The organism is Eubacterium sp. 1001713B170207_170306_E7 (genome assembly GCF_015547515.1).
Taxonomy (GTDB): Bacteria; Bacillota; Clostridia; order Eubacteriales; family Eubacteriaceae; genus Eubacterium.
This window is the reverse complement of record NZ_JADMVE010000001.1, coordinates 1-57,052: the sequence shown is the minus strand read 5'-3', so window position 1 is coordinate 57,052 and position 57,052 is coordinate 1. Positions and strand designations below refer to the sequence as shown.

At 48.1% G+C, this 57,052-nt stretch carries 55 protein-coding genes, 2 tRNA genes and 4 riboswitches; of the genes, 26 read left to right on the top strand and 31 right to left on the bottom strand.

What is annotated here, in order from left to right:
• Positions 1 to 75 precede the first annotated feature (75 nt).
• Positions 76 to 152, bottom strand: a tRNA-Pro gene (locus I2B62_RS00285).
• Between the two features lie 203 nt (positions 153 to 355).
• Between I2B62_RS00285 and gadC the strand changes: the two genes are divergently transcribed.
• From gadC to I2B62_RS00270, 3 genes are all read left to right on the top strand, one after another.
• Positions 356 to 1,783 carry a glutamate:gamma-aminobutyrate antiporter gene (gadC, locus tag I2B62_RS00280; RefSeq protein ID WP_195266990.1) on the top strand — a complete coding sequence of 476 codons (1,428 nt, stop codon included), beginning with the start codon at positions 356 to 358 and terminating at the stop codon, positions 1,781 to 1,783.
• 17 nt (positions 1,784 to 1,800) lie between these two features.
• Positions 1,801 to 2,838: a 2-hydroxyacid dehydrogenase gene (locus I2B62_RS00275; protein WP_195266989.1), complete on the top strand. Its 1,038-nt coding sequence runs from the start codon at positions 1,801 to 1,803 to the stop codon at positions 2,836 to 2,838.
• Positions 2,839 to 2,950: 112 nt separating this feature from the next.
• Positions 2,951 to 4,669: a SpoIIE family protein phosphatase gene (locus tag I2B62_RS00270; protein WP_195266988.1), complete on the top strand. Its 1,719-nt coding sequence runs from the start codon at positions 2,951 to 2,953 to the stop codon at positions 4,667 to 4,669.
• 41 nt (positions 4,670 to 4,710) lie between these two features.
• On the opposite strand, the gene I2B62_RS00265 is transcribed toward I2B62_RS00270, so the two are convergent.
• From I2B62_RS00265 to I2B62_RS00225, 9 genes are all read right to left on the bottom strand, one after another.
• Positions 4,711 to 6,672, bottom strand: coding sequence for an FUSC family protein (locus I2B62_RS00265; RefSeq protein WP_195266987.1), 1,962 nt, complete (start codon positions 6,670 to 6,672; stop codon positions 4,711 to 4,713).
• A 149-nt stretch (positions 6,673 to 6,821) separates the two neighbouring features.
• Positions 6,822 to 7,109 (bottom strand): metal-sensing transcriptional repressor, encoded by a 288-nt coding sequence (locus I2B62_RS00260; RefSeq protein WP_195266986.1) that lies wholly within the window; start codon positions 7,107 to 7,109, stop codon positions 6,822 to 6,824.
• Between the two features lie 36 nt (positions 7,110 to 7,145).
• The gene (locus I2B62_RS00255) at positions 7,146 to 8,474 is read right to left on the bottom strand and encodes an MATE family efflux transporter (RefSeq protein ID WP_195266985.1); all 1,329 of its coding nucleotides are present in this window, start codon (positions 8,472 to 8,474) and stop codon (positions 7,146 to 7,148) included.
• A gap of 102 nt (positions 8,475 to 8,576) precedes the next feature.
• A complete protein-coding gene (gene thiD / locus I2B62_RS00250) occupies positions 8,577 to 9,362 on the bottom strand; it encodes a bifunctional hydroxymethylpyrimidine kinase/phosphomethylpyrimidine kinase (protein WP_195266984.1) in 786 nt (261 codons plus the stop codon).
• Positions 9,355 to 10,008, bottom strand: coding sequence for a thiamine phosphate synthase (gene thiE / locus I2B62_RS00245; RefSeq protein WP_195266983.1), 654 nt, complete (start codon positions 10,006 to 10,008; stop codon positions 9,355 to 9,357). The genes thiD and thiE overlap by 8 nt, the downstream gene beginning before the upstream one ends.
• Before the next feature lie 98 nt (positions 10,009 to 10,106).
• Positions 10,107 to 10,952 (bottom strand): hydroxyethylthiazole kinase, encoded by an 846-nt coding sequence (gene thiM / locus I2B62_RS00240; protein ID WP_195266982.1) that lies wholly within the window; start codon positions 10,950 to 10,952, stop codon positions 10,107 to 10,109.
• A gap of 73 nt (positions 10,953 to 11,025) precedes the next feature.
• Positions 11,026 to 12,360 carry a phosphomethylpyrimidine synthase ThiC gene (gene thiC, locus I2B62_RS00235; protein WP_195266981.1) on the bottom strand — a complete coding sequence of 445 codons (1,335 nt, stop codon included), beginning with the start codon at positions 12,358 to 12,360 and terminating at the stop codon, positions 11,026 to 11,028.
• Between the two features lie 58 nt (positions 12,361 to 12,418).
• Positions 12,419 to 12,519, bottom strand: a riboswitch (TPP riboswitch).
• 58 nt (positions 12,520 to 12,577) lie between these two features.
• The gene (locus tag I2B62_RS00230; protein ID WP_195266980.1) at positions 12,578 to 13,192 is read right to left on the bottom strand and encodes a manganese efflux pump; all 615 of its coding nucleotides are present in this window, start codon (positions 13,190 to 13,192) and stop codon (positions 12,578 to 12,580) included.
• 370 nt (positions 13,193 to 13,562) lie between these two features.
• On the bottom strand, positions 13,563 to 14,417 hold the full coding sequence (locus I2B62_RS00225) for a hypothetical protein (protein ID WP_195266979.1): 855 nt from the start codon (positions 14,415 to 14,417) through the stop codon (positions 13,563 to 13,565).
• Between the two features lie 132 nt (positions 14,418 to 14,549).
• On the opposite strand from I2B62_RS00225, the gene I2B62_RS00220 reads away from it, so the two are divergent.
• A complete protein-coding gene (locus tag I2B62_RS00220) occupies positions 14,550 to 15,119 on the top strand; it encodes an Ig-like domain-containing protein (protein ID WP_195266978.1) in 570 nt (189 codons plus the stop codon).
• Between the two features lie 39 nt (positions 15,120 to 15,158).
• On the opposite strand, the gene I2B62_RS00215 is transcribed toward I2B62_RS00220, so the two are convergent.
• The 4 genes from I2B62_RS00215 to I2B62_RS00200 all read right to left on the bottom strand — a co-directional run bounded on the left by I2B62_RS00215 (position 15,159) and on the right by I2B62_RS00200 (position 17,316).
• The gene (locus I2B62_RS00215; RefSeq protein WP_195266977.1) at positions 15,159 to 15,893 is read right to left on the bottom strand and encodes a gamma-glutamyl-gamma-aminobutyrate hydrolase family protein; all 735 of its coding nucleotides are present in this window, start codon (positions 15,891 to 15,893) and stop codon (positions 15,159 to 15,161) included.
• A 126-nt stretch (positions 15,894 to 16,019) separates the two neighbouring features.
• Positions 16,020 to 16,427: a DUF6483 family protein gene (locus I2B62_RS00210; protein ID WP_195266976.1), complete on the bottom strand. Its 408-nt coding sequence runs from the start codon at positions 16,425 to 16,427 to the stop codon at positions 16,020 to 16,022.
• 54 nt (positions 16,428 to 16,481) lie between these two features.
• Positions 16,482 to 16,748 (bottom strand): hypothetical protein, encoded by a 267-nt coding sequence (locus tag I2B62_RS00205; RefSeq protein WP_195266975.1) that lies wholly within the window; start codon positions 16,746 to 16,748, stop codon positions 16,482 to 16,484.
• 316 nt (positions 16,749 to 17,064) lie between these two features.
• Entirely contained in the window at positions 17,065 to 17,316 is a 252-nt protein-coding gene (locus I2B62_RS00200; protein ID WP_195266974.1) for a hypothetical protein, read from the bottom strand.
• Positions 17,317 to 17,475: 159 nt separating this feature from the next.
• Here I2B62_RS00200 and I2B62_RS00195 point away from each other — a divergent pair.
• The 14 genes from I2B62_RS00195 to hydF all read left to right on the top strand — a co-directional run bounded on the left by I2B62_RS00195 (position 17,476) and on the right by hydF (position 29,325).
• Positions 17,476 to 17,551: transfer RNA gene (locus I2B62_RS00195), tRNA-Thr, on the top strand.
• A gap of 209 nt (positions 17,552 to 17,760) precedes the next feature.
• Positions 17,761 to 17,852: riboswitch (THF riboswitch) on the top strand.
• A 126-nt stretch (positions 17,853 to 17,978) separates the two neighbouring features.
• Positions 17,979 to 18,734 carry a folate family ECF transporter S component gene (locus tag I2B62_RS00190; RefSeq protein WP_195266973.1) on the top strand — a complete coding sequence of 252 codons (756 nt, stop codon included), beginning with the start codon at positions 17,979 to 17,981 and terminating at the stop codon, positions 18,732 to 18,734.
• 97 nt (positions 18,735 to 18,831) lie between these two features.
• A riboswitch (THF riboswitch) is annotated at positions 18,832 to 18,924 on the top strand.
• A gap of 109 nt (positions 18,925 to 19,033) precedes the next feature.
• Positions 19,034 to 19,594, top strand: coding sequence for a GTP cyclohydrolase I FolE (folE, locus tag I2B62_RS00185; RefSeq protein ID WP_195266972.1), 561 nt, complete (start codon positions 19,034 to 19,036; stop codon positions 19,592 to 19,594).
• Positions 19,591 to 20,076, top strand: a complete 486-nt coding sequence (locus I2B62_RS00180; protein ID WP_195266971.1) for an HD domain-containing protein — start codon at positions 19,591 to 19,593, stop codon at positions 20,074 to 20,076. The genes folE and I2B62_RS00180 overlap by 4 nt, the downstream gene beginning before the upstream one ends.
• 15 nt (positions 20,077 to 20,091) lie before the next feature.
• Positions 20,092 to 20,898, top strand: a complete 807-nt coding sequence (gene folP, locus I2B62_RS00175; protein ID WP_195266970.1) for a dihydropteroate synthase — start codon at positions 20,092 to 20,094, stop codon at positions 20,896 to 20,898.
• 2 nt (positions 20,899 to 20,900) lie between these two features.
• On the top strand, positions 20,901 to 21,725 hold the full coding sequence (gene folK, locus I2B62_RS00170; RefSeq protein ID WP_195266969.1) for a 2-amino-4-hydroxy-6-hydroxymethyldihydropteridine diphosphokinase: 825 nt from the start codon (positions 20,901 to 20,903) through the stop codon (positions 21,723 to 21,725).
• Between the two features lie 202 nt (positions 21,726 to 21,927).
• Positions 21,928 to 22,857: a class II fructose-1,6-bisphosphate aldolase gene (gene fba, locus I2B62_RS00165; RefSeq protein ID WP_195266968.1), complete on the top strand. Its 930-nt coding sequence runs from the start codon at positions 21,928 to 21,930 to the stop codon at positions 22,855 to 22,857.
• A 91-nt stretch (positions 22,858 to 22,948) separates the two neighbouring features.
• Positions 22,949 to 23,917: an RluA family pseudouridine synthase gene (locus I2B62_RS00160; RefSeq protein ID WP_195266967.1), complete on the top strand. Its 969-nt coding sequence runs from the start codon at positions 22,949 to 22,951 to the stop codon at positions 23,915 to 23,917.
• Position 23,918: 1 nt separating this feature from the next.
• Positions 23,919 to 24,461, top strand: a complete 543-nt coding sequence (locus tag I2B62_RS00155) for a Holliday junction resolvase RecU (RefSeq protein WP_195266966.1) — start codon at positions 23,919 to 23,921, stop codon at positions 24,459 to 24,461.
• Positions 24,458 to 24,937: an S-ribosylhomocysteine lyase gene (locus tag I2B62_RS00150; protein ID WP_195266965.1), complete on the top strand. Its 480-nt coding sequence runs from the start codon at positions 24,458 to 24,460 to the stop codon at positions 24,935 to 24,937. Before I2B62_RS00155 ends, I2B62_RS00150 begins: the two co-directional genes overlap by 4 nt.
• 415 nt (positions 24,938 to 25,352) lie before the next feature.
• Positions 25,353 to 25,607 (top strand): TM1266 family iron-only hydrogenase system putative regulator, encoded by a 255-nt coding sequence (locus tag I2B62_RS00145; protein WP_195266964.1) that lies wholly within the window; start codon positions 25,353 to 25,355, stop codon positions 25,605 to 25,607.
• 10 nt (positions 25,608 to 25,617) lie between these two features.
• Positions 25,618 to 26,658: a [FeFe] hydrogenase H-cluster radical SAM maturase HydE gene (gene hydE, locus I2B62_RS00140; protein WP_195266963.1), complete on the top strand. Its 1,041-nt coding sequence runs from the start codon at positions 25,618 to 25,620 to the stop codon at positions 26,656 to 26,658.
• 22 nt (positions 26,659 to 26,680) lie between these two features.
• Positions 26,681 to 28,099, top strand: a complete 1,419-nt coding sequence (gene hydG, locus I2B62_RS00135; protein WP_195266962.1) for a [FeFe] hydrogenase H-cluster radical SAM maturase HydG — start codon at positions 26,681 to 26,683, stop codon at positions 28,097 to 28,099.
• Between the two features lie 32 nt (positions 28,100 to 28,131).
• Positions 28,132 to 29,325: a [FeFe] hydrogenase H-cluster maturation GTPase HydF gene (hydF, locus tag I2B62_RS00130; protein WP_195266961.1), complete on the top strand. Its 1,194-nt coding sequence runs from the start codon at positions 28,132 to 28,134 to the stop codon at positions 29,323 to 29,325.
• 74 nt (positions 29,326 to 29,399) lie between these two features.
• On the opposite strand, the gene I2B62_RS00125 is transcribed toward hydF, so the two are convergent.
• The 4 genes from I2B62_RS00125 to thyX form a co-directional block, all read right to left on the bottom strand.
• Positions 29,400 to 29,795: a VOC family protein gene (locus I2B62_RS00125; RefSeq protein WP_243259380.1), complete on the bottom strand. Its 396-nt coding sequence runs from the start codon at positions 29,793 to 29,795 to the stop codon at positions 29,400 to 29,402.
• Positions 29,796 to 30,170: 375 nt separating this feature from the next.
• Positions 30,171 to 32,540, bottom strand: a complete 2,370-nt coding sequence (locus I2B62_RS00120) for an EAL domain-containing protein (protein ID WP_195266960.1) — start codon at positions 32,538 to 32,540, stop codon at positions 30,171 to 30,173.
• A gap of 174 nt (positions 32,541 to 32,714) precedes the next feature.
• Positions 32,715 to 33,563 (bottom strand): hypothetical protein, encoded by an 849-nt coding sequence (locus I2B62_RS00115; protein ID WP_195266959.1) that lies wholly within the window; start codon positions 33,561 to 33,563, stop codon positions 32,715 to 32,717.
• A gap of 41 nt (positions 33,564 to 33,604) precedes the next feature.
• Positions 33,605 to 34,375, bottom strand: coding sequence for an FAD-dependent thymidylate synthase (gene thyX / locus I2B62_RS00110; RefSeq protein WP_058693900.1), 771 nt, complete (start codon positions 34,373 to 34,375; stop codon positions 33,605 to 33,607).
• Positions 34,376 to 34,596: 221 nt separating this feature from the next.
• On the opposite strand from thyX, the gene I2B62_RS00105 reads away from it, so the two are divergent.
• On the top strand, positions 34,597 to 35,130 hold the full coding sequence (locus I2B62_RS00105; RefSeq protein WP_195266958.1) for a YgjP-like metallopeptidase domain-containing protein: 534 nt from the start codon (positions 34,597 to 34,599) through the stop codon (positions 35,128 to 35,130).
• A gap of 60 nt (positions 35,131 to 35,190) precedes the next feature.
• Here the strand turns inward: I2B62_RS00105 and I2B62_RS00100 are convergent, their stop codons facing one another.
• Positions 35,191 to 36,312: a zinc-binding dehydrogenase gene (locus I2B62_RS00100; RefSeq protein ID WP_243259379.1), complete on the bottom strand. Its 1,122-nt coding sequence runs from the start codon at positions 36,310 to 36,312 to the stop codon at positions 35,191 to 35,193.
• A gap of 173 nt (positions 36,313 to 36,485) precedes the next feature.
• On the bottom strand, positions 36,486 to 37,037 hold the full coding sequence (locus I2B62_RS00095) for a TetR family transcriptional regulator (RefSeq protein WP_195266957.1): 552 nt from the start codon (positions 37,035 to 37,037) through the stop codon (positions 36,486 to 36,488).
• Positions 37,038 to 37,427: 390 nt separating this feature from the next.
• On the opposite strand from I2B62_RS00095, the gene I2B62_RS00090 reads away from it, so the two are divergent.
• From I2B62_RS00090 to I2B62_RS00070, 5 genes are all read left to right on the top strand, one after another.
• Complete coding sequence (locus I2B62_RS00090; protein WP_195266956.1) at positions 37,428 to 38,072, top strand: methyltransferase domain-containing protein; 645 nt, start codon at positions 37,428 to 37,430, stop codon at positions 38,070 to 38,072.
• 234 nt (positions 38,073 to 38,306) lie between these two features.
• Positions 38,307 to 39,701, top strand: coding sequence for a sodium-dependent transporter (locus tag I2B62_RS00085; protein ID WP_195266955.1), 1,395 nt, complete (start codon positions 38,307 to 38,309; stop codon positions 39,699 to 39,701).
• A gap of 61 nt (positions 39,702 to 39,762) precedes the next feature.
• Positions 39,763 to 39,941: riboswitch (cobalamin riboswitch) on the top strand.
• A gap of 114 nt (positions 39,942 to 40,055) precedes the next feature.
• A complete protein-coding gene (locus I2B62_RS00080) occupies positions 40,056 to 41,036 on the top strand; it encodes an ABC transporter substrate-binding protein (RefSeq protein WP_195266954.1) in 981 nt (326 codons plus the stop codon).
• Positions 41,026 to 42,057 (top strand): iron ABC transporter permease, encoded by a 1,032-nt coding sequence (locus tag I2B62_RS00075; protein ID WP_195266953.1) that lies wholly within the window; start codon positions 41,026 to 41,028, stop codon positions 42,055 to 42,057. Before I2B62_RS00080 ends, I2B62_RS00075 begins: the two co-directional genes overlap by 11 nt.
• Positions 42,054 to 42,833, top strand: coding sequence for an ABC transporter ATP-binding protein (locus I2B62_RS00070; RefSeq protein WP_195266952.1), 780 nt, complete (start codon positions 42,054 to 42,056; stop codon positions 42,831 to 42,833). Before I2B62_RS00075 ends, I2B62_RS00070 begins: the two co-directional genes overlap by 4 nt.
• 121 nt (positions 42,834 to 42,954) lie before the next feature.
• On the opposite strand, the gene I2B62_RS00065 is transcribed toward I2B62_RS00070, so the two are convergent.
• From I2B62_RS00065 to I2B62_RS00045, 5 genes are all read right to left on the bottom strand, one after another.
• Positions 42,955 to 43,572, bottom strand: a complete 618-nt coding sequence (locus I2B62_RS00065) for a flavodoxin family protein (RefSeq protein WP_195266951.1) — start codon at positions 43,570 to 43,572, stop codon at positions 42,955 to 42,957.
• Between the two features lie 98 nt (positions 43,573 to 43,670).
• Positions 43,671 to 46,232, bottom strand: a complete 2,562-nt coding sequence (locus tag I2B62_RS00060; RefSeq protein WP_195266950.1) for an ABC transporter permease — start codon at positions 46,230 to 46,232, stop codon at positions 43,671 to 43,673.
• Positions 46,229 to 46,912: an ABC transporter ATP-binding protein gene (locus I2B62_RS00055; RefSeq protein ID WP_195266949.1), complete on the bottom strand. Its 684-nt coding sequence runs from the start codon at positions 46,910 to 46,912 to the stop codon at positions 46,229 to 46,231. The genes I2B62_RS00060 and I2B62_RS00055 overlap by 4 nt, the downstream gene beginning before the upstream one ends.
• An 82-nt stretch (positions 46,913 to 46,994) precedes the next feature.
• Positions 46,995 to 47,984: a HAMP domain-containing sensor histidine kinase gene (locus I2B62_RS00050; RefSeq protein WP_195266948.1), complete on the bottom strand. Its 990-nt coding sequence runs from the start codon at positions 47,982 to 47,984 to the stop codon at positions 46,995 to 46,997.
• Positions 47,971 to 48,657, bottom strand: a complete 687-nt coding sequence (locus tag I2B62_RS00045; protein ID WP_195266947.1) for a response regulator transcription factor — start codon at positions 48,655 to 48,657, stop codon at positions 47,971 to 47,973. The genes I2B62_RS00050 and I2B62_RS00045 overlap by 14 nt, the downstream gene beginning before the upstream one ends.
• 349 nt (positions 48,658 to 49,006) lie before the next feature.
• Between I2B62_RS00045 and I2B62_RS00040 the strand changes: the two genes are divergently transcribed.
• A complete protein-coding gene (locus I2B62_RS00040) occupies positions 49,007 to 50,503 on the top strand; it encodes a DNA methylase (RefSeq protein WP_195266946.1) in 1,497 nt (498 codons plus the stop codon).
• 35 nt (positions 50,504 to 50,538) lie between these two features.
• Positions 50,539 to 51,009: a hypothetical protein gene (locus I2B62_RS00035; RefSeq protein WP_195266945.1), complete on the top strand. Its 471-nt coding sequence runs from the start codon at positions 50,539 to 50,541 to the stop codon at positions 51,007 to 51,009.
• Here the strand turns inward: I2B62_RS00035 and I2B62_RS00030 are convergent.
• The 6 genes from I2B62_RS00030 to I2B62_RS00005 form a co-directional block, all read right to left on the bottom strand.
• Positions 51,006 to 51,359 carry a helix-turn-helix transcriptional regulator gene (locus I2B62_RS00030; RefSeq protein ID WP_195266944.1) on the bottom strand — a complete coding sequence of 118 codons (354 nt, stop codon included), beginning with the start codon at positions 51,357 to 51,359 and terminating at the stop codon, positions 51,006 to 51,008. The genes I2B62_RS00035 and I2B62_RS00030 overlap by 4 nt on opposite strands.
• Positions 51,360 to 51,770: 411 nt before the next feature.
• Positions 51,771 to 52,508, bottom strand: a complete 738-nt coding sequence (locus I2B62_RS00025) for a GntR family transcriptional regulator (protein WP_243259378.1) — start codon at positions 52,506 to 52,508, stop codon at positions 51,771 to 51,773.
• A 199-nt stretch (positions 52,509 to 52,707) separates the two neighbouring features.
• A complete protein-coding gene (gene deoC, locus I2B62_RS00020; protein ID WP_195266942.1) occupies positions 52,708 to 53,400 on the bottom strand; it encodes a deoxyribose-phosphate aldolase in 693 nt (230 codons plus the stop codon).
• A gap of 24 nt (positions 53,401 to 53,424) precedes the next feature.
• Positions 53,425 to 54,576: an iron-containing alcohol dehydrogenase gene (locus I2B62_RS00015; RefSeq protein WP_195266941.1), complete on the bottom strand. Its 1,152-nt coding sequence runs from the start codon at positions 54,574 to 54,576 to the stop codon at positions 53,425 to 53,427.
• Positions 54,577 to 54,596: 20 nt separating this feature from the next.
• Positions 54,597 to 56,174 carry an FGGY family carbohydrate kinase gene (locus I2B62_RS00010; RefSeq protein WP_195266940.1) on the bottom strand — a complete coding sequence of 526 codons (1,578 nt, stop codon included), beginning with the start codon at positions 56,172 to 56,174 and terminating at the stop codon, positions 54,597 to 54,599.
• A gap of 108 nt (positions 56,175 to 56,282) precedes the next feature.
• Entirely contained in the window at positions 56,283 to 56,939 is a 657-nt protein-coding gene (locus tag I2B62_RS00005) for an HAD family hydrolase (protein ID WP_195266939.1), read from the bottom strand.
• Positions 56,940 to 57,052: the final 113 nt, after the last annotated feature.

The window sequence follows — 57,052 nt, the reverse complement described above, 5'->3', positions numbered from 1 at the left end:
CGTGTAGCTTGACTCATCTTATTCACCTGTTAGTTTACTGATTTTGTTATAATTACTGATTTTGAATAAAAAAAATGGTCTGAGTGAGAGGATTCGAACCTCCGGCCTCGTGAACCCCATTCACGCGCGCTACCAAACTGTGCTACACCCAGACATCGAAGATTATTATAGCGGTTTTTATGAAAAATTTCAAGTGGAAATCTCAATATTTAATGAAAAAATAAGAAAAATATTGAGAAGGGTCGAAAATTTATTACCTCAAACGGTTTCTGTGCCTTTATTTCACGTTAAGACCCCGGTCATCTGGGTATTTATCTATTAGCACTCCAAAGATAAGGAATGGTACCCGTATAAAATGAAAAACCAATTACTCAACGATACAACAAAAACGTCAAAGCTGACACTTTTCAGCTTTTTCGCTATGACAGCCTCAATGGTTATGACCGCGGATAAATACGCGACCTTTGCCTCCTCAGGCTTCTCACTGGCCTTTTTCCTGGTTGCAGGCGGCTTCCTGTGGTTTATCCCCGTCTCGCTCTGCGCCGCAGAAATGGCCACCGTTGAAGGCTGGGAGGAAGGCGGCGTGTTTACCTGGGTCGGTAAGACCATTGGTGAACGCTTTGGCTTTGCAGCCATATTTTTTCAGTGGTTCCAGATTACCATCGGTTTTATATCAATGATTTACTTTATCCTTGGCTCCTTCTCCTATGTCTTTAACATACCTGCTTTGGAACAAAATCCTTTCATTAAATTCATTGGTGTTCTGGTGGTTTTCTGGGCCCTGAGCCTGTCACAGCTTGGCGGCACAAAATACACCGCCATGATTTCAAAGATCGGCTTTATCGCCGGCATTCTGTTCCCGGTACTGCTGCTTTTTGGGCTGACCGGCGCCTATGTTTCCTCCGGCGGACCGATTCATCTGGAAATGAACCTGCATACCCTGATCCCTGATTTTAAGGATGTGGACGACCTGGTAATCTTTGCCTCCTTTATCCTGTCCTTTATGGGAATTGAGGTTTCTGCCACTCACGTCAATCAGCTGAAAAACCCCAGCCGAAACTACCCCCTGACCATGATCATCTTAGTCGTGCTGGCAATTATTTTAAATACCGTGGGCGGTATTTCTGTCGCGATGGTCGTTCCCGCCCAGGATCTGAGCTACAGCTCCGGAGTGGTACAGACCTTTGAAAATCTGTTCCGCTATTTTAATCCAAACCTGCTCTGGATGGTACGTATACTCGGGGCCATGATTGCCGTCGGCGTTATGGCAGAGGTCAGCTCATGGGTTGTCGGCCCGTCACGGGGACTTTACGTGGCGGCTAAGGATAACCTGCTGCCAAAAGTTTTTAAAAAGACCAACAGGCGCGGCATTCCCACAAATCTGATATTGGGCCAAGGCGTCATTGTCACCATCTGGGCGGCAGTCCTGACCTTTGGCGGCGGCGGAAACAACCTTTCGTTTTTAACCGCCATATCTCTGTCCGTTGTGATTTATCTGATCACTTACTTTTTATTCTTCGGCGCTTACTTTATTCTGCTGTATAAGCATCCCGAGTATAAAAGAGCTTACCAGATCCCTGGCGGACGGCTCGTTAAAACCATTGTTGCTGGCATCGGGCTTCTGATGTCGATCTTCACCTTTGTGGTGACCTTTTTCCCGCCCGATCAGCTGGCCCCTGGCAATGATATGCGCTACGATATGATCCTGGTGATCAGCTTCTTAATCGTACTGACACTCCCCTTCCTGCTCTATCATATTGAGCGGAAAAAACATAAAAACTAAAGAAAGAAGGCACTTAAATGAAAATTGCTTTTTACGATACAAGACCCTACGATAAACTCTGGTTCGATCCCCTTTTGAGAGAGGCGGGCCACGAACCCCGTTATATTGAAAACCGCCTGGATATCCATACACTGGAATATGCCCAGGGGGCTGACGCGATCTGTGTCTTTGTCAATGACAAGGTCACAAAGGAAATCATAGACCGGCTGTCGGAGATGAAAACACACCTTATTCTTCTGCGCAGCGCAGGCTACAACAATGTCGATATGAAAGAAGCCTATGAAAAACACATCCGCATTCTGAGGGTTCCGGCCTACTCCCCGGCTGCCGTGGCAGAGTACGCCGCCTCACTGCTTTTAGCCGTCAACCGCAAAACACACAAAGCCTATGCCCGGACACGCGACTTTAATTTTAATATTGACGGCCTGACCGGCATGGACCTTTATGGGAAAACCGCCGGCGTTATCGGAACCGGCCGCATTGGGCAGATGATGATCGACATTCTGAAGGGCTTTCATATGAACGTGATCGCCTATGATGTTTTTCCAAACGCCAAGCTGGATATCCAGTATGTGCCGCTCGAAGAGCTGATGGAAAAATCCGATATCATCTCGCTTCACTGTCCTCTAACCGAAGAAACCCGTCATATCATCAATGATCAGACCATTGGCATGATGAAGGAAGGCGTTATTTTAATCAATACCTCCCGCGGAGCACTGATCGACACCCAGGCTCTGATTAACGGTATCAACGCCCATAAAATCGGCGGCGTTGGCCTGGATGTCTACGAAGAAGAGGACAGCTACTTTTTTGAAGACTGGTCCAATAAAATCATGGATGACCGTGACCTTGCAAGGATCATTACCTTCCCCAACGTTTTGCTGACCAGCCATCAGGCTTTTTTAACCACAGAGGCGCTGCACCAGATTGCCGCAACGACCCTCGAAAACATAAAAGCCTATGAAGCACACGAATTTACCCCCAATGAAATCTGTTACCAGTGCGAGGAAAAAGGGGACTGCCGCCGCCGGGAAAACCATCAGACCTGTTTCTGAGCCGACAGATGACACAAACTCCGGAGGACAGCTGATATGATTGTCCTTCGGCTTATTGTGTTTTAAATAATCTGTGTTATAATGGGTGGAACTTTCACCAAGGAGATTATCTATGGACAACACAAGCCGGGAGCTATCCATCCCTTTCAAATTAATGATTGCCCTGATCATGGCCTTTGTTTACGCGGCCCTGAATATTCTTCTGGCTGACTTCAGTCTGGTCGAGGTGCCTTATGTGTCCATCCGGCCCCAGCTTATCCTTCCCCTGCTTTCAGGATATCTACTGGGGCCTTTTTATGGTTTTACCGTCGGCTTTCTCGGCAACGCCATGAGCGACATCGTAACCGGCTACGGTATTGAATTTTTGCTGAACTGGAGCATCGCCAATGGACTCTACGGTCTGATCATGGGGTTTTTCCCTAAAACGGAAGATAAAATCCGTACGAACCGGTCCTTTACGATCTTTTTTTTATATATCCTGTTGGTTAATATCGTCCCCGCCGCCTATGCACTGCTAACGCGGGTGGTGGAGCCAGGGGTTGACGCTCTGCAAAAATTTGTCGGTCTGGGACTGCCCATTGTTGTCTCAAACACCCTTGTCTGTACCCTGCTTTTTCCAATCGTTCTGATGTTTCTGAAAAAAATTGAACTGAATTTTGAAATTAAAATCACACTGCTGGTCTATTATTTCTCTCTGATTTCTGTGATGGCGGTTTTTGTGGCGACCATTGCGATCCTGTACAGCATGAATCTGCTCAATACCGACAGCCACACCTTTGCCCTGATTATTTATGATCTGTCCATCATTCCCCTGGTGGCCATTAACCTGATTGGCTTTGGCATCTCCAACGCCATCAGCCAGAAGCTCTTAAACCCGCTGCTTTTAATGACAGAGGACATAAAGCAGATGGATGGGGAAAACTGGAACAAAAAGCTGGATGTCCACACCGGAGACGAACTGGAGGTTCTTGCCACGGCCTTTAATGAGATGATCGACAAAATCAACGATACCATGCGCAAGCTCTGGGCCAACGTTGCAGAAAAAGAACGTCTGGCTGCTGAAAAGGAAAGAAGCTCCACCGAGCTGAGCATTGCCCAGCAGATTCAGACAGCGATGTTACCCGACCCCTTTCCAACCTTTCCTGACCGGTCTGAGTTCAGCATCAGCGGCCGCATGACTCCGGCCAAGGAGATCGGCGGGGATTTCTACGATTTCTTTTTAATGGATGATGACAAGCTTGTTTTTATCATCGCGGATGTATCCGGCAAGGGTGTTCCAGCCGCTCTTTTTATGATGAGCTCTAAGGAACACATCATTGACCAGGTGCTGACAGGTCTGGATGTTGACGAAATCTTTACGCGTGCCAATCACCATTTATACAAAAACACAGCCGAAGGTGTTTTTCTTACCACCTTCCTCGGGATCTTAAACCTGAAAACCGGGATTCTGTCCTTTGTCAACGCCGGGCACAACCCACCGCTTTTAAGACGCCGGAACGAAAGGTTCGAGCCTCTTGACATGAAGCCAGGCTTTGTCATGGCGATTCTGCCCGATGTGCGTTACAAACGCCAGACCCTTAAGCTTAATCCGGGGGACGCGCTCTTTTTATATACCGACGGCGTCACCGAAGCGGTCGATAAAAACGGCGCCTTTTTCCAGGAATACCGCCTGAAAAAAGCACTGAACGACCTGCCTCACTACGATGATCACTCTTCTGAATATATTCTTCACCAGATCCGCGGCTGCCTGTCCGAGTTTACACAGGACGCCGAGCAGCATGATGATATCACCATGCTCTGCCTTAAATTCCGCCGTCCCATGGTCTCTTAAACCAAAACAGACAGGACATTTCTGCCATGTCCTGTCTCAACTTAAAAATCTTGAATATTTTTTTCAATAAAATTAAAAAGCGCCTGGGCCTGTGCTCTTCCGCTGTTTAACAAACGGAGGATATAGCTCCCGTCATCGGTTTGCTTTACATTTTCCGGAACCGGATTTTTTCTTTTCTCTTTTTTAAGACACAGCTGTATTTCCTCAAACCAGATTCCCAGCTGCTGCACTGCTTCTTCTGTCTCACCTTTTTTCTCCGGCTCAATTCCCTGCAGACCGATCAGGTAATACACATCCGCCAGGGCCGTCATCAGCTGACGGTTTTCCGGCAGGAAGCCCTCTACCAGCTGATTGCACGAACCCGAAACCGACGCCTGGTAATCGGCCTCTATCTGGTCGCTGACCAGATAGGATTTCAGGATAATCTCACGAACAACATCCCGGTGCTGTTCTCCCTTCAGCAGTTGTTTTATACGCATAACCATTGCCCGGTCCAATACCACCAAACGGTCCATCTCGATTTTAAACTGATCATAATACCGCATAGGCAGTATGAATTTACTGGCCAGTACAGACACCAGCACCGCCCCCAGTGTAAAGAGCAGCCGCAGCGCCAGAGCGTCGTTAGAGGGCATTGTCAGTGTTGTCTGCGAAAGGGCAAAGCAGGTGGCAAAAACCACAAGGGTAGCGTAATCATCAGCCGCATAAATACAGAAGGCAGCCATGACGGTCAAGACCATATGCTCCGGGTAAGTCGTGAAAACTGAAAAAAGAAAAAAGGCCGCAGCCAGCCCAATGACCGTTCCCTTTATACGGTCAAGGCTTTTACTCACACTCTCGTCATAAAAAGGACGTGTGAGTATATAGGCCGCCAGCGGCAGCCAATAGCCATGTGTCACTGGCAGCAGACCGGATACCAAAAATGTAAAAGTCAAAACCAGTGACAGCCTGACACCGAATCGAAATTTAAAGGACTCAATCGAAAGATGCGCGTAAATACGCCCCAGCATCCTTGATTTCCGCGGGATAACCCACTCCCTGTAAACACCGCTTCCAGCCGCTTCAGAAATCCCCTCCAACGCATTGATCAAAAGGTTTATATCGAGCAGCATGCTGTCATTGATATCTGTTTTATCCATACGACAGTTGTCCGAAAAGGCGATCAGTTCTCCGACAACCTCACGATACTCACGACTGTCAAAGTCTCTGATCAGGTGCTCCAGAACCCTGATCAGCCCTTTAAGATAAGCCCTGTTGGCATCGGTCAGAAGCTCCGGCTTCCTGAAAAAGGTCAGAATCAGGTTTTCCATACGCTGAAAAATCATGACCAGCCTAAAATAGCAGGCCCCTTCGATGGTGGTAAAATAACGAAAGCGTCTTGTTTTATAAATCCGGCCGCATAAATTTTGATTGATTTTTAAAAGCTCCCGCTGCGCTTCCTGCGCCGCTTCACGGTTGTCCAGAACCAAAGCCGAAAAGGACTCTGTAATTTTAATAAAAGCACTTTTTGAAATATCGTGAATCGCTGGTACCGGTTTAAAATGCTTCCAGATCCTTAAGCCGATATAAACCAGAAGAAAAGAATAGACCAGCGCCAGAAGGCGCATGGGAATGTCTGTGAGCTGAATGGGGATAAGCTGCATGAAAACAAAGCTCATACCAAATGGAAAATAACTGCCCGGCGTATACTCGTCAGTCATGAAATAGACAAGCAAAAAAGGAACGGTTAAATTGATCAGGACGGTCATCGCGAGACCCAGGCCCGCGGCAAAGGCACAGAAAGCCAGAAACATGTTAATGCCCAAAGCTTTGAGTATAAGCCACTCCACCCCATCCTCATTTCGTGTTCTGAGAAAAAGAACGGTGACCGGTGACGCAAGCATCGCGTTGGCCGCGCCAAAAAGCAGCTGATTCGAAAAGAAAATGGCTAAAAGAATCAATGCCGGCGGAAACGCTTTGATAAAGTGCTCTTTGATTTTCAGGGCTTTTATGGATTCCCGCATACTGCCTGCCCCCTCTTTGTCCCTGTTTTTAAAATTTCTGCATGAAAAATGAAGACCCGCTTCCCGGCAAAACGCCTATGTCCGTAAACCAAAAGAACATATCCGAAGGTCTTCATTTTTCAGAATAACACAAAATCCTTTAAATATTATTATTTTATGAATTTGTCGATGGCGTCGTTCAATTCCGCCAGAACCTCCAAATCATTTTCCTCCACCGCATCGACCACACAGTGGCTGATATGATCTTTTAAAATCAGCTTTCCGATATTATTGACAGCGGATTTAACGGCGGATATCTGGATCAGAATTTCGCTGCAATCCCTGCCTTCCTCTACCATTCTCTTTACCGATTCCATGTGGCCGATGGCCCTGGACATCCGGTTGAGCACAGCCTTCCGGTTTTCATGCTCATGCTCGTGTTCATGCTTGGCTGCCATTTTATTTCTCCTGTTCACCTTGTTCTTTTACTTGTATTATATAGCAACCATCTGCCATTTACCACCATTAAAACGCCGCAGCAGTAAAAAACCTCGCACTGTAATATCGAGAATATAGGCGGTCCACACCCCCACCAGTCCAAAGCCGCACACAACACCAAGAAAATAACCGACACAGACCCGAATGCCCCAGATCCCAAACAGTGTCAGAAGCATGGGATAGCGCGTGTCGCCAGCCCCCTGTAAAGCGCTTTCAATCACCTGGGTTAAGGCGCTGCAGGGCTGAAAAAGCGCAATCATCCGCAAAACCGTTACCGCAAGCGTCTGCACCTCCGGCGTTTGTGTGAAGGCCGCCGCAAAAAACGGCGCAAAGATGAAGATCACCACGCCCATCAGCACCATGAAAATGGTGGAAAGCGTGTTTGAGGCCAGCGCCATACGGCGGGCCTTCTCCGGGTTGTTTTCTCCAAGTCCAATGCCGACCAGCGTTGCCGCCGCCACCCCAAATCCCATGGAAGGAATATAGGTGTAGTTTTCAATGGTGCCTGCGATATTATGCGCCACATAGGCGTCTGCGCCGATGGACAGGATCATGGCGCCGTATACCAGCTGACCGGCGCGCATGATCAGCTTTTCACCGCCGGCTGGGATACCAATGCGTAAAATTGACCGGAGCATTTCTGCGTCAAGAACCCAGCCCTTAAGCGGCAGCCTTAAAAAACCATTCCCCTTTACCAGGCGCGCTGCCAGCAAAGCCACGCCAAAGACCCGTGACAGCGTAGTCGCCAGCGCCAGCCCCGCAATGCCGAAACCAAGCCTGATGAAAAAAACATTCAAAAAAATATTCAGGACATTGGCGATTCCTGTTGCCACCATAGGGGTAACATTATCCTTTGTGGCCCTCAGGCAGCTGGATAAAACCAGTGACAGGCATAAAAACACAATGGGCACCACCACCACCATATAATATGGTACCGCATAATCCAAAATGCCCTCGCCGGCGCCCGAAACTTTGAGAATAGGCCTGTAAAAGACCAGGTTCATCAAACCGACACTGACGCCAATAAACAGGCTGAGCAAAACCGACTGCTGAAGCGCCCGGTTGCCGCTTTCCATATCGCCGCGCCCCACATATCTGCCGATAACCGCCAGCGTGCCCACACTGACCGCTGTAAAAAGCGCAATAAAGATATTAACAATCAGGTTGGTTACACCGACTGCCGCGATGGCATCGTCTGAAATTTGTCCTGCAAAAAAGGTGTCGACCGTTCCCAGCAGTGTTTGCAGAATGGTCTCCACCACCACGGGCAGCGCCAATACACCAATGACCTTCAGGTCGTTTTTGTTCATTTTCAAATGAAACATGCTGCACCTCCATAACCCCCTATGGGGGTTATTTTCAGTATAGCACCCTTCCACCGATTTTACAAGCAAATTAAGAAAACCCCCTAAGGGGGTTAAATGAAATTAATTTTTCTGCTGATACAAATGGTTCAGTGGTCCGTTTCCTTTTCCAAGGTCAAGGCCATCCAGGATTGCGCCATGCACATAAGCCTTTGCGTTTTTAACCGCGTCCATCATGGTATCGCCCTTTGCCAGATTCGCGGCGATGGCAGAGGACAGCGTGCAGCCTGTACCGTGGGTATTGGGGTTATCCACCTTTTCTTCGGGCAGCCAATAGCCAAAGCCTTCATAATAAAACAAATCATCCGCACGGTCTTCCAAATGCCCGCCCTTTACCAATATTGCGCCTTTATAGTAGCCGGCGATATCGCGGGCGGCACGGATCATGTCATTTTTAGATTTAATGGGAATACCCGATAAAATCTCGGCTTCTGAAATATTCGGGGTGATCAGATCTGCCAGCGGCATCAGGTCGTTAATCAAAACCGACTGGGCTTCTCTGTCAAAAAGGACGTCACCGCTGGTGGCGACCATCACCGGGTCCAGCACAATATTTTCAGGGGTATATTCTCTCAGCTTTTTAGAAATGGCATGAATAATGGCTTCTGAAGAAACCATACCGATCTTTACCGCATCCGGCACAATGTCTGTAAAGACTGCATCCATCTGAGCTTCCACCATTTTTTCAGAAATATCCTCTACTCTGAATACTCCAGTGGTATTCTGCGCCGTTATGGCAGTGATCACACTCATGCCGTAAACACCATAAGCCGCAAAGGTTTTGAGATCTGCCTGTATCCCCGCGCCTCCGCTGCAATCGGAGCCTGCAATTGTCAATGCCTTAATCATTTGATTTCACCATCTTTTCAGATAATTTTCGAATTCTTTGTGCCGCAGCCCGCGTATCCGGCTGGGCAAACACAGCCGAAATCACCGCGACGCCGTCGACATTTGAGCCGGAAAGCGCCAACAGGTTTTCCTCGCTGATACCACCGATGGCCACCACTGGAATTTCCACACGGTCACAAATGCTTTTGAGCGTCTCAAAAGAAACCGCCTTCGCGTCAGTCTTTGTAGACGTTGAAAAAACCGCACCCACACCAAGGTAATCCGCGCCGTCTTTTTCTGCCGCCAAAGCCTGCTCCAGCGTCTGGGCGGACACGCCTAAAATCTTATCTGGGCCGATTTTCTTCCGGGTCTCGGCCACAGCACCATCGCTCTGACCAATGTGGACGCCATCTGCGTCCACCTCCAAAGCGATCTCCACATCATCATTGATCACATAGGGAATGCCCGCTGCCTCTGCCAACGCCTTCAGGCTCCGGGCTTCACTGACAAAATCCTGGCGCGCCATATCCTTTTCCCTGATCTGAAGAAAGGTCGCGCCGCCCTCTATCGCGGCCTGAACCTCTTCCTTAAGGGTACTTTCACCAAGCCACGAACGGTCCGTGACGATATAGAGCAGCATATCTTCTTTTTTTACATTGTTTTTCATAATTCTCCTAATTTGACAATCAAATCTTAGCTTTCACTTTTCCTGTTTGTTTTATACCCGATTGAGATATTTTATAACATTATTTTAGCTTTTTCACCTTACGGAATCAAGGTAATTTTTGCATAGGTTTCGATGGTATTGCCTGTCATGGTGCTCACATTATCCATGATAAAAGTTCTCAGGCTTCCTGTCCCCAGCTGATTATTCGTAACCTGACGTGAAGCCAGCTCGCCCGCAATCCCCATACTGGCCACAGCGCATACCACCGCTTCCAAAACACTGTCTGGGTTGGCTGCCGCATAGGCTGCGGTCATGGCGCTGAGCATACAGCCCGTACCGGTGATCCTGGACATATCCCGGTGTCCGTTTTTTACCACATAAGCTTTTTCCGAATCCGTGATAAGATCCATAGCGCCGGTAATGGCAATGACCGCGCCGGTTCTTTCCGACAGCTCTTTGGCCAGAGCAACGGTCGCGTCCAGGGTTTCATCGGTCACTGTGTCTTTCACATCCGCATCCACGCCCCTTGTTGTGCCGGCTCCGGCATAGACCGTTTTAATTTCCGAGATATTGCCACGGATAACGGAAAAATTCACTTCCTTGAGTAGGCGGTGTGTGGTTTCAGTTCTCAGCTTGGACGCGCCGGCCCCCACGGGGTCCAGTACCACAGGATGTCCCAGCGCATTGGCCTTTTTCCCCGCCGCAATCATGGATTCAACTGTCCGGCTGTTCAGCGTGCCAATATTGATCACTAAAGCGCTGCAAATTGTGGTGATTTCCTCCACCTCTTCTATGTCATCTGCCATGATCGGGGACGAACCCATGGCCAAAAGAATATTCGCACAGTCGTTGACCGTGACATAATTGGTAATATTGTGGACCAGCTGAGGGTTTTTTCGGGTGTTTTCAAAAATATCAACAAAATTTTCGTTTAATCGGATCATCTTTTCTCCTTTAAAATTAAAACGCAGATGCCGGCTGGCCTTTCAAGCCGCGCCAGTCACCTGCGTACGCTGTTTATTTACCGGAAGGGCACTCCTGCGCATCTTCCATAATATCCACATGCTCACCGTTTAAGACCTTGTTCATATTTCTCACTGAGCACATTTTGCCGCACATGGTACAGGTATCCTGATTTTCGGGTGTCGACTCTGCGCGGTAACGCCTTGCCTTTTCGGGGTCAATGGCCAAGTCAAACATCTTATCCCAGTTAAGCTCACGTCTGGCAACTCCCATCTGGTAATCCCAATCCGCGGCTCCCGGCAGTCCTTTGGCGATATCGGCCGCATGGGCCGCAATTTTTGAAGCGATGATGCCTTCCTTAACGTCATCGACATCCGGCAGTCTTAAATGCTCGGCAGGCGTAACATAGCACAGGAAAGAAGCTCCATAGGTTGCTGCAATGGCCCCGCCAATGGCTGAGGTAATGTGGTCGTAACCCGGCGCGATGTCTGTCACCAGAGGTCCCAGCACATAGAAGGGCGCGCCCTTGCAGATGGTCTGCTGGATTTCCATATTGGCCTGAATCTGGTTGAGGGGCATATGGCCTGGTCCCTCAACAATGATCTGGACATTTTTATCCCAGGCGCGCTGTGTCAGTTCTCCAAGGGTTACCAGCTCCGAAATCTGTGAAATATCTCCGGCGTCCGCAATACAGCCCGGACGGCAGGCATCGCCAAGACTGATGGTGACATCGTGTTCCTGGCAGATTTCCAGGATTTCATCATAAAACTCAAAGAATGGGTTTTCATTGCCGGTCATTTCCATCCAGGCAAAAATTAACGATCCCCCGCGGGATACAATGTTCATCAGACGGCCGTTGTTCTTAAAGCGGTCGGCTGTCGAACGGTTGATTCCACAATGCAGCGTCAGAAAATCAACGCCATCCTCTGCGTGCATGCGCACAATGTCAATCCATTCCTGGGACGTAATTTCCTGAAGTGGCTTATTGTAATAAACCACGGCGTCGTAGATCGGCACGGTACCAAGCATGGCCGGACAGCTTTCGGTCAGCCTGCGTCTGAACTTACGCGTATCGCCGAAGGAGCTCAGGTCCATGATGGCCTCTGCGCCCATGTCAACCGCGCTTTTTACCTTTTCCATTTCCACATCCAGATTCAGGCAGTCTCTGGAGGTTCCAAGATTGACATTGATCTTTGTTTTCAACGCGCTGCCGACCCCATAGGGGGTTAAGCAGCGGTGATTTTTATTGGCAGGTATGGCGACCTGTCCCTTTGCCACCAGGCCCATTAAAGTATCTAAGGGCATGTTTTCATATTCCGCGACACGCTTCATCGCTTCGGTTTCAATGCCTCGGCGCGCGGCATCCATTTGAGTTGTGTACAGCTCCATATTTTCTCCTTAACTTTTTCAGTTTTTCAACAAAAAAAGCGCACCCACGGGTACGCTGCTTAGCTCAACTTGTCCTCCCTACGGCGGCGTTACACCGCATCAGGTAAAACGGGTTTAGGATTTAATCCAATCTCAGCAAAAGCTCCCCGGGCATCAACTCATTTGTCTTTCTTATTCTATCCTATGTGCTGAGAAATAACAAGGGGTTTCTTCATATTTACCAAAACATTTCAACGAGGCCTAAGACCACCAGCAAAACACCGGAAACAACGGGCGCGTAATCCCCCAAAAGCGGTCCTACCACACGCCCTCCAAGGCGGGCGCCCGACCATAAGGCGGCAAGACTGATCACAAAGGTACACACTGCCGTTAAGCGGATGCTGACACCGGTAATGCTGGCCGCTATTCCTGTGCCCAGATTGTTAAAAGTCAGCCCAAGTGCAACCACTACAATTTCGCGGTACTGGATATGGGCTTTATCGTGAACCGACGCATCCATTTTTTCTGCCATCTCATTGGTGCTTTTCATGGCATAGGTGCCTGATTTTTTCTCTTTTAAGAGCTTGACACACCCCTGTATGACAAAATAAAAGCCCAGCAGCATAATAATCCCGGCGCCCAGATAATTGCCCATCCGTTCTGGGATATAGCCCGACAGCCACCGGCCAAACAGCATGGCGATGACAGTCCCTGTCGTGGTGATCACCGCCACGATCAGGTTGGAGAGGGCGTCGAGATGAATTTTTTTTATGCCAAAAGCCAGGCCCACAACAATATTGTCAAGGTTGGAGGAAAGGCTGAATAATAAAGCGGATACCATTAAAACAAGCATTTTATCATGCTCCCTGTTTAGTTTTATACGTTCTTTTTATATTATACCTTTTCAGCCCTGTGAATTATCGTTGTCCTCTGGTAAATTTTATCAAAAAACAAAGATACCTGGTACCCCCTTGTACCAGGTATCTAACTCCCCTTCATTTTCCCCATTAAGAAAACGTTCATTCAGATATCATTTCCGAAGATGGTATCCCCCTTGATCCCACCTTATATCCTGCGTTTCAAAAACGTTTTCATTAACTGTCAATAATGATAACATTTCCCTCCATAATTGTCAAGTTATTTTATTAACAAGTTGGCTGTAAAAGCCCCAGAGTCCCACAGAATACAAAAGGAGACGCCGCTTTTCACGACGTCTCTTCTGCTTACTCCTTGGGGCCAGACCCCGAAATATTCAAACTTTCGGAATCCTCCGCTTCCATATTCTCTCTCGACTGTTTCTTCTTGAGCTTTGGCATAAAGCGTTTGACAAAGGTCCCTTTTCCACGGCCTTTGATATAAAACAGGCCAAAAATTGAAAAGACCACCGCGCCGATAAAATTAACAAACAGGTCGGACATGGTATCGATGAGCCCAATGTCAATATAGCCGCCGTAATTCCAGGTCTGTCCGTTAACAACGATGCTCTCAATGGGAATGGTGACCGCGACATTTTTCCCCTCTGGATTAAAGATCACCGAGCTGATGCTCTGGATAATGGTGTCCTTCTGCATATCCGTTTGGAAAAACCAATCGGCGGCAAACTCAAAAAATTCCCAGAGCACGCCGATCGTCATTGAAAAACAAAACGCAAAGACCGCCACAAAAACCGGTGACAGGCTCATACTGAAATTTTCATTTTGATTTAAAATATCAATCAGCGAAAACCCAATCGCTGCCATTAGAAAACCGTTTATGGTGTGCAGCATGGCGTCCCAATGGTCAAAAATCAAATAATATTCCTGAATCTCACCTAAAATTTCTGCTGAAAAGATAAATAATATGATGATAATTTCAAGGGTTGTCGGCATTTCGATGTGGAGCTGCTTGTCCACAAAGCTGGGAATCATAAACAAAATCAATGTCAGAACACACAGAAAAACATTGTTCCAGTTTTGATTCCAGATCTGGGCAATCATCACCGCAACGACTAAAACACGCAGCAATATGTATAAAAAAACCTTACCGCGGCTCTTCTTTGCCGGTTCGCCTTTATTTTTTTTCTTCTTTTCCTTTTTCAAAAACTGGCTCCTTTCTAAAAATTTTCATCGCTTTTCTGAACCATTATAACACAGACACGGGAAAATCGTTTTTTATTTAAGAAATTTGGGTAACTGTAATAATAGCTTATGTAAAATTAAGGAGTCGCTACAATGAAAAATAACTTTTTTAAAACAAATCTCACTCTGATTCTCTCCCTCCTGCTGTTGTCTGGTTTCAGCCCAATTCTGGCCGAAACGCCAGCCGGCGATCCCGCGCTCAATGAAGGGGCTGTGGGCAGTCCCCTGACCCTGACCTCCAGCGTCCCGCAGGACGGCGCCACCGATGTACAGCCCTTTACAGAAATTTCTGTATCCTTTAACCAGAATGTGGTCAACACTGCGGTAAAAGCCGCCAATGAAAAGGCCGTGACCCTCTGGAGTGAGGGCAGGCAGATTGACGCGGACATTGTTCTGTCCGATGATCTCATCGACCCTGAGGACTGGGGAACAATCCGTATTAACCCGAAGGATACCCTGAAGAGCAATCAGGAATACATTATAAAGGTGGATACCCATTTAACCTCCACCACCGGACAGCACCTCCAGGATCCTGTCGAGGTCCATTTTACCACCGTAAAATCAGCGGCCTCCATCACCGGAACTTCCATTGCTGCCGTTGCCGCGATTGTCATTATCGCCGCGGTTATTATCGGCATTCTTTACAAAAGACATAACCGCTAATTCAAAAGGACGCACCCATTGCCGGATGCGTCCTTTTCTTTATGCCTGCTTTTTTGCCGCCTCCACAAAGGCTTTAAACAAATCCCGTTCATAGGCGCGCTTTGGCCACAGAAACTCAGGATGCCACTGAATTGCCAGACCATAGGTCATGTCTGGTATCTCGACAGCCTCTACCAGGCCGTCCTTGGCGCGCGCGGTTGCCTCCAGCTGTGGGGAAAGCTCCGCAATCCCCTGATGATGCATGCTGTTGACACGAATTGTCCGCTCTCCGATAATTTCAAACAGCTTGCTGCCTTCCTGAATTTCGATATCGTGTACCGGGAAGATAAACTCTGTTTTCTGAGAATGCTGTACAGGGCTGGTTTCTTTTCTCTGCGCGATCAGATCCTGATAAAGGGTGCCGCCCAAAGCCACATTAAAAAACTGAAGCCCTCTGCAAACACCGAAAAGGGCTTTGTCCTGTTTCCGGACTTCATCTAGCAGGATCGCTTCCATATAGTCCCGTTCCGGTGAAACCTCATTGCAGTACTCTGTCATTTCCTGGTTGTAAAGAGCCGGATCCACATCCTGACCGCCGGTAAATAAAAATCCGTCAAACCCATCCACAAGCGCGCGGATGTCCGCTTCGTCCTTTAAAAGCGGCAGGACAAAGGGCATGCCTCCCACCTCCAGAATACCGTCCAAGTATCCCGGAAAAATCCAGATGCTGTTCCATTTGCTTGCCTGTTTTGTATCATAAAGGGGCAATACCCCTATTTTAGGTTTTTTTTCCATTCTGTTTTCCTCCAACAAAATATAAAAAAAGTATTTCCTCAAGCTTTCGCCATTGAAATACTTTAAAATAATATTACCCCAAAATCTTTAAAATAACAAGCACTTTCTTTACTGGAGCTGCTCTTGTCAGTCAATTCCAAATGCGGCCATGCGCTTGTCCAGCTCAGCAAGGGCGTCTTCATCCAAATCGTAACGGTCTAACAGATTCAAGAGGTCTTCGCATTTTTCACGGATGGCATCTGCGGTGGCTTCATCGCCTTCCTCCTTAAAAACCTCACCGTCCTCTTTTAAAAGATCGACAAGCGTCAATACCTTTTTAGGCTCGATCTCTCCAAAATTTCCCAACAGATCAAAGACGGTTTCCGACGGCAGGCTGAGAATCATATCAAGCGACATGCCCAGAAGGCTTTGATACTGGTCATTGGCCAGGGTATGACATTCCGCATATTCTTTTTTTGACCGTTTAAAAATTATCTCACTGACCGCCCGGCACATCGCCCCGATCATCTCCATTAAATAGTCATTTTTCAGCATCGCTTTCTCCTGTCTGTTCTCACCTAAAAAAAGCCCGGCGAACCGGGGCTTTCTTTATTCGGCTGTTGTATCCTCTACTACCTGAACTTCACCGCTTTCCATGTCCACGGTTATACTGACAAACTGCGTTTCATTCTTTTCGTCACCCGCTGTCAGAATCTCATCGGCATTCACATCGTCCATTGTCCAGGTAATTTTAAAAGTATTTCCTATCGTCTCAGAACTGGAGGTCATATTCTTCGTGTTCTGACGAAGGAAGTCCTGACCTATATGCTCTATAAACTTTCTTGTCGCAATTTTCTCTGCTGCGTAAACATCCATCCTTTATCCACCTCATTCTATATCATTCTATACATTTATAGATTTATTTTACCACTTTAGTCACTCTTTATCAATAAAAAGACCGGAATCTCTCTGAAAATATTTATCCAAAACCACCCCGGATAAAACATCAGGAAATAAAATCATTGACTCCAAACCTTTTATGCCTTTTCAGATTTTATATGAAAAATTTTTTGGAACAATCCCTTGACTTGCCCCACTCATTTCGCTATACTATGTTTCGATTCTAGTTCAATGGAACGCTCTGTTCAAAGCCGGAGCCTTCTGACCGACCTTCACTTGATCTAGCTTTTGTTCAAGGCATAAAACTACATTCAAGTGAAGCGCCGTTTTCTTTCAGCCATTTTCTGGATTTTTCTCTCTGTTCCATGCTGGCATCCCTTACCTGCAAAATCGCCTTATGGACATTTTCTAAAAAAACACGGTCGTTTTCCGGAATTAAAAGACCAAATTTTATACAATAAACCTTAATACGGTTCAAATCCAAGGACAGCAGTGCCTCGTTTCTTTCCTTTTCTGAACGTTCAAGTAACTGTAAGTAATTCATTTTTTAAACTCCTTTTCCATTTTTTCACTTTATATCATAAGCATATACCCAAGCGCTGCCAGCGGATTCACATTTTTTAAAAAAGGCAGTGCAAAGATTGAAAATAAAGGATTGCCAAAACAGCGCTGTTGTGTTATTATATGAGAGCTGAAATCTTAAGCTGAAGTGGCACAGATGGTAGCGCAATTGATTCGTAATCAATAGGTCAGGGGTTCGATTCCCCTCTTCAGCTCCACAAAAAAACAGAGCGGATTTACCAGATTGGTAAATCCGTTTTTTATTTAATTATTTCTGCTGCCAGTTTTCCGGCGTCCAAACCATATTTTCTCTATCTGCTCAAAACCGCCTGAATGCCTGTTTTCTGCCTGTCGTAAATGTTTAAATAATACCCTTAAAAAGCATTGCAGAATATATAAACCTATGCTATGATGAGGCTAACCAATACAAAGAGTAGACAAGGTGCGTAAAGTGTTAAAGGATGGGAAGTTGCCTTTAAACGAAAATAGGTCATTGCGGTACCTTGTCGCTTCCGCTTGTACAAATCAACAACCCTGTCCGCAGGGAGCCTGGCTGTCCAACAGATGCAGGCAAGTCTTATCCTTCGGGATACAATAGTTGTAGGCGTGCGGAAGCATTACTTTCTGAAATTGAAGGAGGTTCTCATGAAAAGTAATGCTTTATCCCGTAGCACCACCCGTACGAAACTGGTCGTCAACTGTGGTTTGCTCATTGCCATCAGCATTGTGCTGAAAATTTTATTCGAGATGTATATTCCTCTGGGCGGTTTTCCGTCTCTCAGAATCAATCTGACATCTCTCCCGATTATGCTTTCCGGCATCTTATTGGGACCACTCGCCGGTTTTATCGTCGGCTTTATTTCCGATCTGCTGTGCTTCTTCATTAAGCCCGGCGGTCCATTCTTTCTTGGTTTCACGGTTGCCAGCGGCCTCACAGGCCTGATTCCCGGCTTGCTGTGGATGCTGCTGAGAAAAAAGGAAATCAAGCATCTGGAATGGTTTAACCTTGGTTTTATCGTGTTGTCTGTTGGTGTTTTAGTATTAACCGGATTGTTCAGCTTTGAAAATGGCACAATCTACTATGCCGGTGAACCGCTGAATCCATTTGTTTTAGTGTTATTTATTGCCCTGATGGTCGGCTTTGTGATCTTCCCTATCATTACGGTCAGGCGTTCCGAGGTGTTAGGCGAATACCGAAGCGACTATATTCTGTTCATCGTCAGTGTGACCCAACTGATAACTTCCATTATTTTAAACACCTGGTTCTTAACCATTTTGTACGGCCAGGCCGTGACCGTGCTTTTACCCGCGCGGGTCATCACCAATATCTTCCTAATACCACTTTACACAATCGCCCTGGTGGGTTTACTGAAGGTATTGCCAAAATTTGTAAAAAAATAGGTTTCAGGAGCTGTGTAAAAACAGCTCTTTTTGTATTTCCAAATCTTATCATTGAAAACTCCGTACAATAGTGATAAGATAGACACAATTAATGATAAACAGAGTAGATAAGACGCGTGAAGTGTTAAAGGATGGGAAGTTGCCTTTAAACGAAAATAGGTCATTGCGGTGTCTTATCGCTTCCACTGTGCCCTACGATGGGGATTGTAGGTTGCGGAAGCACTGCTCTTTTTACCGGGCAGTGCTTTTTGTGTTTATTTTTAATAATCTTACAAGCGTTCAATATTGGAGGAACACAAATGAACAAAGAAAAAATTATGGAAGCTGTTACCATGCTGATCGAAGCTATCGGCGAAGATCCCCAGCGTGAGGGCCTTGCGGAAACACCGGACCGCATTGCAAGAATGTATGAAGAAATCTTTGCGGGTATTGGACAAACCGCCGAAGAACACCTGTCAAAATCTTTTACCATCGAGTCCAATGATCTTGTCATTGAACGGGACATCCCTTTTTATTCCATGTGCGAACATCATTTCCTGCCTTTTTATGGCAAGGCCCACATCGCTTACGTGCCAAACGGTAAGGTTGCCGGTCTCTCAAAGCTGGTACGGACTGTAGATGTTTACGCTAAAAAGCCCCAGCTCCAGGAAAAACTGACCTCGGAAATCGGCAATGCCATCATGGAATACCTGGATGCCCAGGGCGTAATGGTCATCATCGAGGCTGAGCACCTGTGCATGAACATGCGCGGGGTTAAGCGCCCCGGCACTAAAACCGTAACCGCCATGAGTGACGGTATCTTAAAAACAGACGCCAGCCTGAAAAATGATGTCTATAATCTTTTGGGCATACGGGCATGAGCTCTGAACTTACCCAGACCAACCGTCTGCTGAATCTTCCGCAATACCAGGATTATCTGCGCCGTATTGAAGCCCATGAAAAGAACCGCCGGCTCTGCCGCCACAACCTGGCCCATTTTCTGGACGTTGCCAGAATTGCCGCCATCATTGCCCATGATGAGGGGCTTAAGCTGGACCGGGATCTTATTTACACCACCGCCCTGCTGCACGACATTGGACGTTTTGTCCAGTACGAGGACGGAACGCCCCATGAGAGGGCTTCCCACGATCTGGCCGCCGGTTTTCTCAGGCAGCTGGATTTTTCACCGGAAGATCAGTCGGTTATCCTGGACGCGATCCTGTCTCACCGCACTTCTGGCACCCAGGGCTTTAACGCTGTTTTTTACCGTGCCGATAAAAAATCCCGGGCCTGCTACGGCTGCGGCGCCCGGGATGAATGCAACTGGAGCGATGAAAAGAAAAATTTAGAAATCACCTATTAACCCCAAGGAGACAAAATGAAAATTGGCAATAAAGATTTTGATTTAAAAAACCAGGTCTATATGATGGGGATTTTGAATGTCACGCCGGATTCTTTTTCGGACGGCGGACGTTTTGATTCCCGGGACCAGGCCCTGCGCCACACCGAGGAAATGCTGAAAGCCGGCGCTGACATCATCGACATCGGCGGAGAGTCCACAAGACCATCCCACACACCTCTCGGCGAAGAAGATGAGCTGAAACGCGTTATTCCCATGATCGAAGCCATCCGAAAACGCTTTGACGTCCCCATTTCCATCGACACCTACAAGGCAAACGTTGGTGAAGCCGCCATCGAAGCCGGGGCCAGCCTCATCAATGATGTGTGGGGCTTTAAACGGGAGCCGCGCCTGGCCGAGGTTACGGCAAAACACCAGGTTCCCTGCTGTCTTATGCACAACCGCACCAATATGGACTATACTGATCTGATGGCCGATATGCTCACCGATCTTCAGGCGTCCATCGACATCGCTCTGGCGGCTGGCGTTTCAAAGGATGCCATTATCCTGGACCCTGGTATTGGCTTTGCCAAAACAGGGGCGAACAACCTGACCGTCATGCACCATCTGGAGGAACTTCAAAAACTCGGCTGCCCGGTACTGCTTGGCACCTCCCGGAAAAGCTTTATCGGCAATACACTGGACCTGCCGGTAGATGAACGCCTGGAGGGAACCATGGCCACCACTGTCGTCGGGGTGATGAAGGGCTGTTCCATCATCCGGGTGCACGATGTCCTCGAAAACAAACGCGCCGCGCTGATGACCGCCGCCATCATGAGAGGCTGACCATGGATAAACTTTACATTAAAGACCTCGAGGTCTTTGCCAACCACGGCGTATTTGAAGAAGAAAAAAGGCTGGGACAGAAGTTTGTCATCTCTGCAACCCTTGAGCTGGATATGCACGCCGCCGCAGTTACCGGCGATCTGACCAAATCTGTGAATTATGGTGAGCTCTGTGCTGAAATCGAAGCAGAGTTTCAACGGGAAAACCATGACCTGATCGAAACCGCCGGAGAAAAGCTGGCGGACTATATTTTGAGCCATTATGACCAGGTAAAGGGCGTGACCGTTTTAGTAAAAAAACCCTGGGCGCCGATCCACAAATCCCTCGATTATGCCGCCATCGAAATCAACCGAAGCTGGCACCGCGCTTTCGTGGCCTTTGGGTCAAATCTCGGTGACCGTGAAAAAAACATCCAAACCGCCATCAACCTGTTAACAGACCGGAAGGATATCCGCCTCATTCAGAAATCCAGCATTATCGAAACCGAGCCCTGGGGTTATGCCGATCAGGACGCCTTTTTAAACGGCGCGATGGAGATAGAAACCACACTGTCCCCCGCGGATCTGATGACCCTGCTGCTGGAAACCGAAAAGCAGCTGAAGCGTGAACGCATCATTCACTGGGGGCCGCGTACCCTTGATCTGGATCTTCTGTTTTATGACAGGCTGGTATACGACCACCCGCACGTCACACTTCCCCATCCCAGAATACAGGACCGGCTTTTTGTACTGGAGCCCATGGCGGAAATCGCCCCCTGGTACATCCACCCTGTGCTGGGCAAAAGCATGACCGAGCTTATGGAGCAATTAAAAAAGACTGAGTCATAAGAATCTTATGCGCTTTTTCAATCCCACCACGGACAAAAACGTTCCCGGTAAAATCAGGTCTTTTTCCCTGATTTTACCGGGATTTTTATTAAAATTTCATTAATTTAAAAGTTTGGTATTGTTAAAATGACCCAATAAGAGTATACTAGTAAGTGAAATAAATCAAACAAATTTAAACGAGCTACGACTCAGGAGGTTTGAAATGGGATTAGTAACATCTACTGAAATGTTTAAGAAAGCATATGAAGGCAGGTACGCTGTCGGCGCTTTTAATGTAAACGATATGGAGATTATCCAGGGCATCGTTGAAGCCGCACAGGAAGAACAGGCGCCCCTGATTTTACAGGTGTCCGCCGGCGCCAGAAAATATGCCAATCCGGTTTATCTTAAAAAGCTGGTTGAAGCAGCGGTTGAGACCACGGACCTTGATATCTGTCTGCATCTGGACCATGGCGCGGATTTTGAAATCTGTAAATCCTGCGTTGACGGCGGCTTTACCTCGGTTATGATTGACGGCTCAAAATACCCCTTTGAAGAAAATATCGCGCTGACAAAAAAGGTTGCCGATTACGCCCACGACCACGGTGTCGTGGTGGAAGCCGAACTCGGAAAGCTGGCGGGGATTGAAGACGCTGTGAACGTAGGTGACCATGAAGCCTCCTTCACCGATCCGGACGAAGCCGTCGAGTTTGTCGAAAGAACCGGCTGCGACTCTTTAGCCATCACCATTGGTACCAGCCACGGCGCTTTTAAATTTAAAGGCACTCCGAAACTGGATTTCCCAAGACTGGAAAAAATATCCGGACTTCTGCCCGGCTACCCGCTGGTGCTCCATGGCTCTTCCAGTGTTCCCAAAGAATTTGTCGACCTGTGCAACCAGTATGGCGGCGCCATTCCCGGCGCACAGGGCGTGCCGGAGGATATGCTGCGTGAAGCCGCCAAATGGGGCGTGTGCAAGATCAATATTGACACCGATTTAAGACTGGCCATGACCGCCTCTATCCGTAAGGTTTTTGTGGAACAGCCGCAGGTCTTTGACCCGAGAGAGTACCTTGGACCAGGCCGTACCGCCATTAAAGCCATGGTTGCCCACAAGCTCAAGGACGTTTTGGGCTGCGCAGGCAAGCTTTAAACAAAAATAAATATCCAATCCGGAATGCCCGGCATTCCGGATTTTTTTATGGTATAATCATTCTACAATCCATAAAAAGCAAGGAAGTTTTATGAAACAATATACCATTGATGAAAACTCAGGAAACCAGCGTCTTGACCGGTACCTGTCCAAGCTGATGCCCCAGGCGGACAGAAACTTTCTGCAAAAGATGCTGCGCAAAAAAAGAATCAAGCTCAACGGCGGCCGAGCCGAGCCTAAGGATACAGTCCACAGCGGCGATACGGTTCAGGTTTATTTTTCCGACGAAACCATTGAAGGCTTTCAGGAAAAAAAATCCCAGCGTCATTTTGATCTGACACCGGAAATCAAAAAAATATTTGAGCCGCCAGTCTATGAAGACGACCATCTGTTAGTCATCAACAAGCCCGCGGGCCTTTTAAGCCAGGCCGATGCCTCCGGCGATATTTCACTGATCGACGCGGCCCGGACCTACCAGAAAAAAAACGCAGCTGACAACACAGAAGCTTTTGAAGTCGTCATTTCCAACCGGCTTGACCGCAATACCAGCGGCATTATCCTTATGCCAAAGGATTACCCGACCCTGCAGGCTGTTAACGCCGCCATCCGGGAGCGCCAGGCCTTAAAGGAATACCATACCATTGTATCCGGCGTGCTGGACACTCCCGGCACCCTTACCGGCTTTTTGGCAAAGGATACCGGTGAAAACAAATCCACCATTGTCAACCAGGCGGAAAAGGGCGCCAAAGAGGTCCGGATGGACTACCGTCCCCTCGCGGACAACGGTAAATTCACGCTTCTGGAGGTCACCCTGCACACCGGCCGCTCTCATCAGATCCGTTCTCAGCTCGCCAACTTCGGCTTTCCAGTCATTGGCGACCACAAGTATGGCGACGCCGCTGTGAACCGTCAGTTCATTCAAAAATACAAGCTGAAACACCATCTGCTCCACAGCCGCCACTATGCCATAAAAACCCTTGATTATGACTTCACAGCACCTTATCCGGCGTTGTTTAAGCAGCTTTTAAGGGATCTCAAACTGGACAGGGAGGCACTGTAGCATGGGGTACTGGCACAGCCGCGGCCTGCGCGGCAGTTATCTTGAAGAATGTATTAACCAGACCAACAAAATCTACCTTGAGCAGGGGCTGGCCGTTGTCCAGAAGCTTCCAACCGCCATCAAGCCCATCGAGCTGGACCCGGGCAAGGGCACCATCAAGCTGGCTTATTTTGAGGAAAAAAGCACGGTCGACTACATGGGCAATGTCCAGGGTATTCCCATCTGCTTTGACGCCAAGGAAACCAACCAGAAGCGGCTGCCCATCGCCAATATTCACGAGCACCAGATCGAGTTCATGGACGCTTTTAACCGGCAGGAGGGCTTGTCTTTTCTCATCGTTTGGTTTAAACTATTTGATGAACACTACTTATTGCCCTACGAGACCCTAAAGGCCTACTGGGACGCGGCCAAAAAAGACGGGCGCAAGTCCATTCCCTACGCCGCCTTTGATAAAAAATATCAGATTCATCCCTGCGGCAATATTTTGGTACACTACCTTGAGACGCTTAACGTCTACTTAAATAATAAAGGAGAAACATTATGAAAAAAATCGCAAGCTTTACCGTTAACCATATTGATTTATTGCGCGGGATTTACGTTTCCCGAAAAGACTACTGCGGCGACGACTGTATCACCACCTTTGATATCCGCATGAAGGAGCCCAACCGCGAACCGGTCATCAATACCGCTGAGCTTCACACCATTGAACACCTTGGCGCCACCTATCTGCGCAATGACCCTGAGCTCAGCGAAAAGATTGTCTATTTTGGACCCATGGGCTGCCGCACCGGCTATTACCTGCTGATGAAGGGCGATCTTAGCTCAAAGGACGTCGCACCGCTGGTAACAGACCTGTTTAAGTTTATGGCTGATTTTGAGGGCGATGTGCCCGGCGCTGCACCGAGAGACTGCGGCAATTACCTGGACATGAACCTGGGAATGGCAAAATACGAGTCCAGAAAGTTTCTGGATGAGGTCTTAATGAACCTGACCGACGCCAATCTTATTTACCCCGAATAAACTTTACAAGATGCTTTCTGCGGGCCGCTGATGTAAACCAGCCGCCCGTTTTTTAATGAACGCCTGGTAAAAGAACCCTGAAACGCTTTGACAACAGTAAAATTTTGCGCTTAAATTAAAAAATATTGCAACCGGTTAAAAACTGTGCTATAGTAAATTCATACCAGCGGTCAGGCTGTCCGAGAGGCTTCGCGCCAATCCTAAGCAATGCCGCCGGTTTTACAAAAGTATCGTGCTGAAGGTAAGGGATTTCCCAAACCGCGAAGGCGGGCAGATAACCACGGGTTGCCAATGTGATCATTTTTATTGAAACCAGGCAGGCCTTATTTTGTTATGGTCGCTCCCTGAGCCTTTTTTCGGCACAGGGAGCTTTTTGCATTTTGATACTTTTACATCACCAGGAAAGGAAGATGCTATGGAAACACGAATCGCATTAATCGGAATCATTGTTGAAAACCCCGAATCGGTAGAAAGCCTTAACGCCATTTTACATGATTACTCGGAGTTCATTATCGGCAGAATGGGCATTCCCTATAAGCAGCGCGGCGTATCCGTTATCAGCGTGATTGTCGACGCGCCCACGGATGTAATCAGTGCATTATCCGGCAAGCTGGGCATGCTGCCCAATGTCAACGCCAAGACGGTTTATTCTAAATTGCCATCGCAGTAAATCGTAAAGGATGAAAAATTTAATCTGCAAGCTGGAAAAAAACGCGTCGCTTGAAAAAACAGAATGGATTGATCTGATTGCCGGACAGACGCCGGAGCTTTCCGCCTTTCTCTTTGAGAAAGCCCGCCGCCAGGCCCAAAAGTATTACGGCAACCGGATTTATACCCGCGGGCTCATTGAATTCACAAATTACTGTAAAAACGATTGCTATTACTGCGGGATCCGCAGAAGCAACGCCTGTGCGAAACGCTACCGGCTTTCCGGAGCCGACATCATGGACTGCTGTGCCGCAGGCTACAAGCTGGGCTTCAGGACCTTTGTCCTCCAGGGCGGCGAGGACCCCTGGTTTAACGATGACCGGATGACCCGCATTGTCGCGCGTATCCGCCAGGCTTATCCCGACTGCGCCATTACCCTGTCCTTGGGCGAACGCAGCCCGGAATCCTATCGCCAGCTCTACGACGCCGGCGCGAACCGTTACCTCTTACGACATGAAACCGCCGACTTTTCCCATTACCGCACGCTGCACCCAGAGGCACTTTCTCCCGAAACGCGCCAGAGCTGCCTGCGCAGCCTTAAGGCGATCGGGTATCAGGTCGGCACGGGCATGATGGTCGGCTCACCCGGACAGACCGCCGGACATCTGGCCGAGGATCTTTTATTCATAAAGTCACTGGAGCCGGCCATGGTGGGGATCGGGCCCTTTATTCCCCAAAAGGATACCCCTTTTGGTACAGAAAAGCCGGGCACGCTTGAGCAGACCCTGTTTTTAATCGGGCTGATCCGGCTCATGCTGCCCAATGCCCTGATACCGGCGACCACAGCCCTTGGCACCATTGATCCAAACGGCCGTGAAAAGGGTGTGCTGGCAGGCGCCAACGTGGTAATGCCCAACCTTTCACCCCTTTCGGTAAGAAAAAAATATGCCCTGTATGACCATAAAATCTGTACCGGAGACGAGGCCGCCGAGTGCCGCTCCTGTCTTGAGCGGCGTATGCGGCGGATCGGCTTTGAGTTAGCCACAGACCGCGGCGACGCGGTAAAAAAATAACTTTAGTTAAGGAAGTATCAAAATGTATAATAAGGAATCATTAACCGCAACCGAATTCATTAACCATGAAGAAATTTTAGAAACCCTTGCCTATGCAAAAGCCAACAAAAATAACCGGGAGCTCATCGACAGCCTCATCGAACGCGCAAGGGACTGTAAGGGGCTGACCCACCGTGAAGCCGCTGTCTTACTGGAATGTGACCTCGCGGACGAAAATGAGAAAATGTATTCCCTCGCCAAGGAAATCAAGCAGCAATTCTACGGCAACCGCATCGTCATGTTCGCCCCCCTTTACCTTTCAAACTACTGCGTGAACGGCTGTGTCTACTGCCCTTATCACCGTCAGAACAAGCATATCCGCCGAAAAAAGCTGACCCAGGAAGAAATACGCAATGAAGTCATTGCCCTTCAGGACATGGGCCACAAACGTTTGGCGCTGGAAACCGGCGAAGACCCGGCTAACAATCCCATCGAATATGTGCTGGAAAGCATCGAGACCATTTACGGTATCAAGCATAAAAACGGCGCGATCCGCCGTGTGAATGTCAATATTGCCGCGACCACCGTGGAAAACTATAAAAAGCTCAAGGACGCCGGCATCGGAACTTATATTTTATTCCAGGAAACCTACCATAAGGAAAACTACGAAAAGCTTCATCCCACGGGGCCAAAGCATGACTACGCCTACCACACCGAAGCCATGGACCGTGCCATGGACGGCGGCATTGACGATGTGGGGATCGGCGTTTTATTTGGGCTCAATATGTACCGGTATGACTTTGTAGGCCTCTTAATGCACGCCGAGCATCTGGAAGCCGCAAAGGGCGTTGGGCCGCACACGATCTCTGTGCCACGTATCCGTTCGGCAGACGATATTGATCCGGATTCCTTCTCCGACGCCATTTCTGACGAAATCTTCCAGAAAATCGTCGCGGTGCTGCGCATTGCCATGCCCTACACCGGCATGATTATTTCGACCCGCGAATCCCAGAAAACCCGTGAAAAGGTTCTGGATCTGGGCATCTCCCAGATCAGCGGCGGCTCCAGCACTTCAGTCGGCGGCTATGTCGAGCCTGAAAAGGAAGAGGACAATTCCGCCCAGTTTGACGTCAGCGATACCCGTACCCTTGATGAAGTGGTAAACTGGCTGCTGCGGCTAGGCTATATTCCAAGCTTCTGCACAGCCTGCTACCGTGAAGGGCGCACCGGAGACCGGTTTATGAGCCTGGTGAAATCCGGCCAGATTGCCAACTGCTGCCAGCCCAACGCGTTGATGACCCTGAAGGAATACCTTGAGGATTACGCCAGCCCAGATACGCGGGCCAAGGGCGAATTTGTCATTAATGAGGAATTAAGGGAGATTCCAAAGGAAAAGGTACGGACCATCGCTCTGGAAAATCTCAAAGCCATTTCTGAGGGCAAACGGGACTTCCGTTTCTGAGCCTTTTGCCAGACACTGAAAAAGGAGTACTTATGAGTTTAACATCCACCCCCCGCGCCAACCGGCTGCATATCGGTATCTACGGGAAACGCAACAGCGGTAAATCTTCATTAATCAACGCCCTGACCGGTCAAAAAATCGCACTGGTATCGGATGTGGCCGGCACCACCGCTGATCCTGTTTACAAATATATGGAAATCCACGGCATCGGGCCCTGTATGTTTATCGACACTGCCGGGTTCGACGACGTCGGTGAGCTTGGTGAAATGCGCGTTGGACAGACCCGCAAGGCCATGGACAAAACGGATATTGCCCTTGTGGTCTGGGGCGATACCCGTAGCGAGGAAGAATATGACTGGATCGAAGCCTTTAAAAAGCGCAGCACGCCGGTTATTCCCGTTATCAACAAATCGGATATCCTAACAGACATTGAGCCGCTGGCCCAGGAAATCGAGAGCCGGCTGGGCGTACCGCCTCTGGTTGTCAGCGCGAAAACAAGTGACGGTATGGACCGTATACGGGAAGCCCTGATCCGTTCCCTGCCCAGGGACTATGAGGCTGAGAGCATTACCGGCCGCCTGTGCGCAGACGGCGATCTGGTCATGCTGGTCATGCCGCAGGACACCCAGGCCCCCAAGGGACGGCTCATTCTGCCGCAGGTACAGACGATCCGTGAGCTTTTGGATAAAAAGTGTATTGTCCACTGCGTTACCGCTGACCGGCTCAATGAAGCCATGGCCTGTCTGGCAGACCCGCCCAGGCTCATTATCACAGATTCTCAGGTTTTTAAAGCCGTTTATGACAAAAAGCCCCCTGAAAGCAAGCTCACGTCCTTTTCTGTGCTGTTTGCGGCTTATAAGGGGGATCTGGATTATTTTGTTGCCGGGGCCAGGGCCCTTGACCGCCTGACGGAAAACTCCCGGATTCTCATTGCGGAGGCCTGTACCCACGCGCCCCTGGAAGAGGATATCGGCCGTGAAAAAATCCCGAATATGCTCAGAAAGCGTGTCGGCAAGGGACTGAGTGTGGACGTCGCAGCCGGAAATGATTTTCCGGCAGACCTGACCCCCTATGACCTGGTCATTCACTGCGGCGGCTGTATGTTTAACCGCAAGCATGTGCTTTCCCGGGTCGAGAGCGCCCGCAGCCAGGGCGTACCCATGTGTAACTACGGCGTGGCCATCGCCCATTTGTCCGGTATTTTAGATAAAATTGACCTGAAATAAAATAAAGGAGGGACTGCCGGCATTCCGCGGACAGTCCCTCCTTTGCGTTGATCCGTGATAGCCGAAACCCTCTGTCACACAAACTCAGCAATCACGATCTCATTTCCCTCAATATCGCTTAAGCGAACTTCGTAAGTTCCCCAATCATACCGAATGGCTTCTGACAACGGAACGCCTTTTTCCTTTAAGCATTCCATTGTTAAATCAAGGGCGTTAGTTCGGAATACAAAGGACTGGTGTCCGGTCGGCTGTACGCCGCATTTTTGGCAGTCCCATATACAAAGCGTGGGCGCGTTTTCCATAAAGCCAAAATAAACCCCGTTTGAGTGGTCATCATCGGTTTTAATAACGGGGATTTCCAGCATTTTTTCGTAGAACGCAATCATTTCTTCCGCCTGTTCAGAAAAAATATTTGTGCAGTAGTATCCTGTGATCATCTTCTCACCATCCAATAAGTATTTTTCATCCAAACCTAAAATCTTAATAATCTTCTTTTGTTCCCTTTAGCCGACCAAGACAGCTTTTACCAATACAGCGTAGCGCTCACCATAGGCCTGCACCTCACTCCGGGCCATTGTGGTGCGAAGCCGGCAACTGTGTTGCTCCTATTCTACCATAAAGTGACTATTCTGTCGATTCTGTTGTTTCCTCTCTCCCCGCATGACGCTGATAGAAAAACCATTTTCCACACCCCGGCAAAATTGCCTGAAAGTCTTTTCACCGGCTGAAAATCCAACATAACGGAATCGGGATTGAATGGCCGGACACCAACGAAACAAACGACAAAACGGCATAGTCCTAATGGACTATGCCGCGTGCGGTGACAAGCGTTCTTTTTTACCGGTTTAATCCTTCTTTTTAAGCAGCTCCCAGAATTCCTCTTCTTCAAGAGGCTTGGAGTAGTAATAGCCCTGGACATAATCTGCGCCGCAGCGAATCATCCAATTCAGGTCTTTTTCGGTTTCGACCCTTTCGGCAACAACCCTGACCTCTCTGATCTTGATCATTTCAATCATTTTCCTGACAAACTCAAACTGCTCCTGATTCTGCTGCACCTGCTGCACCAAACGGTGGTCCAGCTTAACAAAGGCAAAGGGGACCTGCGAAAAATAGGAAATGCTGCCCTCACCCGAGCCAAAATTGTCCATGATAATACAAATGCCGGCCGCGTGCATCTGGTTTAGCACATCGATGGCCGCCGGGAAGGACTGCAGCAGCAGGGCTTCGGTAATCTCAACACAAATCTGGTCCGGTGTAATACCGGATTCTCGAATAATGTTTAACGTCTTTTTCCCATAATTCTGATCTACCAGCTGCTGAACCGACAGGTTCACTGTAATGCTCTCAATGCTTGTTCCCTGGTCAGACAGAAACTTCATGGTCTGGCAGGCCTTTGACAGCACCAGCTCGCCGACTTCTGTGACCAGATTGTGCTTTTCAGCAATCCGGATCGCCTCATAGGGCGGGATGTACTGCCCGTTTTCATCCTGAAGCCGCATCAGGGCTTCGGCCATTGTGTAGCACTGTTTCCGGTAATTATAAACCGGCTGGTACCAAACGTCGAAATCCTGAAGTTCAATCTGCCTGTTCAGCAGCTCAAGAATTTTCTTCTCACGCTCCATGTCGTTAAACACAGCCTGATTATAAACGACAGCGCTTTCCTCACTGTATTTTTTGGAAAAGCTGAGCGCATGCCAGAGGTTGATCACCAGGTCCTTGGCATTGCCGCCATGCTCGGGGTAACGGCAGATGCCGATCTTATATTTAAGCTGAAAGCTTGCCGCTCCAACGGTTATCTCCGAATCCATTAGCTTTTGAAGCTCAAGCTGTATTCCGTCGTCACCATCCTGCATGGCGTTAATGCCCATAAAGCGGTCGCCGTAAACGTGATAACTCCGGTCGCCAAAAATCTTTTCAAGCCCCTGGCTGATGCTTAAAAGAATCGCATTGCCCGTCTCAACTGAAAAAATACGATTATATTTTCCAAAATCTGCCACATCGAGCATATAAATGGTAAAGGGTTCCTTTTTACGGATCAGCCGCTGAATATCCTGATAGCCTTTTGAAAAATTGGCCACACTCAGATGAAAATCCTCAAAGGCGGCCTTTTCAAGCTTTTTACAATAGCTTGACAGGCTGTCGGAAAGGGCGTTCAGGTCATGATCATTGTACTGTCCAAAGTCGAGTTCCTCCTCGCCGTCAGACATCCGCTGGCACCGTTCCCGCATTTCCCGCAGCGGACGTTTCATCCGGCTGTAAAAGAGATAAAGCGCGAACCCAAAAACAAGCAGCAGGATGATGGTCAAAACAATCTGATAAGCCGAGTATTCCAGTACTGTCCGGAAGATTGTGCTGCTGTTCACCGAGGTCATAAGAGCCATGGGGTATCGCGTATCTCTGACCACGAAGCCCAGCATTCTTTGCCCGTCAGGGTTAAAATAGGTAAAAGATTCCTGCTTGTTCTCCGTTTCAATCATTCCCTCCAGCAGGCCGGAGCAGCTATTGATTTTTTCATTGGCTTTGCTGAGACTGAGGTCCCCTTTCGTGGCGACCGGCATCCAGCTGTCGCTGTCAAACAGAACAGCGCCCCACTCATTTTCATCGTCAGGCAGGTTGATAAAATCGTTGTCGTAATACAGGCTGACACAGCCAAGATAGGTGCCGCCCTCCGACCAGACCGGTGCGCATACTTCCACCACCGCTTCATTTTTGTAAGTGGTGAAGCACACCCGGTAGGGTTCATTCTGAAAAGAATCGGGGTTATTTTCTGTCGTGCCCATATCCAGCTCATCCACAAACTGCAGCTCAGTATTTTTAAGATAAGCCTGGTTGTCCTTTCCTAAAACACGTATGCCGACATAGTTTGGCATAAGCTTAACCGCCTCTTCGACCACATGGATGGCTTCTTTTTCCTGAGCTTCGCTGGCAGCGATACCGGTTCCGCTCTCCAATAATGTAGCAATGCTTTTGCTATTACTGAGATAAAGGGTTTCATCACCCAGGTGGTCAATGGTATCCGCGAGCATCGCTTCCGACGTTTCTGTCTGGCGTCTGAGGTTATCTTGATAAGTATCCAAGTTAAAAAAGTACGTTAAAACCACGGATCCAATCAACATCGCCACAAATACCAAAATCAGGATGCGCAGAAGTGTGAAATAAAAGCGGTTGCTGTTCTGCTCTTTTGGAGAATGCTTCTGTAAGATTTGACGCTTCATAGTATATCCTTAAACCTTCTACTTTGGGGGTATGGTTTATTATACCATACGGATATACTTATGTCTACCACAGAAAACGGTATGAAATATTTTTGTTCAACAAAAGCTGCACAAGCTAAGCTTTACGGGCATAAAAAAACATTCCGGCATGTGACCGGAATGTTTTATGTTTTCTCAGGACTCTTTCTTCCTGCCCTTTTTATCATCCTTGGTGTCATCTGACCGGCCAAGCATTTTATCAAAAAGACGTTCTAAAAGATCTTTCTTTTTACCCTTGTCTTCAAAGTCCTTGGTACGGCGGTTAATTTTATTGGCCATTCCCTTGGCAATCTGAATGGTTTCAGAGCTTTCGTTTGGCAACAGCGCATTCCACTCTCTGAAAAGCTTGCCGTTTACCGTCATGGCCTCATAGTTGATGGCCAGCACCCGGTACACGTGGTGTCCGTTGTCATGCTCTTTCACCTTGACTCTGGCACGGTTCCAGGAATGGTAACGGCCCATCATATAAGCCTGATCCACACCGATAACAGAGCAATACGGCTTGTTATTGGCTCTCAGACGGAAAGAATTCGGCGCAATCAGCACAAAGATGACCGCAGTGACTGTAAAGAACAGGCCGAAAGCAACCGCCAGCATCTTGCTCTCTGGGCTCAGCAAAAAGAACAGGATGACGGATAAAACAATCACAATTGCCAGTAAAATAAAAAATTTCTTTTTGCTGGCCTTTTTCTGGATTTCGTTGAGCTCGCCAATAAAGCTTTCATACAGAGCATCATCGTAATCCCAACGGATTTTTTCTTCGTCGCTCTTCATGAAATTCTCAAATGCTTTATAGCGTTTGAAATAATACAGGGCATAGAGGATGCCGCCGGCGATCAGGATAATTCCAAAATAATTGCAATAGAACTGGTATGGGCCGATATCCGCCACCATACCAGGTACAAAGACCACCAGGACGCCCAAAACCGACGCGACCAGCGATAAAATAATGTTCAGCTTTAATGGATTTTGAATGTCATTCATACTTACTCCAACCTTTTTTAATTTTTATGCACACCTGTCCTTTATAAAGCTTTAAAGGTTTCCCGAACTTCATTGATCTTGCCGCAGCTCATTGCGCCTTCAGGGCAAGGGCCTTCCACGCAGCGCGGTCCGGCATTTTTAAATAAGATCGGTGCAACCTTGCGGCATTCCACCAGCATGGCGATGGCACAGGCGCGGATTTCCCACTGGGCACGCATGCAGCAGCGCTGGTTAAAGAAATGCAGCAGCTCACGGACATTCATAGTGACCACAATCTTTGTTTCACAGGCGTTTGGCAGCACAAAGCGGGCATCCTCGATCCCTTGCTTTTCAGCCATATTTGCCGCCTGCTTTTCGGATTTTCCTTCAGCCATCAGCTCCTGCTTATGTTTTTCGATGAGCTTTTCAGCGATTACATCATAAGAATGCTGGGCATTTTCCATGGCGCGGATATACTCTTCCTTCGCCTCCGGAATATTCGCAATCTCGTAGGGTACAATATAATTAAACTGTCCCTCGGTGACGTAGCGCTGGGATTTCTGGCTAAAGCTTGCCATCCGGTGGCGGACCAGCTGGTGAGTCAGGGCACGGCTCACCCCTTCGATGGCAAAGGTAAAACTGGCATGTTCGATGGGAGAGGCATGCCCCATATCCATCAGACGGTTTAAAAATTTATCTACATTTTCCGGTGTCAGATCCTCCATTATTTCCGCAGCACCAGCGTGGGAATAACAGAGTTTAGCAGCAGCAGCCACAAGCTTTTCCGGTTCGGGGGTATGCTCGATTAACGTAACACTGAGTTTGGTTTCCATTGTTTTCTCTCCTTTGTTATGAGCGTAGTGATTTTGTCCTGAACAGACAATGCTATTATTATACCATTTATGTGCGCTCCCGCAAAATGAAATATGAAGATAAATTTCATCAGTTAAGATAAATTTTCAGTTCCACAAATTATTCCCTTTTCCCGCCAACTATTTATTAACCCCATTGGTGTGAAAACGTGTATAATAAAAAAAGATTTGGAGGTAGCACCATGTTTAAAGGACAAAAAATCACGCCGGAGCACGATAAAGTATACCGCTATGAAACCGGCGAACGACATAAATACTTAGGGCATTTCTACACCCTTTCGGTTATGCAGACAAACGCATCGCCCAGTGTACGTATCCAGGGCGAAAATATGATCATGGAAGTCAATGATCCGGGCAACCGCAAGCAGAAGGAGCTGGCGCTGGATATGTGGTACCGCGAGCAGGCCCGGGAGGTGTTTGTTCCGATTCTGGCCGAAGCCATCGTAAAGGCCGCAAAATACTGTCTTCAGATGCCGCAGCTCAGAATTTACCGCATGCTGGACCGCTGGGGCTCCTGTTCACCCAAAAGCAAGATCCTGATCCTGAACCTTGAGCTCATTAAGGTTCCTATCCCCTGCATTGAGTACATTGCCCTGCATGAGATGATTCATTTTAAATATCCCAGCCACGATTTTGGCTTTAACTCAGCCCTCGGCAATCTGATGCCGGACTGGAAGCAGCGTGAGGATTTTTTAAACACCTATTATCCGATTTAAGAAAAAAGGGAGGCGCCGTTCAGATGAACGGCCGCCTCCCTTTCTGATTGCTGCCAAAGCTTATTTAAAATCGACCCCCTGGGGCATAATGGCGATCTTGACGCCGGTCATGGCAATGTTGGTTTCCATTGCCTCGGTGGCATGATCCAGATCAAATTTATCGGTTACCAGCAGCTCGACTGGGATATTCATTTCGGCGGCTTTCTTGAAAAAGCCCAGAGTCGTGATGTATTCGTTGGCGCCGTAAACCCAGGACCCAACAAGGTTAATTTCCTTATTGCACAGGTCGAAATGCGGGTTGATGGTACAGTCGCCGTTATCGACAAAGAAGCCCATTTCACAGAATCCGCCGCCGCGGCGCACATATTTAAAGGCGTCGGCCGCCGCTGCCGGGGAGCCGGTGCACTGGAATACAAAATCCGCGCCAAAGCCGCCCGTAAGCGCCTCTACCTTTTTAACACGTTCTTCGATGGTGGTCAGCTCCTTAAAGTTAATGACCTCGGTCGCGCCCATTTTCTTTGCCAGCTCCAACCGTTTGTCAACGCCGTCAACCGCAATGATGTTAACCGTGCCCGCTGCGTTTAACACGGCGGTCATCATCAGCCCAATGGGGCCGCAGCCCTGAACCAAAACCGTTGACGCCATATCAATCAGGTTGAGCTTTTTCGCCCGCTGCAACGCGTGAACAGCCACAGCTGCCGGTTCAATCAGCATTCTCTGATCAACGTTAAATTCATTGACGACAAAAATCGAGGAATCCTTGCGCACCAGAATATGCTCTGCAAACCATCCGTCTAAATGCACATCATCATCGGGGATCAGCCCGTATACGCCCAGGTTTTCACAAAGGTTGGGCACTTCGGGAAAACGTCGGCAGTAGCCGCAGTCGCCGCACAATAGCACCGAGGTAACCACCTTATCCCCCACCTTGATCGGGTCGCCCTTTGTATCAATCTTGACATTTTTCCCAAGCATGACGACTTCGCCGGTGCCTTCATGGCCGAGGGTAACCGGCGCAATGCCAAAGGGGTCCCCCTTGTATTCATGCACGTCCGTTCCGCAGATACCACAGCCTTCAACTTTAACCAGAATTTCATCATCGCCTATGCTGTCCGGCAGAGTAAATTCCTTAATCTCCACCTTTTTAGGTCCCATTAACATTGCGTTTCTTGTCGTTGCCATAATTCTTCCCTCCTTGATTTGAATAATGATGACGTTTAACATCGTCCTTAAATTCATTATATATCCTTTTAAAGCGAAGGCAAGTGACACTTTTACCGGAATGTCACATATGTGACATTCCGGTAAAAGTGTCAAAGTCCGGACCCCGGCCTTGTATCTGGAAAATCTCTGGCTTAATTCAATTCTGAAAGCAGGCCTTTCAGACGTTCGGGCATGGCCTCTGCCAAAAGGCGCGCCATGCCTGCCGGATCGGTCTCAAGCTTGCCGCAGACAAATTCTACTGTCATTTCCATTGATCCCCGGCAGTACATTTCCAACAAAAAACGGACATCCGGGTCCAGAGGCTTGCCTGTTTTTCGGATAATGACAGCCTCATACATTTTGTAGATCAGGTCCATATCGTATTCAAAAAGGGAATTACAGCTGCTGGATTGAAAGGCGGCTCTGAAAAAGATGATATCCTTTAAAATCAAAGTGTACTTTTGGGTTAATCCGTCGATAAGCGTCAAGCTGACGCCCATCTGGCGGATGGTGTTTTTGGCCAGCTTTTCAAAATACCAGTTCACAAGATCATATTTATCAATAAAATGGCGGTAAAAGGTCTGGCGTGTCAGGCCGCAGTGGTCCGTTATCTCCCGTACCGTTATTTTATCCAGGGGCTTTACCGCCGCCAACGCCTTGATGGATTCGGCAAAACGCAGACAGGTTTTTTCATTCGCATTCATTCCCAGCACCTCGCAGCTTTATTTATTTCATTATACATCATGTTTCTAATTTTATACATATAATATTCTTTTGAGAACTAACAAATTTTTACGAATTGCCCTGTCGGCCGCGGCGGGCCGTCGCGTCGCGCTTCTTTACACTATTGTGCTGACACGAAAAATTTAACAAAATGCAATTTTTCATAATTTTCAGCCGAAAATATACCGTTGCAAAAATTCCATTTCAAGGGCAAAAAACATCGATAAAAACGCCGTTTTTGCAAGTTTCATCGTTTTAATTTCATTCAAACAATGTATACAGTATTTTTGATTTAAAGTGAATTTTAAGGTTTATTTTTGATTTGAAAAGTGCTACACTGTAGGCACAGGAAGCCGAAAGGAAGTGTTATTATGAGTACCAAAGAAAAATCAGAAAAAAAATCTGTAATCAGCAGAGATGTTCTGGCAGCAATGTTTAACACCAGTGAATTTAAACAGTATTCCCACGACTGCCGACAGGAAGTTGTGGAATCCCTCGAGGGGCATGATTTCAAAACCCTGCTCGACCTTGACTGCGGCGGCGGTAAGATGCTTGAGCAGCTTTTTGAAACCTTTCCGGACATGGAGGCCTGCGGGTTCGACTATTCCCTGGACCGCCTGAACGGTGCAAAGGAACGTCTGGAGGGCAAAAATGTCTCTTTTAAATTTGGGAACGCCCAGTGCCTGCCTTATGAAGATAACCAGTTTGACGTTGTGGTCAGTACCTCAACCTTCCACCATTATCCCTATCCGGACAATGTCTTAAAGGAAGTACACCGGGTGCTGAAGCCAAAGGGCATCCTGGTCATCTGCGACACCTACCTCGGCGCCACACTGCGCTACCTCAATAACTTCTGTAAACCCATTAACGAGGTTACGGAAATCCGTATGTACTCTGAAAAAGAAATCTGGCAAATGCTTGGCGGAGCTGGCTTTAACGGCATCACCTGGCGCCGTCTCAATAAACACGCTTACCTGGCTAAAGCTGTTGCTTCCGGAATTCCACTCATTGCCTGAGCAGATTTTAATGAATACTGAGTTAATATATTTCCCCTTCGGTCTGTCCGAAGGGGTTTTTTTATTCATCGCCTTCATGGACACCGCGTGAAGCACACCGCGTAAAATGATCTGGCTGATGTTCAGGGCTGCCGCTCGTGCTGCTGTGCAATACGTTGACCCTCCTGCCGTTTTCTGATATAATCTGCAGGTTGGTCTTATTTAAAAGAAATTTTTGCAAAGGAGGACTGTATTGTGCAAAAAAGAGAAACCTTCTCATCCCGTTTGGGATTTCTGCTGATTTCAGCAGGCTGTGCCATCGGTTTGGGAAATGTCTGGCGTTTTCCATATATTGTGGGAAAATACGGCGGCGCTGCTTTTGTTTTACTGTATTTATTGTTTTTATTCATCATGGGCCTGCCGATTATGGTCATGGAATTTTCCGTTGGCCGTGCAAGCCAGAAAAGTATTGCCCGTTCCTTTGATGAGTTAGAGCCTAAGGGGACTAAATGGCATCTTTACAGCTTTTTCGGCATCGCGGGGAACTATCTGCTGATGATGTTTTACACCACCATTGCCGGCTGGCTGCTGCTTTACTTCTTCAAAATGGCTAAGGGGGATTTTGTCGGATTAAATGCCGAAGGGGTTTCCGCCGAGTTTGGAAACCTGATGGGACAGCCTGTCCTGATGACGGTTTTTATGGTAATCGTGGTGCTGATCTGTATGGGGGTGTGCTCCCGCGGACTGCAAAACGGGGTTGAAAAAATCACAAAGGTGATGATGATCTGCCTGTTGGCGGTCATGGTCATTCTGGTCGGACGCGCGGTGACGCTGGACGGTGCGGCCGAGGGCCTGAAATTCTATCTGATGCCGGATTTTAACAACCTGATGTATGACGCCCAGGGCAATATGATTTTGGGTGAAGCCATCTTTGCCGCCATGGGACAGGCGTTCTTTACCCTGTCGCTGGGAATCGGCGCGCTGGCAATATTTGGGAGTTATATCGGAAAGGACCATACGCTGGGCGGCGAAGCCCTTCGTGTGACACTTCTTGATACCGCGGTAGCCATTATGTCTGGGCTGATTATTTTCCCGGCCTGTTTTGCTTTTAATGTGGCGCCCAATGAAGGCCCTGCCCTTATTTTTGTGACACTTCCCAACATTTTTAATGAAATGCCCATGGGTCAGGTCTGGGGGGCGCTGTTCTTTGTCTTTATGAGTTTTGCCGCGCTGTCAACGGTCATCGCTGTGTTTGAAAACATTATTTCTTTCGCCATTGACCGCTGGGGCTTCAGCCGCAAAAAATCCGTTTTGGTCAATCTGGCGGCCATTATCCTGTTATCCATGCCCTGTATCCTGGGCTTTAACGTGCTTTCAGGTTTCGAGCCGCTGGGTCCGGGCACTGGCATTTTAGACCTTGAGGACTTTATCGTCAGCAATAATCTGCTGCCGCTCGGGTCTCTGATTTACCTGCTGTTCTGTGTATCCAAAAAAGGCTGGGGCTGGGACGCCTTTATCACTGAAGCCAATACCGGCAACGGCCTGAAATTTCCAAAGAGTATCCGTTTTTACGTCACATGGATACTTCCCTTTGTAATCCTGTTTATTTTTATTATGGGTTACTTAAATAAATTTGGCATCGGGCTGTAGAGACAAGAAGGCTTACTGCGTTGACACACCTGTTAAAACGTGCTAAAATCAAAATAATTAATTAAATATTCAATTTCAAGGTGCTTATGCACATAAGAGAATAGGGAAACCGGTGAAATTCCGGTACGAACCCATCACTGTAATCAGAGACAACGCCCATCAGGCCACTGAAAATATTCGGGAAGGCGGGCCGCGGAGGATCTGTAAGTCAGGAGACCTGCCTTGAAAACTGTTTTGCCTGGGGTATCGCGTAAAAACAGTACCGTTGATCACTGGTTAAATGGGAACCGGTCAGCAAATGCTGACCGGTTCTTTTTTAATACTATTCCATCATTTTATAAAGGAGAAAGAAAGATGAAAAAAACACTAAAAAACAGCATTCTTGGCGTAGCGCTTTCCCTGGTCGTAACAGCCTCCCTGCTTGGCGGCTGTGCCCAGAACAACACGGACAGCGCCACAGGGACAGACATCGGCAGCAGTGCCGGTTTCCCGGTAACCGTAACAAATTATGACGGCACTGAGCTGACAGTCAGCCAAAAGCCTGAGCGCATCGCTTCCCTGACTCTGGGCATGGACGAAATGCTCCTGGAAATGGCCGATGAAAACCGGGTTGTCGGACTTTCCGGCAAGAACGCGGACAATGAAGCCGTCTCCAACGTTGCTGATAAGGCCTCTAAATTCCCAAAGATCGAAAACAATATCGAAACGCTCTTGGCCGCAAAGCCCGATTTGGTCATCGGCTCAAGCTGGATTAAGGATGAATTTTTACAGCAGCTCACCGATAATAACATTCCTTATTATGGCTACAAAACACCTGTTACTGTCGAAGAACAGGAACAGATCATCCTGGATCTCTCCAAGGTTCTTGGCGAAAGCGATAAGGGACAGGCCATTGTGGATGACATGAACAAACGCATGGAAGCCGTTATCCGCAAGACTGAGACCTCAAAGGATAAGGATGTAAAGGTCATGGCCTACAATATGCACGGCAGCACCAACGCCAACAACACCATTTTCAATGACATTGTCCAGAAAATCGGTGCTGTCAATGTCTCGGCTGAGGCTGGACTGGACGGCGTCGCCAAGATTTCAAAGGAAAAAATCATTGAAATGAACCCGCAGGTGCTGATCCTTATGGCCTGGGAACAGGATGACCTTCAGGAGTTCCAGGCCTTTGCCGATTCCCTGAAAACCGATGAAAGCCTGAAAAATGTGGATGCCATTAAGAACGACCGGGTGTACACGGCTTCCAACCGCTATATGACCTCTGTCTCACACCATATCATCGAGGGTATTGAGTTCATGGGAGCCTCTGTATATCCTGATGTTTTCTAAAAACAAAAAGGCCCTTTACGCACTTCTCACCCTCGCCCTTGCCGCTGCTTTTATCCTCTCTGTCGCCCTGGGCGCTGTCCGGGTTCCCATCGGAGAATCCGTCCGAATCCTGATCAACGGCATTACGCATCATACCTTTTTTGAAGTGGATAAAAGCTACGAAAGCATTATTTTCAGCGTCCGCCTGCCCCGGGTTATCACCGCAATCCTTGTGGGGGCGGCGCTGGCCATCTCTGGAACCGCCATTCAGAGCCTGTTTCGCAATCCCATGGCCGATCCCGGCGTTATCGGAATCTCCAGCGGCGCGAGCTTTGGAGCCATTGTTGTCATCGCTTTGGGACTCAGCTCTGTCAGCCTTTACTTTACACCCGTTTTCGCATCCATCGGGGCCCTTTTAATCGCTTATGTAATCTATCGGCTCTCCTGCCGGGAGCGCAGCGTGTCCATGCTGACCATGATTTTATCGGGGATGGCGGTCAGCACCTTTATCCGTGGAATGATCGCCTTTATTCTGACAGGGCTGAACGATGATCAGATGAAGGATTATATGTTCTGGTCGGTGGGCAGCCTGGCGGACAGGCGCTGGGAGCATGTCTTTTTAATTGTTGTTCCCATTCTTCTCGGCATGCTTCTTTTATGCCTGAGGGCTTCGGATCTGAACATCCTGCTGCTCGGCGATGAAGAAGCCCATTCTGTGGGGCTGAACCCGGGAAAAAGCCGGAAGGTTATCCTGTTTTTATCCGCTCTCACCACCGCCATGGCTGTTTCTGTCAGCGGAAGCATCAGCTTTGTGGGGCTTATTGTTCCCCACATGATGCGTCTGCTGGTGGGGGCGGACAACCGGCTGCTGCTGCCGGTCAGCGCCTTTGCCGGCGCCATCTTCCTGTTGCTCAGTGATTTGGTGGCCCGGCTCATCTTCGCGCCCTCTGAGATCAGCGTCGGCGTTGTTACGTCCATACTGGGCGCTCCGTATTTTCTGTATTTGCTTAATAAAAGCCGAAAGGACGGGATTGCACTGTGAATCTGTCATTATCTGCTCAAAATCTCTGTTTCAGCATCGGACAGCGCCAAATTCTTCACGATATTCATCTGGACTTTTCCGGCGGCGAATTCATAGGGCTTATCGGCCCTAACGGTTCTGGAAAAAGCACCTTTCTCAAGTGCCTTAACGGCATCAACGCCTTTACAGGCCAGGTGCTTATAAACGGGCAGCCGCTGCAGACCTTTGAGAGCAAGGCCCTTGCCCGTGAGATTTCCCTGATGAATCAGGAAACAAGCATTACCTTTCCATTCAGCTGCCGCGACGTGGTATTGATGGGCCGTTATCCTTACAGCAAAACAGCGCTGACAACACCCGAGAAGGACGCTGCGGCCGCGGACCAATACCTCGAAAAAATCGGGATCGGCCATCTCAGCCTGCAAAAAATCAACGCGGTTTCGGGCGGCGAACGGCAGCGTGTACTGCTGGCAAAGCTCTTAGCCCAGGAAACCGGTATCCTTCTGTTGGATGAGCCCATCTCCAGCCTGGACATCAAATATCAGGAAGAAACGTTTGGCCTGTTAAAGGAGCTGAGTCAAAGCGGTAAACTGGTCGTCTGCTCCGTCCACGACCTGCGCATTGCCCTTAAATACTGTACACGGCTGGTACTGCTCCACCAGGGGCGGGTGCTGGCCTCGGGAAGCTGCGCCGAGGTTATACGGCCAGAGCTGATCCGCGAAGCCTTTGAGGTTGAGATCCAAACCTATGAGAATCCCGTCAACGGCGCCCTTGATTTTCTGATTAAAGAAAAGCGCTGAGACTTCACGCCCAAACCCATATAATCCGCCATTAAACCAAAAAAGCTGCCTTAAAGCGCCAGCCGTTCCTCTCGAAACGCCGGCGCTTTGGCAGCTCTTTTTATTTTTGCCATTTTCCCCATTAACGGATAAAGTTGGTATATACGGTTTCTTCTCTTTTAGGAATGCCGTACTGCTCTTTGCCCAGGGCGATGCTTTTGATAAGAAATGCCATATTTTCAGCCAGGGTTCTCATGATCTGCAGGCCCTCAAGATCGCCGGCTGCTTCATCCGCGTTTCGCCCGTGCAGGCTGTTCCAATACTGGCCGGACGCCACTGGCATGCCGCTGATGGTAAAATACTTGTTCAGTTCGTCAAAGGTGGCGGACAGGCCGCCCCGTCTGGCTGTGACCACACTGGCCCCAACCTTCATGGTTTTATCAAAGGCCGTGCTGTAAAAGAGCCGGTCCAGAAACGCAACCATGGTCGCGTTGGCCGATGCGTAATAGACCGGGCTGGATACCACCAGACCATCCGCTTTTTCAAATTTCGGGGCGGTTTCATTGACCAAATCGTCAAAGGTGCATTTACCATGCTCTTTGCAGTAATTACAGGCAATACAGCCTCTGACCGCTTTGTGCCCCACATGCACCAGCTCAGTTTCAATCCCGTTTTTTTCAAATACGCCGGTCATCTCCTTTAGGGCGGTGTAACCTGCCCCGCTCGCATGGGGACTGCCGTTCAGCAATAACACATTCATCTCACTAGCCTCCTTGTTTTTTCGGAACCCTTTTGTCCCTGCTTTAAGTATAGTGCAACGCGGGCTTTGGGGCAAACAGATTTTAAAAATTTCAGGGATCAGGTCATATCGTCCCGAAGGGCGTCGATGATGTTTTCCTTTTTTATCCTGCGGGTGGCATAAAGCATTGTGACGAACACCAGAAGAAACACGCCGACCACGCTGATCAGAAGGCTGGCCCAGGGGAACGCAAAGGGGATCTCCGCGCCGCCCATACCCATGGCCTTATAAATAAGCCATGACAGCAGCGCCGCGGCCGGCACCCCGATCATCAGGGTTCTCATGCCGAAAAAGGCACATTCAAAATTCATCATCCGGTTAAAATCACGGTCGGACATTCCCACGGAGCGCAGCATGGCGAACTCACGCCTGCGCAGCTTGATATTCGTGGAAATCGTGTTAAACACATTGGCTGTCGCGATCAGGGAAATCATAATGACGAAAACATAGGTGAACACATCCACAACAAATACAATATTGCGGTTTTGCTCAAACATCTCACGGACATTGTACAGGCTGTAATTGGAGGCGATGGCCTCGCCCTGAAGAATGGTCTTCATCTCAGCTGTCGATTGGGCCGGGTTCTCCGACCGGAAGGTCAGGCCCATTTCGGCGTCGCTGCCCTGTTCAAAATAACTTTTCAGCTGATAGGGGGCTACCACCATAAAGGTGGCGGTGCTCACCGTGGAGGACGGTCTCGGAATTCCGTCAACCGGTATGGTATCGACAAGGGTTACACGGATGTCTTTGCCCATCTCTGCCGGTTCTGCGCCATCTGCCCCGGGGGTGATGGTAAAATTCATGGAGGTACTGTCAAACATATTGTACAGGCCGCTTTCCCCCTTTGCCTTGGCAACAGCGGTCATTTTGGCGTCCGGCCCTGTATACTGCTCTGCGGGCAATCCCAGCCCATTGATGAAATCCAGATACACCTTGTCCTCGATAAACTGGATGTCCATTGGCAGGTTCACGGTTTCTTCGGGGGATGACAGGCCTGCAGATTCGCGGTACCCCTGTGAAAGGTCCCCGGCCCTGGCCGCGCACGAATAGGTTGCAACCGCCTGGTAGGAGCTTTCATACACGCCGTTTACGGCTTTCAATTTGTCATAAAGCCGGAAAAAATCGCCCTCGTCCATGTCCTGCACTGTAAAGCAGATGTCATAGTCCGAATCCACGACGGACTGCTGTGCCGCCTGCTTCAGGTCGGTTCCAAAAGCATTGGCCGACACAAACAGCACAACGCTCAGGGTAAGGGACAGCACAATGCTGCGGTACCGTTTTTTATTTCGCTTAAAGTTCTTCAGCGCCAGTGTTCCTTCCAGGCCATAAACGCGCTGCACCAGCGCGGATGTTTTAACGGCCTTAGACTCGATTCTGACCTCGTTTGTCTGGCGGATACTTTCCAGCACTGGCCGGCGCGCCGCCTTTCGCGCTGGGATGTACGCCGAAATTAAAATGGTAATCATGCTGACCACCGCAGAAATTACCAGCGCGGGGACGGATACTGTCAGGGTCAGGGGCACATCGGTTGAAAGAATATTCTTGAAATTTCCCGCGATAAGGGCGATGACCAGCGTGATGCTGCCAATGCCGGCAGCAAGGCCGATGGGGATGCCCACAGCGCCGATACAGAGCCCTTCAAACAGCACGGAATTGCGCAGCTGCTTTGCGGTGGCCCCCACCGATGAAAGGATTCCAAACTGGCGCGTGCGCTCGTTGAGCGAAATATTGAAGGCATTGTAGATCAGGAAAATGGAGCCCAGCATGATCAAGGCGACCAGAATACTGCCCACTGAGTACAAAAGGGTATTGAACAGGGTATCGTCCGAAAGACCCATAAACCGCAGCACATTATCGTTAAAAACCGTGTTGTAGCCTCCAGCCGCTTCCTTCGCGTAGGTGTGAACCGACCGCGGGTTGGCCAGCGTGACAAAAAGGTTAAAGCTGTCCGCCTGTTCGACAGGATCCGCTGCGGTGATCAGCGTATAGCCCGGGGCGGAGGCTTCCTCAAAACCGGGCCTCTCATAGCTGCCAACAACCGTGTAGGTTTTTTCGGTTTTGGGGACAAATGCTTCTTCCGTCCCCGCCCCGTTTTCCGCACTGTAAGGGCTGTGCTGCGTAAGCGGCCCGTCGGGGCCCACGCGGTCCCCCACCGCAAGGGACAGCGTGTCCCCCACGGCGTAATTCACACCGCCGTTTGCAAAAAGGTGCGAGGGGATCAGAATCTCTCCACTATTCTGCGGAAGCCTGCCGGTCAGCAGGTTTATGGGTAAATCCTGAAAGGCTTTTTCGTTAAAGCCTGTGATGAAAAGATAGGGCTTATCCGGATTTTTTCCGCCGTCAAGGGCCGCGTAGCCGATATTTTCAAGCACGGTTGTGTTTTTGGCGTTGCTGTCATGGCTTCGTTCCTGCACAAAGGCCGAATCCACATCCAAAAACTCGACATCCCAGCTGCCATACTTCATCATCGAGCTGTTGATCAGATAATGTTGCAGCGAGACGGCAAAGGTGGCGACCGCGGTGATCATGGCTGTGGACAAAACCACGCCGATAATCGTAACAATCGTCCGTGTGCGGCTCTTCTTCAGGCTTTGCAGGGTGACTTTGTTAAAAATATTCATGGCCGTACCCTTTCGTCACGCACGACCTTGCCGTCGGAAATGCCGATAATACGGTCGGCCTGCAGGGCGATATTTTCGTCATGGGTGACAAGAATAAGGGTCTGTCCATATTTTTTATTGCTCAATTTCAACAAATTGACAATTTCATGGCCGTTCCGGCTGTCCAGACTGCCTGTGGGTTCGTCGGCCAGCATGACCGCGGGCGCGTTCATCAGGGCGCGCCCGATGGAAACACGCTGCTGCTGTCCGCCTGAAAGCTGGTTGGGCAGATGCGTCTGGCGGTCCTTCAGGCCAAGCAGCTCCAACAGGTTGTTCAGCCTTTTCTGGTTCACCTTCCGGCGGTCCATTAAAACCGGCAGGGTAATATTTTCCACCACATTCAGTGTGGGGATAAGGTTATGGAACTGATAGATCAGCCCTACCTGCCGCCTGCGGAATATGGCCAGCTTGTCATTGCTCTGGGCATAGACATCCTGTCCGTCCAGAAACACCTTTCCGCCAGTGGGCACGTCCACGCCGCCGATCATGTGGAGCAAAGTGGATTTGCCCGACCCGGATGAGCCGATGATCGCGGTAAAATCCCCCTTTTCGATTGTAAGTGAAACATGGTCAAGGGCCGTAACCTGATTTTCCTCTTTACCGTAGACCTTGCATAGATTTTCAATTCTTAATAGCTCCATTATGTGAGCCTCCTTTCCTCTGGTATACCCATATAATAAAGCTTTCCGCTAACATTCCGGTGACTTTCAGGTGAGAGATCCGTCACTTTGGGAAACGCAGGGTAAAGACCGCCCCGCCCTGCGGGTGGTTTTTGGCGGTAATGGTTCCGCCCTGCCCTGTTACAATCATCTTGCAGAGGGCCAGCCCGATTCCATAGCCCGACGCGCTTGTGCTTTTCCCCCGGTAAAAGCGGTCAAACAGGCGCGGTATTTCCGCTTTCTTAAAGCCCGGTCCGCTGTCATGGACGGCGATCTCGGTAAACAGCGCATTGTCTTTGACGGTAATCTCAATCTTCCCGTTTTGACCCGCGCTTTCCATACAATTTTTAAGAATATTTTGAAGGGCCTCCGAAAGCCATCCGGCGTCCCCACAGATTTCCGCCCCCTTCGGCGCCGCTGTCTCTACTTCCACGCCGCGCAGCTCCATTGGGATCTGGAGCGGGCGAAGTGCGCCGCGCACCAGGCTCTGGACATCAACCGGCTGGCTCTGGAATACCACAACGCCCGCATCCAGGCGGGATAATTTTAAAAGGGACGTCAGCAGCCAGTCCATGCGCATAAGCAGTTCCTCGGTTTCACGCACAAAGGCTTTCCGTTCATCTTCATCGGAGCTGTTTGCCATCAGGGACAGTAGAAGGTTCATAGAGGTGAGCGGTGTGCGCAGCTGATGGGCAATGTCGGCCAACGAATCGGCCAGATGCGTCTTTTCTTTTTTCAGCGCTTCGTTTTGCTCACGAATGCGCAGCGTCATTTTTTTTACCTCGCTGTACAAAATGGAGAGCTCGCCCTCTTCCAGCTCCTCTATGTCCAGCCGGTCGTAATTATGAAGCACCAGATCAATCTGGTCGGAAATCGCCGCGATACTTTTGTACCGGGCCCTGGTATGTATGAAGAAGGCGGCGCCAAAGGCCGCCGCGGACACAAGGGACAGGATTCCCGCCGCCCTGCTGATCCAAAAGCCCAGCGCCGTAAAAATGACAGCCATCGCCAAAAACAGCATGGCGAACCGCTTAAACGCTTTATTCCGAAGCATGGCCGCCTCCCAGCCGATAGCCTGTGCCGCGGACCGTCAGAATGATTTTCGGCTTCGCGGGGTCATCCTCGATCTTTTCCCGCAGGCGTTTGATGTACACGGTCAGCGTATTGTCATTGACAAACTCCCCGGCCGCGTCCCACAGCTCATCCAGCAGCCGGTCCCTGGTGATAATGCTTTTAGGATTGTTTACAAACATTAACAGCAGGCGGTACTCCAAGGCTGACAGAAAAACCTCGGCGCCGTCTTTTCGGACCAGCCCGGCCGCCGTATCGACCTGAAGGCCTTCCACCTCAAAGGCCGGCGCCGGGCGTCCGCTTTTTCGCAGCGCTGTCCCGATCCGCGCGATCAGCTCCCGCGGGCGGAAGGGCTTTGTGATATAGTCGTCCGCACCCATGTTCAGCCCGGTAACAACGCTCGCCTCGTCGCCGGAGGCGGTCAGAAAGATCACGGGTATATCCTCTTTTTCTTTGATTTCGGTGCAAACCGTAAAACCATTGCCGTCTGGCAGCGAAATATCAATCAAGGCCAGGTCAAATTTACTTTCGTCAAGCACAGCCGAGGCCTGGCGCCGCGTGGAGGCGTGGGTGACGCTGAACCCCTCGGACTGGAGTAAAAGCATCAGGTTTTTCGCAATGGCCTTATCGTCCTCAACCAAAAATATTCGTTTCATCTGTGTTCACCATCCTTGCTGTAATATGCTTCATAAAGCTTTGCTCTGTAGCCCTATTGTATTTCTTTTGCGCAAAACATGCAAGGCGGCTCAGGCTGTCTCCCGGCCTGGCCGCGAAAAAATGATTGCCGCAAGCGCAGAACATTTATTCTTATATTCTTTTATGTTTTTATCTTTTAATAAGTATAAACGCTATTTTAAACTTATCCCTTGACATTTTGCGGGTATCATTATAATATAAGATTAAAATAAAACTTATGTTTGTTTTAGCGATAAACAAAAGTTCTCTTTTAGTATTGGATTAAACACCTGAATCTTTGAACAGATATTGTAAGAGAGGTCCGCGATAATGAATGCTTCAGAAAAATCAATCCCGCCAAGCCGTCCGGTAAAGTCCGGCCACGTTTATCTCTGCATTGATCTCAAGTCCTTTTACGCTTCGGTGGAGTGTGTTGAGCGCAAGCTTGACCCCATGACAGCCAATCTTGTGGTCGCCGATGTCACCCGCACCCAGAAAACAATCTGCCTGGCCGTCTCTCCCGCCCTGAAAGCCTACGGTATTCCCGGCCGCCCCAGGCTTTTTGAGGTTGAGCAGAAGCTGAAAGCCGTCAGGCGGCAGACCGGCGAAAGGGTCCGCTATATTGCCGCCTCCCCGAGAATGCAGCTTTACATTGACTACAGCGCCCGAATCTATGAGACCTATCTTAAATATGTGTCGGCAGAGGATATCCATGTGTACAGCATTGATGAAGTCTTTATGGATGTGACCCACTATCTTTCGCTCAGCCGCCATGCGGACGGACAGCCGGTGACGGCGCGGCAGCTGGCAAAACAGATCATCCATGACGTTTTCAAGGCCACTGGGATTACGGCCACTGCCGGCATCGGAACCAACCTTTACCTGGCCAAGGTTGCCATGGATATTGTGGCCAAGCATGTAAAGGCAGACGCGGACGGCGCACGGATTGCCGAGCTGGATGAAATGCGGTACCGGCAGCTTCTCTGGGATCACCGGCCCCTCACTGATTTCTGGCGCGTTGGCCGGGGAATCGCCAAAAGGCTTGAAAAAAACGGGATGACCACCATGGGCGACGTGGCCCGGATGAGCCTGCAGGGCGGCCGCGCAAACCAAAATGGTGAAACGCTGCTTTACAATGAGTTCGGCATTGACGCGGAATTGCTCATCGACCACGCCTGGGGGATTGAGCCCTGCACCATGGCCGACATCAAAAGCTATCAACCCAGCACCCACTCCCTTTCCTCCGGCCAGGTGCTCCCGCGCGCTTATGACAGCGCCCAGGGAAGGCTGATCGTCCAGGAAATGGTGGAGCTGATGGCCTATGACCTGGTTGAAAAGGGCCTGGCCACGGCCAGTGTGACCCTGCATATCGGATATGACAGGGAAGGTCTCAAGGACAGCCGCTACGACGGCGGCGTTCATATTGACCACTTTGGCCGGGCCGTGCCGAAACCGGCCCACGGCACGGAAAAATTAACAGATGCAGGCGGCCAGCCGGTTTACAGCAGCTCGGCGAAGAAAATCACCCACGCCGCCATGACGCTCTATGACCGGATCATCGACAAAGGACTTATGCTGCGGAGAGTCTCTGTGACTTTTAACGACGTCGCGTCAGCCGCGGATCCTAAAGTAACCTGCCGGCAGCTCAGCCTGTTTGAAGAAGATACCCGGGAAAAGAAACTGGAAGAACAAGAGCAGAAAATGCAGCAGGCGCTGCTTAAAATAAAGCGCAAATACGGAAGCAACGCAGTCTTTAAAGGCATGAACCTGCAGGACGGCGCGACCACCCTGGAGCGCAATAACCAAATCGGCGGCCATAAGGCGTAAAGGACGCCGCCCGCGTTAAAAGGAGGTTTTGCCTCATGGGCAATTACGATGATATCATGAACCGGACACGGCCCGTTTCCGGCCGGCGCACGCACATGGCCAACGCGGACCGGGCAAAGCAGTTCTGCCCTTTTGCCGCACTGAAGGGCTACGAGGAAGCCCTCCGGCTAAAACAGGTAAAATACGAAAAAAGAATCGAATTGACGGACGACGCCAAAACGATTCTTGACCGCAAGCTCCATATTCTGGCTAAGCGGCTGAAGGACGGGCTGGAAACTGCTGTCACCGTCAGATATTTTGTGCCCAAAATAAAGCCGGAGGCCCCTGAAACGCCCCTTGGTTCCTACATGGAGATCACCGGCAGGGCCGAAAAAATCAAAGCGGAAGCCCGGACGCTCCAGATATCCGGGAAATCGCTTTTTATGGATGATATTGTGGATATCCGGGAGGCCCCGGATGGCGTATTTGAACCGGCGGACCACAGCTTTTGCGATCCCTGTGATTAATCGGTGTATCTTTTAAGCAGGCCTAACTCATCCATTCTTATCATGGCCTCAGCCTTACCAGAAGCGTTTAATTTTCTGTAAAGCTTAATCAAATCGACTTCTTCCTGAGAAATGATGGCTGTCGCCGGGTCTCCGTCTGACATTTCGACATCGTGTCCGGCCAGCCAGCCTTCTCTGACTTTCAAAACCTCCGCCATCTTTTTGATCCTTTCCGGATTTGGAGTAACCGCGCCGGCCGCATACTGGCACATCGCAGAAAAGCTTATGCCGCACGCTTTGCAGAGCGTGGCCTGGCGCATCTGGTTTAAACTCAATGCAATTTTGATACGGTCCCCTATTATTTCACTCATGATTCGCTCCTGACGCTTAGATACACAGGCTTTTGACGCCCTGTACCAATATTCCACTGAAATTCTTTTCGGATACTTTTGTATTTACTGTCAATTATAACACGATCCGTTTTGCGTTTAAAGAGCCAGTGGAAAATCATCTCTATGACAGCTTCAAGGAAAACTGCATATTATAGCAAGTATTTATTTTAATATAAAAACAACCGTTCTTTATCTAAATAAAAATAAAAGCCGACTTTTACTGCAGGCTTTTAATCATTATACGATAGTTGTTTTTTAAGGCTGCTAAACTACAATCAAATTCATATCATCCTTTACTTTTAACGTTTCCTATTTTATAAAGTCAGGATACATTAATTTACAACTTGCCTCTCACTACATAATTCGGATCATTCTTCTGTATTTTATCCATTATAAATGCTGAAATTCGTACTTTAATTTGATTTTATCGCCCCGGAAAACTACCTTTGAATATTCGTATGGTATATCGTTTTGTGCGAAAAGTATATCTTCAAGAATCAGCAGTGGATAGCTTTCTTCTACACGAAAAAGCTGGGATTCTTTCTTAGACGCTCTGACAAATTCCAGGGTCTCCTGTATGCGTGTTGGCAAAAGCTGGTATTCTTTCTCAAGAATTACGCAAAGCTGCTCATCCACCAGATCATGCCTTTCAATTCCCTCACATAATTGTACCGGAATATAAGAGTAATGCAGGCTAATGGGCTTACCTTTAAGATAACGCATACGCTCAATCAGCTTAACCGGTGCCGCCTCTGGCACGCGTAGTTTTCTTGAAACACTGGCGGAAGCCTGAATAATCGCAGAATCCAATAGTTTCGTCGTTGTTTCGTAGCCCATGCGTTCGAGTTGCTCCCGAAAGCCCATGTAAGCTAAGGATTCTGTCATAATTTTGGGCTCTGATACAAAAGTTCCCTTTCCCAAAACTCGATAAAGCACGCCCTCCTGAACCAAATTTTGACAAGCGGTTCGTATGGTCATACGGCTTAAACCGAACTCTTTGCTTAACTCGCTTTCAGAAGGGATGGCTGCCTGTGGTTTCCAAATACCATTATCAATATTATTACGAATCAGTTCCTCTAGCTGAATGTAAAGTGGCTTTGGATTATTTCTTTCAATACTGTTCATCATTAATCCTCCGGAAGATATGTGTCTATATCATACCATAAGATGCTTCTGTTTTTGCTCTTTTGTCTAATATATTTGATTTTATCGATACAAAAAAACTTCATGCTTGTTGTTCTTCATTAATATTAAGGGCATTCAGCTTTCCATATGATATTAAAATCGCCAGGAAATCTAAATGCCCTATTAAAATAATATCTAAATGTTATTTTTTACATTCCTCTAAAAATTCAGCATACTGCTGTACTAATTTACCTGCGCTTCTAGTTCCTACTAAACTTACCCCCATATGTTCAAACAAATACATTGCGGCAGGCAATGCAAAAGTTCTTGGAACACCTGATACTTTGATCTTAGTATCTCCTGATAAGTTTTCTTTCATTATTTTTACATGTTTAATATCCGGAAAAGCCTGCGACCCTGTAGCTGTCTTTACATAGGTAACTCCCTGCTCACAACAAATCTTTGTCAATGCAGCAATATCTTCATCTGATAAAAATCCGACTTCAAAAATCAATTTTGTATCGCAATCTTTGCCGCAAATTTCCACAAAATGTTTGATCTCATCGGTAACCAAAGCATAGTTTTTATCTTTAAGCGCTCCGATATTAACAACCATATCACAAGCCGTACAGCCAGCCTTAACCATTTCTTCCAATTCAAACAATTTTACTTTTGTCGCACATGCACCATAGGGGAAGCCAATGACGGCACTTGGGCCAACGCCACTTCCAGCCAGTTCCTTTTTGACTAATTCAATCCATGTAGAATTAACATTTACCGAGTTTACTTTGTACTCTGCCGCGGTCCTGCATGCATCAATGATGTCTGCTTCCTGAGCATCCGGCGCTAAATAAGCTAAATCAAAATGTTTTGCGAATTGTTCTACTGTTAACATAATTTTCTCCTTAAAATTTATATTTTACAGGATATCCTGTAAGAAATCGATTAATGAATCAACATCCATTTCCTTGGGATTGCTTGTCATGCTTGTACCTAAACTGCCTTTGGCAATCTCTGGAATGTCTTCTTTGGGAACTTTCAAAAACTTATAGTCTGGCTGGACACCAATCGCTTTATTTAAATCAAACAAGAATTTAATAGCCGCCTGTGTCCCTTCGCCTTCTTCTGCAAAGCGTTTTCCTGTAAGCGCTTCCCCCACTTTATCCAGTTTTTCTCCTGCAACGTCTGCGTTTAACTTGACAACATGAGGCAATGCAATACCACAGGCCTCACCATGACTGAGATGGTACCTGATTCCCATGGCCATACCAACACCATGCGCTGCTCCTAAACCAGAATTTGCAAAGGCCATGCCTCCAATTAAAGACGCTGCTGCCATTCCTTCTCTGGCTTCTAAATCCTCACCGTTTTCATAAGCTCTCTGAAGGTATTTTCCTGCTAATTCTATCCCTTTAATTGCCAGCGCATCGCTTACAGGTGTTGCCCTAAAGGTTATATATGCTTCGATTAAATGTGTCATGGCATCAATCCCTGAAGAAGCTGTTACTTTTGCAGGACAGCCAATGGTTAATACCGGATCGACAATGGCTACAGTTGCCACCATTTTGTCATCACGCATGGATCTTTTAAAACCAGCTGTTTTTGAACCAACTACTGCATTTTTAGTAACTTCACTGCCTGTCCCAGCTGTTGTTGGAATGGCAATAAAGGGTGCGGGTTCATTTACAACCTTTTTGCCTTTCCCAACGACTTCCAGATAGTCAATAACGGGTGCTCCATTTGTGATAAGTGCTGCAACTGCCTTGCCAACATCAATGTTACTGCCACCGCCAAGAGAAACTACTGCATCGCAACCATTTTTCATTGCAAAATCATAGACTTCATCGACAAGTTCAACGGTTGGTTCACCCTGTACATCTGAAAAAACAGCAAAGCCTGCACCAAGTTCGTCAATCTGTTTTGTAATTTTGTCCATTACCGGAGTTTTATAAAATGCCGGGTCAATAACTAAAAGAAAGTTTTTTCCCAGATGTCCGATATGCTGTTCAATTTCATCAATTGCGCCATTTTTCAGTACAATTTTTGAAGCTGTGTAAAATGAAAAATTCATTAGTAACCTCCTAGTTATATTTATTTTCCAAAATGTTCATCCTGGTATTGCTTAAGCGCTGGGAACACACGTTTTGATAAGTCTTCATACAGCATTCCGTATATTTTATATAATTCATCATAAACCTTAACATTTTCAGGAATTGGATCGACACGGTAATCTACCTGCACCATGTTTTCAATGGCTTCATGTACATCTTTATAAACACCGGCTCCAATCGCGGCAAAAATACCAGCGCCCAATGCAGTAGCCTCTTCACAGCGTACCGTTTCAATGCTTTTATTATAAACATCTGCCTGAATTTGATTCCATAACCGGCTTCTTGCACCGCCGCCAACAGATCTTAAAATTTTTGTTTTAAACCCGAGTGTTTTATCGGCGTCATCGATCATGCTTCTCATTTCATAACAGACGCCTTCCATAACCGATCTGCACACATCGGCCTTGGTGTGGGAAAAGGATAAGCCTGTAAAAGTTGCGCGCCCATTTTCATCAAATCTTGGACAGTCACAACCAGCCAGCCACGGTGTATAAATAACACCATTTGATCCTACAGGCGATTTTTGGGCAAGATCTGTCAACACTTCATAGATGTCTTTTTTCATCAAATCGGCATAAGCAACTTCAGTTTGTGAAAACAAGTCTCTATACCATCGAAAACTACTGGCTCCTGAACTGGAGCTGCCCTCTACTTGCCAGTGGCCTGTTCCTGCGTGTCCCATAATCGAAATCTTTCCTTCGGCGTGACGTACTGGTTTCGATGTATAGGCATGAATAACACCGGCTGTTCCTAAAACACCTGATATCATGCCATCTTTTGCTACTCCAGCGCCCACGGCAGCACAGCGCTGGTCTCCAGCTCCTGCATAAACCGGCGTTCCTTCAAGTAATCCCGTTAAAGACGCAACTTCAGCGCTCACAGTCCCTACAAAATCTCCTGGATCTTTACGTTCAGGATATTTGTTTATATCAATATCATAAAGCTTTGCTCTTTCCGGATCCAACTTAAATGTGTTGCCGTCCGCAATTTTGGTGTAGATTATGCCTGGAAGATCATCATAATAGTCTTTCTTATTTCCAGTAAAGGAACTGATCATTAAAGCTTCCATACCTATGAATTTATACGTTTTTTCGTATACTTCCGGTAAATGTTTTTTGATCCATAAGAATTTGGGCGTTGTGGCCAATGGCCCAAAGGGATAGCCGGTATAATTGTAGTCCTCTAAATCCGATATCCCCTGTTTAGATAAACATTCACGCATATATGGGAACATCTCTGCACCCCGGAAATCATTCCATAAAATAATACGATATAAGAAATTTCCATCTTTGTCGACAGGTACAAAGGTACAGCACATGTGTGAAAAAGAAATACCTGCTATGTCTTTCGGGTCCACTCCAGAATCAATGACCGCTGCTTTTGTAGAGCTGTATAATAAATCCACCACTTCTTTCGGATCTTGTTCTACACGCCCCGGCGCCGGAAAATACGTTGGTGTATTAAATGTTCCGCTTCCAACCATGCCACCTTTTTCATCAAAAACAACCGCCTTCGTGCCTGTTGTACCGATATCAATCGAAACAAAATATTTAGCCATAATAGCCTCCTTAATTAATTTTACTCCTTAAAAATTCTACCAACGAAAATCCTCAGAAATCTTTCCTTTTTCTCACCTCTTTTTATATCATTTTTAAATGACCTTTATTTAAAGAACGAAGTCCTTTATTTTCTCTGCTTTTTCAACCTTATAGGTTGAATCAATGCCTTCCAGTTTTTCCTTTTCCTCAAACCCGTATGTTACTGTACATATATCAATGCCTGCATTCCGGGCTGTTATACAATCCAGTTCTGCATCGCCAATCAAAATTGCTCTCTCTTTATCAATGGCACTGGCTTTTAAAATTTTTCGGATACACTCAGGATTAGGCTTTGGTTTTTCAACATCGTCTGCTGTTACAACAATGTCAAAATAACGATCAATCTTAAATATTTTTAATATCTTTTCGGTTGCGGTTCTTGTTTTATATGTTGCTATCGCCAAAACTTTATGCTTTTCATAATAGTATTTAATTAACTCAAAAATACCTGGATAGAGTTCTGAAAACACATGACAATTATTTGTATAATTCTGATTGAAACGTTCAAGAATCTCATGATCTATTAAATTCTTATTTTCATGGCCGAAACATTCTAATAAAATGTTTCTGGCTCCACCAATAATCTTGCTTTTTACAAATTCGTTGCTTCTTTGGGGAAATCCGTATTTATTAGCCAGGTAATTGACTGTTTGAGTAATATCCCCTGATGAATCAACCAGCGTTCCATCCATATCAAAAATAATCAAATCATAATTTTTTTCCATTGATACACCTGTTTTTATTGTGCGCCGTTTGCCGCGTTCATAAACCGGCGCTGATAGCTGATGACCTGATTGCAGGAGGTGAAGCGCGCCAGATAGGCTGGCTCTGCTGTGAT

Excerpts from the sequence above, each read along its gene's own strand:
- I2B62_RS00105 (WP_195266958.1), top strand. The coding sequence starts at position 34,597 with ATGTTTAAAGGACAAAAAATCACGCCGGAGCACGATAAAGTATACCGC.
- hydE (WP_195266963.1), top strand. The coding sequence starts at position 25,618 with ATGAAAAATTTAATCTGCAAGCTGGAAAAAAACGCGTCGCTTGAAAAA.
- I2B62_RS00215 (WP_195266977.1), bottom strand. The coding sequence starts at position 15,893 with ATGGAAAAAAAACCTAAAATAGGGGTATTGCCCCTTTATGATACAAAA.
- I2B62_RS00100 (WP_243259379.1), bottom strand. The coding sequence starts at position 36,312 with ATGGCAACGACAAGAAACGCAATGTTAATGGGACCTAAAAAGGTGGAG.
- I2B62_RS00065 (WP_195266951.1), bottom strand. The coding sequence starts at position 43,572 with ATGAATGTGTTATTGCTGAACGGCAGTCCCCATGCGAGCGGGGCAGGT.
- I2B62_RS00045 (WP_195266947.1), bottom strand. The coding sequence starts at position 48,657 with ATGAAACGAATATTTTTGGTTGAGGACGATAAGGCCATTGCGAAAAAC.
- I2B62_RS00115 (WP_195266959.1), bottom strand. The coding sequence starts at position 33,563 with ATGAATGACATTCAAAATCCATTAAAGCTGAACATTATTTTATCGCTG.
- I2B62_RS00010 (WP_195266940.1), bottom strand. The coding sequence starts at position 56,174 with ATGGCTAAATATTTTGTTTCGATTGATATCGGTACAACAGGCACGAAG.
- I2B62_RS00270 (WP_195266988.1), top strand. The coding sequence starts at position 2,951 with ATGGACAACACAAGCCGGGAGCTATCCATCCCTTTCAAATTAATGATT.
- I2B62_RS00160 (WP_195266967.1), top strand. The coding sequence starts at position 22,949 with ATGAAACAATATACCATTGATGAAAACTCAGGAAACCAGCGTCTTGAC.
- folP (WP_195266970.1), top strand. The coding sequence starts at position 20,092 with ATGAAAATTGGCAATAAAGATTTTGATTTAAAAAACCAGGTCTATATG.
- I2B62_RS00095 (WP_195266957.1), bottom strand. The coding sequence starts at position 37,037 with ATGAATGCGAATGAAAAAACCTGTCTGCGTTTTGCCGAATCCATCAAG.
- I2B62_RS00155 (WP_195266966.1), top strand. The coding sequence starts at position 23,919 with ATGGGGTACTGGCACAGCCGCGGCCTGCGCGGCAGTTATCTTGAAGAA.
- thiC (WP_195266981.1), bottom strand. The coding sequence starts at position 12,360 with ATGGAGCTGTACACAACTCAAATGGATGCCGCGCGCCGAGGCATTGAA.
- I2B62_RS00210 (WP_195266976.1), bottom strand. The coding sequence starts at position 16,427 with ATGCTGAAAAATGACTATTTAATGGAGATGATCGGGGCGATGTGCCGG.
- I2B62_RS00030 (WP_195266944.1), bottom strand. The coding sequence starts at position 51,359 with ATGAGTGAAATAATAGGGGACCGTATCAAAATTGCATTGAGTTTAAAC.
- I2B62_RS00205 (WP_195266975.1), bottom strand. The coding sequence starts at position 16,748 with ATGGATGTTTACGCAGCAGAGAAAATTGCGACAAGAAAGTTTATAGAG.
- I2B62_RS00180 (WP_195266971.1), top strand. The coding sequence starts at position 19,591 with ATGAGCTCTGAACTTACCCAGACCAACCGTCTGCTGAATCTTCCGCAA.
- thiE (WP_195266983.1), bottom strand. The coding sequence starts at position 10,008 with ATGAAAAACAATGTAAAAAAAGAAGATATGCTGCTCTATATCGTCACG.
- I2B62_RS00255 (WP_195266985.1), bottom strand. The coding sequence starts at position 8,474 with ATGTTTCATTTGAAAATGAACAAAAACGACCTGAAGGTCATTGGTGTA.
- hydG (WP_195266962.1), top strand. The coding sequence starts at position 26,681 with ATGTATAATAAGGAATCATTAACCGCAACCGAATTCATTAACCATGAA.
- fba (WP_195266968.1), top strand. The coding sequence starts at position 21,928 with ATGGGATTAGTAACATCTACTGAAATGTTTAAGAAAGCATATGAAGGC.
- thyX (WP_058693900.1), bottom strand. The coding sequence starts at position 34,375 with ATGGAAACCAAACTCAGTGTTACGTTAATCGAGCATACCCCCGAACCG.
- folK (WP_195266969.1), top strand. The coding sequence starts at position 20,901 with ATGGATAAACTTTACATTAAAGACCTCGAGGTCTTTGCCAACCACGGC.
- I2B62_RS00055 (WP_195266949.1), bottom strand. The coding sequence starts at position 46,912 with ATGGAGCTATTAAGAATTGAAAATCTATGCAAGGTCTACGGTAAAGAG.
- thiD (WP_195266984.1), bottom strand. The coding sequence starts at position 9,362 with ATGATTAAGGCATTGACAATTGCAGGCTCCGATTGCAGCGGAGGCGCG.
- I2B62_RS00150 (WP_195266965.1), top strand. The coding sequence starts at position 24,458 with ATGAAAAAAATCGCAAGCTTTACCGTTAACCATATTGATTTATTGCGC.
- I2B62_RS00075 (WP_195266953.1), top strand. The coding sequence starts at position 41,026 with ATGTTTTCTAAAAACAAAAAGGCCCTTTACGCACTTCTCACCCTCGCC.
- I2B62_RS00090 (WP_195266956.1), top strand. The coding sequence starts at position 37,428 with ATGAGTACCAAAGAAAAATCAGAAAAAAAATCTGTAATCAGCAGAGAT.
- I2B62_RS00230 (WP_195266980.1), bottom strand. The coding sequence starts at position 13,192 with ATGCTTGTTTTAATGGTATCCGCTTTATTATTCAGCCTTTCCTCCAAC.
- I2B62_RS00145 (WP_195266964.1), top strand. The coding sequence starts at position 25,353 with ATGGAAACACGAATCGCATTAATCGGAATCATTGTTGAAAACCCCGAA.
- folE (WP_195266972.1), top strand. The coding sequence starts at position 19,034 with ATGAACAAAGAAAAAATTATGGAAGCTGTTACCATGCTGATCGAAGCT.
- I2B62_RS00190 (WP_195266973.1), top strand. The coding sequence starts at position 17,979 with ATGAAAAGTAATGCTTTATCCCGTAGCACCACCCGTACGAAACTGGTC.
- I2B62_RS00025 (WP_243259378.1), bottom strand. The coding sequence starts at position 52,508 with ATGATGAACAGTATTGAAAGAAATAATCCAAAGCCACTTTACATTCAG.
- deoC (WP_195266942.1), bottom strand. The coding sequence starts at position 53,400 with ATGTTAACAGTAGAACAATTCGCAAAACATTTTGATTTAGCTTATTTA.
- I2B62_RS00035 (WP_195266945.1), top strand. The coding sequence starts at position 50,539 with ATGGGCAATTACGATGATATCATGAACCGGACACGGCCCGTTTCCGGC.
- hydF (WP_195266961.1), top strand. The coding sequence starts at position 28,132 with ATGAGTTTAACATCCACCCCCCGCGCCAACCGGCTGCATATCGGTATC.
- I2B62_RS00120 (WP_195266960.1), bottom strand. The coding sequence starts at position 32,540 with ATGAAGCGTCAAATCTTACAGAAGCATTCTCCAAAAGAGCAGAACAGC.
- thiM (WP_195266982.1), bottom strand. The coding sequence starts at position 10,952 with ATGATCCGATTAAACGAAAATTTTGTTGATATTTTTGAAAACACCCGA.
- I2B62_RS00040 (WP_195266946.1), top strand. The coding sequence starts at position 49,007 with ATGAATGCTTCAGAAAAATCAATCCCGCCAAGCCGTCCGGTAAAGTCC.
- I2B62_RS00050 (WP_195266948.1), bottom strand. The coding sequence starts at position 47,984 with ATGCTTCGGAATAAAGCGTTTAAGCGGTTCGCCATGCTGTTTTTGGCG.
- I2B62_RS00260 (WP_195266986.1), bottom strand. The coding sequence starts at position 7,109 with ATGGCAGCCAAGCATGAACACGAGCATGAGCATGAAAACCGGAAGGCT.
- I2B62_RS00015 (WP_195266941.1), bottom strand. The coding sequence starts at position 54,576 with ATGAATTTTTCATTTTACACAGCTTCAAAAATTGTACTGAAAAATGGC.
- I2B62_RS00265 (WP_195266987.1), bottom strand. The coding sequence starts at position 6,672 with ATGCGGGAATCCATAAAAGCCCTGAAAATCAAAGAGCACTTTATCAAA.
- gadC (WP_195266990.1), top strand. The coding sequence starts at position 356 with ATGAAAAACCAATTACTCAACGATACAACAAAAACGTCAAAGCTGACA.
- I2B62_RS00005 (WP_195266939.1), bottom strand. The coding sequence starts at position 56,939 with ATGGAAAAAAATTATGATTTGATTATTTTTGATATGGATGGAACGCTG.
- I2B62_RS00200 (WP_195266974.1), bottom strand. The coding sequence starts at position 17,316 with ATGAATTACTTACAGTTACTTGAACGTTCAGAAAAGGAAAGAAACGAG.
- I2B62_RS00060 (WP_195266950.1), bottom strand. The coding sequence starts at position 46,232 with ATGAATATTTTTAACAAAGTCACCCTGCAAAGCCTGAAGAAGAGCCGC.
- I2B62_RS00220 (WP_195266978.1), top strand. The coding sequence starts at position 14,550 with ATGAAAAATAACTTTTTTAAAACAAATCTCACTCTGATTCTCTCCCTC.
- I2B62_RS00275 (WP_195266989.1), top strand. The coding sequence starts at position 1,801 with ATGAAAATTGCTTTTTACGATACAAGACCCTACGATAAACTCTGGTTC.
- I2B62_RS00080 (WP_195266954.1), top strand. The coding sequence starts at position 40,056 with ATGAAAAAAACACTAAAAAACAGCATTCTTGGCGTAGCGCTTTCCCTG.